60 protein-coding genes and 1 tRNA gene (1 of these 61 only partly in view) are annotated in these 54675 nt (G+C 61.0%); 31 read left to right on the forward strand and 30 right to left on the reverse strand.

Annotated elements, in window-relative coordinates; translation table 11 throughout:
* Positions 1-79: 79 nt before the first annotated feature.
* A complete protein-coding gene (gene katG / locus HOC_RS02760) occupies positions 80-2254 on the reverse strand; it encodes a catalase/peroxidase HPI (protein ID WP_035535779.1) in 2175 nt (724 codons plus the stop codon).
* 252 nt (positions 2255-2506) lie between these two features.
* On the opposite strand from katG, the gene HOC_RS02765 reads away from it, so the two are divergent.
* Positions 2507-2959, forward strand: coding sequence for a hypothetical protein (locus HOC_RS02765; protein WP_156950356.1), 453 nt, complete (start codon positions 2507-2509; stop codon positions 2957-2959).
* A 112-nt stretch (positions 2960-3071) separates the two neighbouring features.
* Here the strand turns inward: HOC_RS02765 and HOC_RS02770 are convergent, their stop codons facing one another.
* On the reverse strand, positions 3072-3551 hold the full coding sequence (locus HOC_RS02770; RefSeq protein ID WP_035535781.1) for an outer membrane protein assembly factor BamE: 480 nt from the start codon (positions 3549-3551) through the stop codon (positions 3072-3074).
* 74 nt (positions 3552-3625) lie between these two features.
* On the opposite strand from HOC_RS02770, the gene HOC_RS20975 reads away from it, so the two are divergent.
* From HOC_RS20975 to HOC_RS02805, 6 genes are all read left to right on the forward strand, one after another.
* Positions 3626-4162 carry a ubiquinol-cytochrome C chaperone family protein gene (locus HOC_RS20975; RefSeq protein ID WP_051624465.1) on the forward strand — a complete coding sequence of 179 codons (537 nt, stop codon included), beginning with the start codon at positions 3626-3628 and terminating at the stop codon, positions 4160-4162.
* A 113-nt stretch (positions 4163-4275) separates the two neighbouring features.
* Positions 4276-5310: a phosphate acyltransferase PlsX gene (gene plsX / locus HOC_RS02785; RefSeq protein WP_084146107.1), complete on the forward strand. Its 1035-nt coding sequence runs from the start codon at positions 4276-4278 to the stop codon at positions 5308-5310.
* A gap of 27 nt (positions 5311-5337) precedes the next feature.
* Positions 5338-6309: a beta-ketoacyl-ACP synthase III gene (locus tag HOC_RS02790; RefSeq protein ID WP_035535784.1), complete on the forward strand. Its 972-nt coding sequence runs from the start codon at positions 5338-5340 to the stop codon at positions 6307-6309.
* A gap of 138 nt (positions 6310-6447) precedes the next feature.
* Positions 6448-6741, forward strand: coding sequence for an integration host factor subunit alpha (locus HOC_RS02795; RefSeq protein ID WP_034737518.1), 294 nt, complete (start codon positions 6448-6450; stop codon positions 6739-6741).
* A 20-nt stretch (positions 6742-6761) separates the two neighbouring features.
* Entirely contained in the window at positions 6762-7232 is a 471-nt protein-coding gene (locus tag HOC_RS02800) for a MerR family transcriptional regulator (protein WP_035535785.1), read from the forward strand.
* Between the two features lie 53 nt (positions 7233-7285).
* Positions 7286-7362: transfer RNA gene (locus HOC_RS02805), tRNA-Pro, on the forward strand.
* A gap of 45 nt (positions 7363-7407) precedes the next feature.
* Here HOC_RS02805 and HOC_RS02810 read toward each other — a convergent pair.
* Positions 7408-7869: an XRE family transcriptional regulator gene (locus HOC_RS02810; protein WP_035535786.1), complete on the reverse strand. Its 462-nt coding sequence runs from the start codon at positions 7867-7869 to the stop codon at positions 7408-7410.
* 217 nt (positions 7870-8086) lie between these two features.
* Between HOC_RS02810 and HOC_RS02815 the strand changes: the two genes are divergently transcribed.
* Positions 8087-9001, forward strand: coding sequence for a carbon-nitrogen hydrolase family protein (locus tag HOC_RS02815; protein WP_035535787.1), 915 nt, complete (start codon positions 8087-8089; stop codon positions 8999-9001).
* Positions 9002-9051: 50 nt separating this feature from the next.
* On the opposite strand, the gene HOC_RS02820 is transcribed toward HOC_RS02815, so the two are convergent.
* The 3 genes from HOC_RS02820 to HOC_RS02830 all read right to left on the reverse strand — a co-directional run bounded on the left by HOC_RS02820 (position 9052) and on the right by HOC_RS02830 (position 12363).
* Complete coding sequence (locus HOC_RS02820) at positions 9052-11277, reverse strand: S9 family peptidase (RefSeq protein ID WP_035535788.1); 2226 nt, start codon at positions 11275-11277, stop codon at positions 9052-9054.
* 74 nt (positions 11278-11351) lie between these two features.
* Positions 11352-11762 carry a peptide-methionine (R)-S-oxide reductase MsrB gene (gene msrB, locus HOC_RS02825; RefSeq protein WP_035535789.1) on the reverse strand — a complete coding sequence of 137 codons (411 nt, stop codon included), beginning with the start codon at positions 11760-11762 and terminating at the stop codon, positions 11352-11354.
* 145 nt (positions 11763-11907) lie between these two features.
* The gene (locus HOC_RS02830; RefSeq protein WP_035535790.1) at positions 11908-12363 is read right to left on the reverse strand and encodes a MaoC family dehydratase; all 456 of its coding nucleotides are present in this window, start codon (positions 12361-12363) and stop codon (positions 11908-11910) included.
* Between the two features lie 143 nt (positions 12364-12506).
* Here HOC_RS02830 and HOC_RS02835 point away from each other — a divergent pair, with 143 nt between their 5' ends.
* Entirely contained in the window at positions 12507-12863 is a 357-nt protein-coding gene (locus tag HOC_RS02835) for a DUF4870 family protein (protein WP_035535791.1), read from the forward strand.
* A 58-nt stretch (positions 12864-12921) separates the two neighbouring features.
* On the opposite strand, the gene HOC_RS02840 is transcribed toward HOC_RS02835, so the two are convergent.
* From HOC_RS02840 to HOC_RS02865, 6 genes are all read right to left on the reverse strand, one after another.
* A complete protein-coding gene (locus HOC_RS02840) occupies positions 12922-14250 on the reverse strand; it encodes a GH1 family beta-glucosidase (protein WP_035535792.1) in 1329 nt (442 codons plus the stop codon).
* Position 14251: 1 nt separating this feature from the next.
* Positions 14252-15799: an acyl-CoA synthetase gene (locus HOC_RS02845; protein ID WP_035535793.1), complete on the reverse strand. Its 1548-nt coding sequence runs from the start codon at positions 15797-15799 to the stop codon at positions 14252-14254.
* A gap of 109 nt (positions 15800-15908) precedes the next feature.
* Positions 15909-16463 carry a GNAT family N-acetyltransferase gene (locus tag HOC_RS02850; RefSeq protein ID WP_241766869.1) on the reverse strand — a complete coding sequence of 185 codons (555 nt, stop codon included), beginning with the start codon at positions 16461-16463 and terminating at the stop codon, positions 15909-15911.
* Between the two features lie 26 nt (positions 16464-16489).
* Positions 16490-16888 (reverse strand): ketosteroid isomerase-related protein, encoded by a 399-nt coding sequence (locus HOC_RS02855; RefSeq protein WP_035535794.1) that lies wholly within the window; start codon positions 16886-16888, stop codon positions 16490-16492.
* Entirely contained in the window at positions 16885-17865 is a 981-nt protein-coding gene (locus HOC_RS02860; RefSeq protein WP_035535795.1) for a sterol desaturase family protein, read from the reverse strand. The genes HOC_RS02855 and HOC_RS02860 overlap by 4 nt, the downstream gene beginning before the upstream one ends.
* Positions 17866-19167: a Xaa-Pro dipeptidase gene (locus HOC_RS02865; protein WP_035535937.1), complete on the reverse strand. Its 1302-nt coding sequence runs from the start codon at positions 19165-19167 to the stop codon at positions 17866-17868.
* Positions 19168-19320: 153 nt separating this feature from the next.
* Here HOC_RS02865 and HOC_RS02870 point away from each other — a divergent pair, with 153 nt between their 5' ends.
* Genes HOC_RS02870 through HOC_RS02880 form a run of 3 tightly spaced genes read left to right on the forward strand, consistent with a single transcriptional unit; the run spans position 19321 to position 21691 of the window.
* Positions 19321-20232, forward strand: coding sequence for a crotonase/enoyl-CoA hydratase family protein (locus HOC_RS02870; protein WP_035535796.1), 912 nt, complete (start codon positions 19321-19323; stop codon positions 20230-20232).
* Positions 20233-20237: 5 nt separating this feature from the next.
* On the forward strand, positions 20238-21206 hold the full coding sequence (locus HOC_RS02875) for an alpha/beta fold hydrolase (RefSeq protein ID WP_035535797.1): 969 nt from the start codon (positions 20238-20240) through the stop codon (positions 21204-21206).
* A 41-nt stretch (positions 21207-21247) separates the two neighbouring features.
* Positions 21248-21691, forward strand: coding sequence for a hotdog fold thioesterase (locus tag HOC_RS02880; RefSeq protein ID WP_035535798.1), 444 nt, complete (start codon positions 21248-21250; stop codon positions 21689-21691).
* A gap of 11 nt (positions 21692-21702) precedes the next feature.
* Here the strand turns inward: HOC_RS02880 and HOC_RS02885 are convergent, their stop codons facing one another.
* A complete protein-coding gene (locus HOC_RS02885; RefSeq protein ID WP_051624467.1) occupies positions 21703-22692 on the reverse strand; it encodes a DNA topoisomerase IB in 990 nt (329 codons plus the stop codon).
* Between the two features lie 67 nt (positions 22693-22759).
* Positions 22760-23530 carry an SDR family NAD(P)-dependent oxidoreductase gene (locus HOC_RS02890; protein ID WP_035535799.1) on the reverse strand — a complete coding sequence of 257 codons (771 nt, stop codon included), beginning with the start codon at positions 23528-23530 and terminating at the stop codon, positions 22760-22762.
* A 131-nt stretch (positions 23531-23661) separates the two neighbouring features.
* Here HOC_RS02890 and HOC_RS02895 point away from each other — a divergent pair, with 131 nt between their 5' ends.
* Both HOC_RS02895 and HOC_RS02900 read left to right on the forward strand, forming a co-directional pair.
* On the forward strand, positions 23662-24150 hold the full coding sequence (locus HOC_RS02895) for a CinA family protein (RefSeq protein ID WP_035535800.1): 489 nt from the start codon (positions 23662-23664) through the stop codon (positions 24148-24150).
* A gap of 97 nt (positions 24151-24247) precedes the next feature.
* On the forward strand, positions 24248-25396 hold the full coding sequence (locus tag HOC_RS02900; protein WP_084146109.1) for an acyl-CoA dehydrogenase family protein: 1149 nt from the start codon (positions 24248-24250) through the stop codon (positions 25394-25396).
* Between the two features lie 16 nt (positions 25397-25412).
* Here HOC_RS02900 and HOC_RS02905 read toward each other — a convergent pair whose 3' ends face one another.
* From HOC_RS02905 to rpsF, 8 genes are all read right to left on the reverse strand, one after another.
* The gene (locus tag HOC_RS02905) at positions 25413-26510 is read right to left on the reverse strand and encodes a GGDEF domain-containing protein (protein ID WP_035535801.1); all 1098 of its coding nucleotides are present in this window, start codon (positions 26508-26510) and stop codon (positions 25413-25415) included.
* 119 nt (positions 26511-26629) lie between these two features.
* On the reverse strand, positions 26630-27031 hold the full coding sequence (gene arsC, locus HOC_RS02910) for an arsenate reductase (glutaredoxin) (protein WP_035535802.1): 402 nt from the start codon (positions 27029-27031) through the stop codon (positions 26630-26632).
* A complete protein-coding gene (gene arsB / locus HOC_RS02915; protein ID WP_035535803.1) occupies positions 27032-28063 on the reverse strand; it encodes an ACR3 family arsenite efflux transporter in 1032 nt (343 codons plus the stop codon). It abuts the gene before it with no gap.
* Between the two features lie 15 nt (positions 28064-28078).
* Positions 28079-28420, reverse strand: a complete 342-nt coding sequence (locus HOC_RS02920) for an ArsR/SmtB family transcription factor (RefSeq protein ID WP_035535804.1) — start codon at positions 28418-28420, stop codon at positions 28079-28081.
* A 68-nt stretch (positions 28421-28488) separates the two neighbouring features.
* A complete protein-coding gene (locus HOC_RS02925) occupies positions 28489-29979 on the reverse strand; it encodes a replicative DNA helicase (RefSeq protein WP_035535805.1) in 1491 nt (496 codons plus the stop codon).
* Between the two features lie 150 nt (positions 29980-30129).
* Complete coding sequence (rplI, locus tag HOC_RS02930) at positions 30130-30723, reverse strand: 50S ribosomal protein L9 (protein WP_035535806.1); 594 nt, start codon at positions 30721-30723, stop codon at positions 30130-30132.
* A gap of 11 nt (positions 30724-30734) precedes the next feature.
* Positions 30735-30992, reverse strand: a complete 258-nt coding sequence (gene rpsR, locus HOC_RS02935) for a 30S ribosomal protein S18 (protein ID WP_034737477.1) — start codon at positions 30990-30992, stop codon at positions 30735-30737.
* Positions 30993-31010: 18 nt separating this feature from the next.
* Entirely contained in the window at positions 31011-31349 is a 339-nt protein-coding gene (rpsF, locus tag HOC_RS02940) for a 30S ribosomal protein S6 (RefSeq protein ID WP_034737475.1), read from the reverse strand.
* Between the two features lie 209 nt (positions 31350-31558).
* Here rpsF and fabD point away from each other — a divergent pair, with 209 nt between their 5' ends.
* The 8 genes from fabD (at position 31559) to HOC_RS02980 (ending at position 37781) form a co-directional block, all read left to right on the forward strand.
* Positions 31559-32521 (forward strand): ACP S-malonyltransferase, encoded by a 963-nt coding sequence (gene fabD, locus HOC_RS02945; RefSeq protein WP_035535807.1) that lies wholly within the window; start codon positions 31559-31561, stop codon positions 32519-32521.
* On the forward strand, positions 32514-33251 hold the full coding sequence (gene fabG / locus HOC_RS02950; RefSeq protein ID WP_035535808.1) for a 3-oxoacyl-[acyl-carrier-protein] reductase: 738 nt from the start codon (positions 32514-32516) through the stop codon (positions 33249-33251). The genes fabD and fabG overlap by 8 nt, the downstream gene beginning before the upstream one ends.
* Before the next feature lie 114 nt (positions 33252-33365).
* Positions 33366-33599, forward strand: coding sequence for an acyl carrier protein (locus HOC_RS02955; RefSeq protein ID WP_034737469.1), 234 nt, complete (start codon positions 33366-33368; stop codon positions 33597-33599).
* 16 nt (positions 33600-33615) lie between these two features.
* Positions 33616-34902 carry a beta-ketoacyl-ACP synthase II gene (gene fabF, locus HOC_RS02960; RefSeq protein WP_035535809.1) on the forward strand — a complete coding sequence of 429 codons (1287 nt, stop codon included), beginning with the start codon at positions 33616-33618 and terminating at the stop codon, positions 34900-34902.
* A 64-nt stretch (positions 34903-34966) separates the two neighbouring features.
* The gene (gene mltG / locus HOC_RS02965; RefSeq protein WP_035535810.1) at positions 34967-35998 is read left to right on the forward strand and encodes an endolytic transglycosylase MltG; all 1032 of its coding nucleotides are present in this window, start codon (positions 34967-34969) and stop codon (positions 35996-35998) included.
* A complete protein-coding gene (locus HOC_RS02970) occupies positions 35991-36878 on the forward strand; it encodes a YicC/YloC family endoribonuclease (protein ID WP_035535811.1) in 888 nt (295 codons plus the stop codon). Before mltG ends, HOC_RS02970 begins: the two co-directional genes overlap by 8 nt.
* Positions 36868-37509 (forward strand): guanylate kinase, encoded by a 642-nt coding sequence (gene gmk, locus HOC_RS02975; protein ID WP_035535812.1) that lies wholly within the window; start codon positions 36868-36870, stop codon positions 37507-37509. The genes HOC_RS02970 and gmk overlap by 11 nt, the downstream gene beginning before the upstream one ends.
* 53 nt (positions 37510-37562) lie before the next feature.
* Positions 37563-37781, forward strand: coding sequence for a hypothetical protein (locus tag HOC_RS02980; protein WP_035535813.1), 219 nt, complete (start codon positions 37563-37565; stop codon positions 37779-37781).
* A 317-nt stretch (positions 37782-38098) separates the two neighbouring features.
* On the opposite strand, the gene HOC_RS02985 is transcribed toward HOC_RS02980, so the two are convergent.
* A complete protein-coding gene (locus HOC_RS02985; RefSeq protein WP_035535814.1) occupies positions 38099-38695 on the reverse strand; it encodes a hypothetical protein in 597 nt (198 codons plus the stop codon).
* A 522-nt stretch (positions 38696-39217) separates the two neighbouring features.
* A complete protein-coding gene (locus HOC_RS02990; protein WP_206741528.1) occupies positions 39218-40759 on the reverse strand; it encodes a S10 family peptidase in 1542 nt (513 codons plus the stop codon).
* A gap of 241 nt (positions 40760-41000) precedes the next feature.
* Here HOC_RS02990 and HOC_RS02995 point away from each other — a divergent pair, with 241 nt between their 5' ends.
* From HOC_RS02995 to HOC_RS03005, 3 genes are all read left to right on the forward strand, one after another.
* Positions 41001-42287, forward strand: coding sequence for a NupC/NupG family nucleoside CNT transporter (locus HOC_RS02995; protein ID WP_035535815.1), 1287 nt, complete (start codon positions 41001-41003; stop codon positions 42285-42287).
* Between the two features lie 281 nt (positions 42288-42568).
* On the forward strand, positions 42569-44506 hold the full coding sequence (locus HOC_RS03000) for a TonB-dependent receptor (protein ID WP_241766872.1): 1938 nt from the start codon (positions 42569-42571) through the stop codon (positions 44504-44506).
* Positions 44507-44626: 120 nt separating this feature from the next.
* Entirely contained in the window at positions 44627-45244 is a 618-nt protein-coding gene (locus HOC_RS03005; protein WP_035535816.1) for a glutathione S-transferase family protein, read from the forward strand.
* Between the two features lie 26 nt (positions 45245-45270).
* On the opposite strand, the gene HOC_RS03010 is transcribed toward HOC_RS03005, so the two are convergent.
* Positions 45271-46059, reverse strand: a complete 789-nt coding sequence (locus HOC_RS03010) for an SDR family NAD(P)-dependent oxidoreductase (protein ID WP_035535817.1) — start codon at positions 46057-46059, stop codon at positions 45271-45273.
* Entirely contained in the window at positions 46056-46484 is a 429-nt protein-coding gene (locus HOC_RS03015) for a PaaI family thioesterase (RefSeq protein WP_051624468.1), read from the reverse strand. The genes HOC_RS03010 and HOC_RS03015 overlap by 4 nt, the downstream gene beginning before the upstream one ends.
* Before the next feature lie 107 nt (positions 46485-46591).
* On the opposite strand from HOC_RS03015, the gene HOC_RS03020 reads away from it, so the two are divergent.
* The 4 genes from HOC_RS03020 to HOC_RS03035 all read left to right on the forward strand — a co-directional run bounded on the left by HOC_RS03020 (position 46592) and on the right by HOC_RS03035 (position 49904).
* Positions 46592-47752, forward strand: a complete 1161-nt coding sequence (locus HOC_RS03020) for an acyl-CoA dehydrogenase family protein (RefSeq protein WP_035535819.1) — start codon at positions 46592-46594, stop codon at positions 47750-47752.
* Entirely contained in the window at positions 47753-48988 is a 1236-nt protein-coding gene (locus HOC_RS03025) for a serine hydrolase domain-containing protein (protein WP_035535820.1), read from the forward strand.
* Positions 48989-49098: 110 nt separating this feature from the next.
* On the forward strand, positions 49099-49650 hold the full coding sequence (locus HOC_RS03030) for a hypothetical protein (RefSeq protein WP_156950357.1): 552 nt from the start codon (positions 49099-49101) through the stop codon (positions 49648-49650).
* Complete coding sequence (locus HOC_RS03035) at positions 49647-49904, forward strand: DUF3253 domain-containing protein (protein ID WP_035535822.1); 258 nt, start codon at positions 49647-49649, stop codon at positions 49902-49904. The genes HOC_RS03030 and HOC_RS03035 overlap by 4 nt, the downstream gene beginning before the upstream one ends.
* A gap of 25 nt (positions 49905-49929) precedes the next feature.
* On the opposite strand, the gene HOC_RS20980 is transcribed toward HOC_RS03035, so the two are convergent.
* From HOC_RS20980 to HOC_RS03050, 3 genes are all read right to left on the reverse strand, one after another.
* Positions 49930-50448 carry a SixA phosphatase family protein gene (locus HOC_RS20980; protein WP_051624469.1) on the reverse strand — a complete coding sequence of 173 codons (519 nt, stop codon included), beginning with the start codon at positions 50446-50448 and terminating at the stop codon, positions 49930-49932.
* Complete coding sequence (locus HOC_RS03045; protein WP_035535823.1) at positions 50445-50933, reverse strand: DUF3291 domain-containing protein; 489 nt, start codon at positions 50931-50933, stop codon at positions 50445-50447. The genes HOC_RS20980 and HOC_RS03045 overlap by 4 nt, the downstream gene beginning before the upstream one ends.
* A gap of 104 nt (positions 50934-51037) precedes the next feature.
* Positions 51038-51838, reverse strand: a complete 801-nt coding sequence (locus tag HOC_RS03050; RefSeq protein WP_034737436.1) for an enoyl-CoA hydratase/isomerase — start codon at positions 51836-51838, stop codon at positions 51038-51040.
* Positions 51839-51989: 151 nt separating this feature from the next.
* Here HOC_RS03050 and HOC_RS03055 point away from each other — a divergent pair, with 151 nt between their 5' ends.
* The gene (locus HOC_RS03055) at positions 51990-53426 is read left to right on the forward strand and encodes a coniferyl aldehyde dehydrogenase (protein WP_035535824.1); all 1437 of its coding nucleotides are present in this window, start codon (positions 51990-51992) and stop codon (positions 53424-53426) included.
* A 61-nt stretch (positions 53427-53487) separates the two neighbouring features.
* Entirely contained in the window at positions 53488-54567 is a 1080-nt protein-coding gene (locus HOC_RS20985; RefSeq protein WP_051624471.1) for a sensor histidine kinase, read from the forward strand.
* A gap of 24 nt (positions 54568-54591) precedes the next feature.
* Here the strand turns inward: HOC_RS20985 and HOC_RS03065 are convergent, their stop codons facing one another.
* A protein-coding gene (locus HOC_RS03065; RefSeq protein ID WP_035535825.1) for a DEAD/DEAH box helicase crosses the window boundary here: on the reverse strand, positions 54592-54675 show its final stretch. Its footprint extends 1530 nt past the window's final position; only the last 84 of its 1614 coding nucleotides appear in the window; the start codon falls outside the window, past its right edge; the stop codon is at positions 54592-54594.

The raw sequence follows: 54675 nt of genomic DNA on the forward strand, positions 1-54675 counted from the left end.
GTGAGGAGACGGGGCGGACCATCCCATTAAGCCCCGGTGCAGATGCGCCGGGGCTTTTCCTTTTGGGGTGTCGTTTCGGTCAGGCGATGTCGAACCGGTCGGCGTTCATCACCTTGGTCCAGGCGGCGACGAAGTCCTTGATGAACTTCTCCTTGCTGTCGTCCTGGGCGTAGACTTCCGCATAGGCGCGGAGGACCGAGTTGGAACCAAAGACCAGGTCCATGCGGGTGGCGGTCCACTTCACTGCGTCGGTTGCCCGATCGCGGATTTCGTAGAGGCCGTTGCCGGATGGGCGCCAGTAGTTGTTGGTGTCGGTCAGGTTGACGAAGAAGTCGGTGGACAGGGCGCCGACATTATCCGTGAACACACCGTGCTTTGTGCCGCCATGATTGGTGCCGATGGTGCGCATGCCGCCGACAAGGACAGTCATTTCCGGCGCGGTGAGGCCCATCAGCTGGGTCCGGTCGAGCATCAGCTCTTCCGGCGCGACGTCGTATTCGGCCTTCTGGTAGTTGCGATAACCATCCACCAGTGGCTCGAGTGGATTGAAGGAATCCGCATCGGTCATCTCGGCGGTTGCGTCGCCGCGGCCCGGTGAGAAAGGCACCTTCACGTCATGACCAGCCGCCTTGGCTGCTTTTTCAACGCCGACATTGCCGGCGAGGACAATAACGTCAGCGAGGCTGGCGCCAGAGCCGGAGGCGATGCCTTCGAGCACTTTCAGGACTTTGGCCAGACGGGCGGGCTCGTTGCCTTCCCAGTCCTTTTGCGGCGCGAGGCGTATGCGTGCCCCATTGGCGCCGCCGCGCATGTCGGACTGGCGATAGGTGCGGGCGCTGTCCCAGGCGGTGGAGACCATCTCGCTGACGGAGAGGCCGCTGGCGGCGATCTTCGCCTTGACGGCTTCGACATCATAGCCGGTGCTGCCAGCCGGGATCGGGTCCTGCCAGATCAGGTCTTCCTGCGGCACTTCCGGGCCGAAGTAGCGGGCCTTTGGTCCCATGTCGCGGTGGGTCAGCTTGAACCATGTGCGGGCGAACTGGTCGGAGAAATAATCGAAGTCGTTATAGAAACGCTCGGAGATTTTCCGGTAGTCCGGGTCCATCTTCATCGCCATGTCGGCATCGGTCATGATCGGCATCTTGCGGATCGAGGGATCCTCGACGTCGACCGGCATGTCTTCTTCCTTGATGCTGACGGGCTGCCACTGCCATGCGCCGGCGGGGCTCTTCTTCAGCTCCCACTCATGGTTCAGCAGGAGGTCGAAATAGCCATTGTCCCATTGGGTCGGGTGGGTGGTCCACGCGCCTTCAAGGCCGCTGGTCACGGCGTCGCGGCCAATGCCACGGGTCTTGTGGTTGATCCAGCCGAGGCCTTGTTCCGTGATGTCGGCGGCTTCCGGCGCCGGGCTGAGATTCGACTCCAGGCCATTGCCGTGTGCCTTGCCGACCGTGTGGCCGCCAGCCGTGAGGGCAACGGTTTCCTCGTCATTCATCGCCATGCGGGCGAAGGTGACGCGGACATCATGGGCGGATTTCAGCGGATCGGGCTTGCCGTCGCGGCCCTGAGGGTTGACGTAGATGAGGCCCATGTGGACGGCGCCGAGGGGCGCTTCCAGTGAGGCCGGGTCTTCGGAGTTGGCATAGCGCTGAACGCTGTCAGACAGCCATTCCTTTTCCGAGCCCCAGTAGACGTCTTCTTCCGGCGCCCAGATGTCTTCGCGACCAAAGGCGAAACCGAAGGTCTTGAAGCCCATGGATTCGTAGGCGACGTTGCCGGCGAGGATGTAGAGGTCGGCCCAGGAAACCTTGTTGCCGTATTTCTTCTTGATCGGCCACAGGAGGCGGCGGGCCTTGTCGAGATTGCCATTGTCCGGCCACGAATTGAGGGGCGCGAAGCGCTGGTTGCCGGTGCCCGCGCCGCCGCGTCCGTCGAACAGGCGGTAGGAGCCTGCGGCGTGCCAGGCGAGGCGGATCATCAGGCCGCCGTAATGGCCCCAGTCAGCGGGCCACCAGGGCTGGCTGTCGGTCATCAGATCGGTGAGGTCTTGCTTGAGGGCTTTGACGTCGAGCTTTTTCAGCTCTTCGTGATAGTCGAAGTCCTTGCCCATGGGGTTGGTCTTGGTGTCGTGCTGGCTGAGGATGTCGAGGTTGAGTGCGTTCGGCCACCATTCCGTGACCGTGCGACCCATAGAGGTCATCCCGCCATGCATGACCGGGCATTTGCCAACGCTGGGTGTGTCGTTTCCGTCCATTATTTTCTCCGATGCTGATTGACCGCATTCTCTGCAAGTTGACGGAGGGTAACATGGCGCGGGCCAGCGCCCCAATTGAAACTGGGATGCGGATCTATAGGCAAAATCTATAGGTCAGGCGCGCGTGGATTATTCAATGACCGGGCGGCACGTGCTCCACGCGAAAAAGGGCCCATGCCCGCCATAATTTCTGGCGGGGTCGTCGCCTTGCATGCGTTGAAGGTAGTGGAGATGCAGTCAGAGGAGTTTCAGATGCGGTTCAGTTCAGGGGTGGGGCGCGGCACACGCGCGCTTTTGTTCGGGATATGTCTCGTGACAGCGGTGGGCTGCGGCCAGACGAGTGCCGAGCCATCGGCGCCGTCGACGGGCGGCGAGACACCCTCTCAGAGTGCAGACTGCGCGATACCGTTTCCGGAGGGTATTCCGGTTCCGGACGGGTTGAAAATCGAGACGTGCAATCAGGCCAAGGACCTGACCGGCTTTCATGGCAAGGCGCCGCTGCCGAAGGATGTCGATGCCAGCTTTGCGGCGCTGAAGGCCGATTATGAGGCGGGGGGGTACACGCTTTACGACCAGACGAGCGGCAAGATCCGCAGTCTCATCTTCGGCGGCGAGGGGCACAGGAAAGGGCAGATCCAGCTCAATCCGAAAGAGGGATACCTTTCGGTGTCGATCAACCTCTATCCGTCAGACATGGAGGAATAGGTGATGAGCCGAACGCGTGCTGCGATCTTGCTGGCGAGCGCCCTTGTGCTGGCATCCTGCGGGGCGGCCATCTCGTTCTGTCGCTAAGCCTGTCCCTGCCGGAATAGGCAGCCTACTGGCGGCGGCCTGTCGGGTTGCCCGGTGTGGCTTCGTCGCTGTTTGGCAGGCGCACGGCGCCGACTGTGCCGAAGATCTGTTCCCAGAGGCCAAGCTCCCGGCCACGGGTGGGCGTCTCGCGTGAGGCGTAGTTGATCACTTCGCCATCGGCAGCGGTGTATTCGAGCACTTCATCGACCTTGTCATCCTCGCCAAAGCGGATGGCTGTGATCGAACGTTTGGTGATTTTCGGCTTCAGGAAGGCGATGCGTTCCTGAACGTCGGACATGTAGATCCACGTCTTGTCGTCGAAAATGCCCTCGGTGGAGGGGCTGCCGAGTTGTGCCAGCACAGAGGAGCGGGTGTCTTCATCGGGTTTCATGTCACGGGGCTGGGCGTCATCCGCCACATAGCCGTGAAAGTCGCGCGCGGGCGTGAGGCATGCCGTAAGCGGCAGGGTGAGAAGGCCAATGGCCAAAATCGCACGTCGCGACATGGAGAAACTCCTGTTAAGGCTTCGCGAAAGACCTAGCGGTTGCAGCCCCCCCTTGGCAACACAGGAGTACATAGGTGACAGGAATTTCAATCGGCTGGCTGGCGCGGCGGCGGGCCCGCAAGGCGGCTGCAGGCAACGCCTATGCCGGCTTGATGAAGGCGGCGCTGGCCCCGGATTTCTACCTGACAGGCGACGTTGCGGACACATTCGAGGGGCGCGCAGGCATGGTGATGGTCCATGCGGCGCTGGCCCTGCGGCGGATACGGGGCATCCCCGGCAAGGAGGCCGCGCGGCTGGCCGCCGCCCTGAATACGCGCGTTCTGGACGGATTTGACGCCGCCTATCGCGAGCAGGGCGTGGGTGATTCGTCGATTGCGCGAAAGGTGCGCAAACTGGCCGAAGCCTATTACGGTATGGGCCTCGCCCTGACGGCAGCGCTGGATGAAGCGAGCGCTGAAGCGCGCAAATCCGCTGTTGAGGGCGTACTGGCCCGTAATGCGGTGACCGAAAGCAGCCGCGCGGCAGGGCTTGCGGCATGGCTGTGCACGCTCGCCGATGGGCTGGAAGCGCAACAGGACTCGGAGATTTTAGCTGGAAATCTTGACTGGTAGACGGGCGCCAAAGTGCGTTAGCACGTACAGGCGCAGCGTTGCCAAGGTTGGTGACGCGCCGTAAACAGCGCCAGAGTGGAAACGCCAAGTTTCCCCGCAGCAGGAAGGCCCGAATGGCTAAAGGCACAATTCTCTCGATTGATGCCATGGGCGGCGATGCCGCGCCCGGTGTCGTGGTTGATGGCCTGGCTGTCCTGCTGGCAGATCGCGCGGATATTTCGGTGCTGCTGCATGGCAATGAACCTGTGCTGGCGCCCCTCGTGGCGGCGCAAAAGGCCCTGGCGGGCCGCTGTCAGATCATCCATTCCGACACAGTCATTACCAGCGACATGAAACCCAGCCAGGCCCTGCGCCGAGGCAAGGGTTCGTCGATGTGGAATGCGATCGAGGCCGTCAAGAATGGCGAGGCCGGCGCAGCAGTTTCAGCTGGCAATACCGGCGCCCTGATGGCGATTTCCATGCTGATCCTGCGCAAGATGGAGGGCGTGCACCGCCCGGCCATGACGGCGTTGTGGCCAACCCTGCGCGGACGCACCGTTGTGCTTGACGTGGGCGCAAACCTTGAGGCCGATGCGGCGCAGCTGGTGAGCTTTGCGATCATGGGCGAGGCCTATGCCCGCGCGGCGCTTGGCATTGCCAAGCCAAGCATTGGCATTCTCAATATCGGCTCTGAAGAGATGAAGGGCCATGATGAAGTGCGCGAGGCCCATGAATGGCTGCGCGCCGCGAAGCTCGACATCGACTATCGCGGCTTTGTCGAAGGCGATGACATCTCAAAGGGGGCCGTCGATGTCGTGGTGACCGACGGCTTTACCGGCAATGTGGCGCTGAAGGCCGGCGAGGGCGTTGCCCGCATGCTCGGCAGCCGGATGCGTGAAGCCTTTACCGCCAGCCTGATGACGAAAATTGGCGCGGCCCTGGCCATGGCCGGGCTGAAGACCTTGCGGTCGCAAATGGACCCGAGCAATGTGAATGGCGGCGTCCTGCTGGGGCTGGGTGGTGTATCGGTCAAAAGCCATGGCGGCACCGATGCCCGTGGCTTTGCAAAGGCGTGTGAATTGGCTGCAGACCTTGCCAGCAGCCATTACCGCGACGAAATACTCGCCAATCTCTCGCGTATAAGAGAAGGTGGCCTGGCCGCCGAATAGGCGCGGTCGGGCAAGGAAAGGACGTTCATGACACGACGCAGCTTCATTCGCGGCACTGGCGGATACCTTCCCGAGAAGGTGCTGACCAATGAAGATCTGTCGACAATGCTCGACACGTCAGACGAGTGGATTCGCGAGCGCACCGGCATCCAGAAGCGCCACGTTGCGGCGGACGGCGAGCTGACATCCGATATTGCGACGGCGGCAGCTCGCCAGGCGCTGGATGCTGCGGGCATGACGGCCCAGGACATTGACCTGATCGTGCTGGCGACGACGACGCCTGACCAGACCTTCCCGGCAACAGCGACGGCTGTGCAGGCCAAGCTTGGCTGCGGCCCCAGCGCGGCGTTTGACGTGCAGGCGGTGTGTTCCGGCTTCCTGTTCGGGCTGGCGACGGCGGACAGCATGCTGAAGCAGGGCCTGTTCAACCGGGCGCTGGTGATCGGCGCAGAAACATTCACGCGCATTCTCGACTGGTCTGACCGTGGCACGGCTGTGCTGTTCGGCGATGGCGGCGGCGCGGTGGTGATTGAGGCGGTGGAATGGGATGGCGCGGCGGATGCCGGCATTATCACGCACCACATCCGCACGGACGGCACCAAGTCCGACCTCCTCTATGTCGATGGCGGCGTCAGTTCGACCGGGACGATCGGCCATGTGCGCATGGAGGGAAACCGCGTGTTCAAACATGCGGTGACGAATATTTCCTCGGCCATCCAGGCCGTGCTCGATGAGACCGGCCTGACGGCGGAGGACATTGACTGGTTCGTGCCGCATCAGGCCAACAAGCGCATTCTCGACGGCGTCGCGCGCAAGATCGGCATTCCGGAAGAGAAGGTCGTCATTACGGTCGACCAGCACGCCAACACGTCTGCGGCGTCCATTCCGCTGGCGCTGAACCATGCTGTGCGCTCCGGCCGGGCAAAGAAGGGTGACCTGATCCTTTCCGAGGCCATGGGCGGCGGATTCTCGTGGGGCGCCAGCCTGTTCCGCCTTTGATCCGGCGCGGCCGATTTCATCCACAATTTTCGGGTCTAATCGGGCAATCTGAAACTTCTCAATGATTTAAGCTGACGGGTTTGCTAGGAATCCGTTAAGATTCATTGGCTACCCATTAACGAAAGGCGAAAGACCGTCATGAGCAACCAGACCCTGACCCGTGCTGAAGTAACCGACGCCATTGTCCGTGAAGTGGGCGTGACGCGTCAGGAATCCTCTGACCTGCTGGATCGTACGCTCGACATGATAGGCAGCGCGCTCGAGCATGAAGACGAAGTGAAGCTTTCGCGCTTTGGCAATTTCGTGGTGCGCTCGAAGGCTGCGCGCGAAGGCCGTAACCCCAAAACCGGCGAAGAAGCCGTGATTGCGCCGCGCCGCGTCGTCACCTTCCGGCCATCTCCCATGCTGAAGGCCCGCGTCGACAAGGGCTGAAACAAAACAAGGATAGCGATATGACTGCCTCACGGAACCGAGTTGAAAAATCCGCTAACGCTTTCCGCTCGATTGGAGAGGCAGCTGCTGAACTTGGCCTTGAGACGCACGTCCTTCGCTATTGGGAAAGCAAGTTTCCGCGCGATGTGAAACCGGTGAAGCGCGCCGATGGCCGCCGCCTGTTCCGCCCGCAGGATATTGAAGCCCTGCGCGGCATCCAGATTCTCGTGCATGAGCGCGGCATGACGCTGAAAGGCGCCAAGTCCATCCTCGCAGAGCAAGGGCTTGCGGCCGTACTCTCTGGCGCGGCCAAGCTGGGCACAGCGGCCAGCCCGGCGCGCGAGCTGCAGAAGAAGGTCGCGAAGGCATTCGATGCCGAGCTGCCTGATACGTCCGCGCCCAAGCGGCAGGAGCGCCTTGAGGGCGCATTGGTCGAGCTGACAGACCTGAAAGCCCGCCTTGATGCGATGCGTGGCCGCCGCGCTGCCTAAACCCATATAAGCGATTGCGGAACCGGGGCGGCTTGGCTACAAGCCGCCAGAGTCGGAGCGTGGCGCAGCCCGGTAGCGCACTCGCCTGGGGGGCGAGGGGTCGTAGGTTCGAATCCTATCGCTCCGACCATTTTCACTTGTGACAGGTACAGTTTGCACCGCGGAATGGGGTGGCTCAAACGCCTGTCTCGACCTGTTCCTGATAGCGTGTGGCGACGTGAACGATGAGGACCGTCGCAATGTGGGAAACAAAGCCCACCGTCCACCAGATCAATGGCCATTTCATCACGAACGTGTTGCCACCAATGCCTATGCTGATGCCGACAAATACGACGACACCGATGGCATAGCCTGCCAGATGGATCCACAGGGAGAGCCGTATCGCCGCCCGTGTCTTTGCATTCCGGCGGGCAACCGTATTGGCCGCTTCGGCCGCCTGATCGACCGACAGTGCGATGACATCGACATTGTACGCGGCCGCCAGCGCCTTGAGCGATTCCTGCGAGGCCGGTTCGCCATTTTCGATGCGCTGGATGGTGCGAAGGCCAATCCCGGCGAGGTCTGCCACATGTTCCTGCGACCAGTAACGCTCTTCACGCCACCGCTTGATCTTGGCTGCATCTGCTTTGAAGGACATTTTTTTCTCCTGCGTTTCCCATTATCAGATGGACCCAGGAGACCGCAAATGACGTCCCTCCTCCACGCCAGCGGTACGCCATCGCCCCGCCACAAGGCCGCCAGTGCGCCGCCAGCACAGGCATTTCTCGACATTCCGCTCGACTGTACATATTCAGGCCCTCGCAGCAGCCTGAGGGCCATGTTGGTCGGTGCAGAGTGCGAAAAGGGAAAGTGCCATGTCCAAGTTTGTTGTGGCTGCAGTGCAGGCCGGGTCAAAACTCTTCGATACGGACGCAACCCTTTCCCTCTTTGCCGGCAAGTTGACCGAAGCTGCGAAGACGGGCGCGGACCTGGTGGTGTTTCCGGAGGCGTTTATCGGCGGCTATCCGAAGGGCATTGATTTCGGCGTGCGTGTGGGCATGCGCTCGCCTGCGGGACGCGAACAGTTCCGCCAGTATTTTGATGGGGCGATTGAACGGCACTCGTCGCAGATGGACGAGATCAGGTCGCTCGTCAAAGAGGCGCAGGTCAACGTTGTTCTGGGGATTATCGAGCGCGAGGGCGGGACACTTTACTGCTCCAGCGCGACGATTGACCGGGATGGCAATGTCCTCGCCTGGCATCGCAAACTGATGCCGACGGCTATGGAAAAGGTGATCTGGGGGCAGGGCGACGGCTCCACCATTGAGGTCGCCAAATCGGACATGGGCGTGATCTCGATGGCGATCTGCTGGGAGAATTACATGCCGCTCCTGCGCTCGCATCTCTACAGCCAAGGAACGCAGGTGCATTGCGTGCCGACGGTGGACGACCGGGATGTCTGGCTGCCCACACTGCAGATGATTGCCCTGGAGGGGCGGTGTTTCGTGGTGAGTGCCTGCCAGTACATGACGGTGGGCGATGTCTCTGCGGACTGGTTTGATCCCCTGCAAGGCACCAAGCCCGACACCGTGCTGATACGCGGCGGCAGCTGTATCATTTCACCGATGGGTGAAGTGCTGGCGGCGCCCGTGTTCAACAAGGCAGCCATCGTGTCTGCCGAGATCGACATGGACGAGATCAAGCGGGCGAAGTTTGATCTGGACGTGAGCGGCCATTACAGCCGCCCGGATGTGTTCAAACTGTCCGTGGATACAAAGCCGCAAAGATAGCGCTGCGGCCTGCTACCGCCCTGAGGCTGAAGCAGGCCGAGCCATTTTGCCTATTTCGTTTCCAGATCCAGCTCGTCCGTCTTGCCGACTGCGGCGAGGGCGAAGGCGTATTCCGTGGCGGTTTCCTTCAGTCCTTCGAAGCGGCCAGAGGCGCCGCCGTGACCGGCGTCCATGTTGATGCGCAGGAAGTAAGGCCCGGCGTCAGGGGCCTCATGGCGCAGCTTGGCGGCCCATTTGCTGGGCTCCCAATAGGTGACGCGCGGATCGCTCAGGCCACCCGTGATCAGCATGGGCGGGTAGGGCTTGTCGGAGACATTGTCATACGGGCTGTAGGTCGCGATCGTGTCGTAATCCGTATCGCTGGTCAGCGGGTTGCCCCATTCCGGCCATTCGGGCGGGGTGAGCGGCAGGCTCTCGTCCGACATCGTGTTGACGACATCGACGAAGGGCACAGCCGCGATGATGCCACCGAAGAGTTCAGGGTCCATGTTGGCGGCCGCGCCCATCAGGAGGCCACCGGCAGAGCCGCCCATGCCGACGAGCTTGCCTTTGGACGTGTAGTTCTGGTCGACCAGGTAATGGCCGGCGGCAACATAGTCCTTGAACGTATTTGTTTTCTTGTCGAGCTTGCCGTCGAGATACCATTGGTAGCCCTTGGCCATGGAGCCGCGCGGATGGACGATGGCGTAAATGAAGCCGCGATCAACGAGGCTTAGGCGGCCGGTGCGGAAGTCTGCCGGGATGGTAATGCCGTAGGAGCCATAGCCGTAGAGCAGAACAGGCGCGGTGCCATCAAGCGGCGTATCCTTGCGACGCAGCAGTGTGACGGGCACTTCGGCGCCATCCCATGACGGCGCCATGACGCGCTCGGTGACATAATCATCGGGGTTATGACCCGAGGGGACTTCGCGGGTCTTGCGCAGCGTGCGCGCGTGGCTGACGAGGTCATAATCGACGACCTGGTCTGGCGTGGCCGGGGAGGCATAATCGAAGCGCAGGATGGGTGTGTTATAGTCATAGCCGCTGTCGAGGCCGAGGTCGTAGGCCGCCTCATCGAAGCTGATCGCGTGTTCGGCGCCATCCGCGCGTGCGCGCACCACGATACGGGGCAGGCCGTTCTCGCGCTCCATGCGGACGAGATAGTCCTTCTGCGGCTGCATGCCGAGGAGGAGCGTGCCGGGGCGATGAGGGATGACTTCCTCCCACGCGTCGCGCGAACTCGCCTCCATCGGGGCCTTCATCATCTTGAAGTCGACGGCGCCATCGAGATTTGTGATGATGTAGAACTGGCCATCCCAGTGGACCACGGAGTATTCGTTGTCTGTCTGGCGCGGGGCGATGAGGTGAATCTCGGGATCAAGTTCCGAAGCGGAGAACCAGTAGACTTCCGATGTCGTGTGGCCGGAGGCGTTGATGAAGACCACATCCTCGCTGGCGCTCTTGCCGACGCCGACGAAGAAGCCGGGATCCTTTTCCTCATACAGGAGCGTGTCTTCGCCGGTGGCGAGGTTGCGCTGATAGACGGCGTTGGGGCGCGCATTCTCGTCGCGGTGGACCCAGACGATGGCCCGGCCGTTCGCCGTCCACTCAAAGTCGCCATAGGCATTGTCGATCTCGGCGGCGGTGTCGGCACCGGTGGCAATGTCCTGGATGTGGATCTTGTAGAACTCGCTGCCCTGCGTATCGACCGCGTACGCGACCAGTTTGTGGTCGGGGCTGGTATCGATGCCGCCGAAGGAGAAATAGTCCTTTCCTTCGCCCATGGCGTCGCCGTCGAGCAGGATAGTTTCGGGAGCGTCGGGGTTGAAGGCATCTTCAGCCGGCCGCCGCGCGATGATCGGGTATTCGCCGCCCTGACGATAACGCGTGTAATAGGCCCACGGGCCGTCGATCTCGGGAACGGTGCTGTCGTCTTCCTTGATGCGGCCGCGCATTTCGGCGAACAGTTCATCGCGCAGTTCGGTCGTCGGGTCTTCAAGTACAGCCTTGGTGTAGGCATTTTCGGCTTCAAGATAAGTGCGGATATTTGCATCGAGCACGGACGGATCGCGCATGACTTCCTGCCACTTGTCATCCTTCAGCCAGTTGTATGGATCATTGCGGGTGCGGCCGACCTGCGTGATCTCGTGGTCGATGCGCTCGGCGACGGGGGGCTGGGGGGCTGGCGTGGCCGCCGGCGATTCGACGGCAGTGTCGGTGAGCTTGGTATCAGTCATTGTGCATCCGGTCAGAAGGGCAGCGGTCGCTGCGCTGGCAAGAAGGAAAGAAAGGCGCATACGGCCGGCTCCTGTGTCAGTTGAGGCTTAGGGTCGGGGCGGAATGGATCAGGCGGGATGGGGCCTGTCCAGACCTATTCGTCGGGTTGGAAGTCCAGCACGACGCCGTTGATGCACCAGCGCTCGCCGGTTGGTGGCGGGCCGTCCTTGAAGACGTGGCCCTGATGCAGGCCGCAGATGGCGCAGTGGCATTCGGTGCGCGGGATGATCATCTTGAAGTCGGTCTTGGTTGCGACAACGCCTTCGGAGGCAGGCTGCCAGTAGCTAGGCCAGCCGGTGCCGCTTTCGAACTTGTGTTCGGACGACCAGAGCACGGTGTCGCAGCCCTTGCAGTGATACTTGCCTGCGCGCTTCTCGCTCTCGTAATTGCCGGGTGTGAAGGCGCGCTCCGTGCCTTCCTTCACGCCGACGCGGAACTCTTCCTCGGTGAGGACTTCGCGCCATTCGCGGTCGGATCGCTGAATTTTGGTGCCTGTGGCGGACATGGGGGACTCCTGTGTCGGGTTCCCGGTCAATATAGTCCGATTATGCCTCAGCGCCATTGGTTGTGTGTCGTCAGGCCTTAAACGAACGGCGCCGGGACATCTGGTGTCCCGGCGCCGCAAATGAGTCTGATTGTGGCTGTTGAGCCTAGCCGTAGAGAACGGTGATCGATTCAGCGACGAGGGCCGGGCGTTCCTGGCCGTCGATCTCGATCGTGTTTTCCATGATCATCTGCTTGCCGCCGGACTTTTCAGTCACGGACGTGCATTTCTGGCGCAGGCGAACCTTGGAGCCGACGGGCACCATATTGGTGAAGCGGACCTTGTCGGAGCCGTAGTTGATGCCGCGGGTCACGCCGGAGACGTTCAGCGTTTCGCCGCCGAGCATTGGCAGCAGGGACAGCGTCAGGAAGCCGTGCGCGATGGGGCCGCCCATGGCCTTGGTGGCGCGCTCGACATCAACGTGGATCCACTGGTGGTCGCCGGTTGCTTCGGCAAACTTGTTGACGCGGTCCTGGTCGATTGTGTGCCAGTCGGACACGCCGGTTTCAGTGCCTGCGATGGATTCGAGATCGGCGTAGGCGACTTTTTTCGGGTTAGCCATAAGGATATTCCTCCTGAGTTTATGCTTGGGCCTTTTCTGGCGCGGGCAGCGCCATCCGGCAAGGTTTACTGAGCGTCAATCTGCTGGACGTAGAGCTGATTCTCGCAAATACTTCGCCAATGGGCTGAATTGGGAGACGCCATATGACAGATTCGAACCAGATTTCCGTTGATCCGAACACCAAGGGCAACGCGAACCTTATCTATATTCTCTACCTTGTGGGCATCGTAATCGGCGTCACGCCGATTATCGGGGTCATCATGGCCTATATTGGCAAGGGTCAGGGCGACCCCGTGCTGGAAAGCCATTACAACAATCAGATCAACATCTTCTGGAAGGCCCTGCTTTACAGTGTGATCGGGGCTGTTCTGACAATGGTGCTGATCGGCATTCTGATCCTGCTCGCGACGCTGGTCTGGTACATCGTGCGCTGCATCAAGGGTATGCAGGCCCTGTCGGCCGGCCAACCGATTGAAAATCCGGGTAGCTGGATGTTCTAGGCTGCGATGACGCCGAATATGGAAACAGCCGCTCCAATCCAGGGCGGCTGTTTTCGTTTCAGCCGTGCTTGCCCGTCAGCTTGGCGAGCCATTTGAACGAATCCTTCGGCGTGCGCTTGAGCGTTTCAAAGTCGACATGGGTGACACCGAACCGGGTGGTGTACCCCTTTGCCCATTCGAAATTGTCGAGCATCGACCAGACGAAGTAGCCCCGCACATCCGCGCCTGCTGCGCGCGCTTCCAGCAGAGCGGCCAGATAGCGGTCGATGAAGTCGATACGCACATCGTCCTTCACACGGCCCTGCGCGTCTGGCTCGGCCAGATCGGCAACGCCATTCTCGGTGACGAAGATCGGCAGGCCGTATCGCTCCGCCGTCTCGATCAGGATATCGCGGAAGCCCTCAGGGGAGGCATTCCAGCCCATCAGGGTGATCTCGCTATCCTCGGGTGGATTGGCCCAGCGATAGCCTGCGGGCCCGTCATCGGCCGTCGCGTAGAGCGGGGAATAGTGGTTGAGGCCAAACCAGTCGAGCTTCTGGTTGATCAGTTTTTCATCGCCCGGGCGGATGCGATCCCCAAGCGCGGCCGAGACGATCGGGTCGTATTTGCCAAGGATCATGGGATCGGCGAAGGCACGGTTCCACCAGGCATCGAGCCTCGCCGCTGCGAGATGGTCAGGGTCTGTGTCGTGTCTCGGCAGGCAGGGCTGCATGTTGGGGACGACGCCGAGCTGAGCACTGGCTGGCAGGGCGTCCCGCAGCGCCTGTATGGCCGATCCATGGGCGAGATTCACGCCATGCACCATGTCGCGATAGAGATCGTAGTCACGGATGCCCGGCGCGTGGATGCCCATCTTGTAGCCGAACATTGCGAAGACATTGGGTTCGTTGAAGGTGGCCCAGTGCGTGATGCGGTCGCCAAGGCGGTCCGCCATCAGGGTCGCGTAATCCGCAAACAGGGGAGCGATCTCGCGACTGGTCCAACCCTTGCCCGCTTCGTGCAGGGCGAGGGGCAGGTCCCAGTGATAGAGGCAGGCCCATGGCGCGATTCCGCTTTCGAGCAGGCTGTCTGTCAGCCGGTCATAGAAATCCAGCCCGGCCTCGTTGGGCTGGCCCTTGCCCTCGGGCAGGACGCGGCTCCACGAGAAGGAGAAGCGATAGGCGTCGAGCCCGAGCTGCCGCATGAGGCCGACATCGTCGCGGTAGCGATGGTAGTGGTCGCATGCCACGTCGCCCGTGTCGCCATTGTCGATGCGGCCGGGCTCTCGGCAGAAGGCATCCCAAATGCTCGGCGCGCGGCCGTCCTCATCATGGGCGCCTTCTATCTGGTAAGAAGCGGTCGATGCACCCCAGATGAAATCCTTCGGAAAGTCACCTGGCTTGACCATGTCAGACGATCCGGCTCTTGGAGTTGCCCCAATACTTGTCGCGGATGAGGCGCTTGTAGAGCTTGCCTGTCGGGTGGCGTGGGAGTTCGGGATCGAAGTCGATCGATTTCGGGCATTTGATCTTCGAGAGGTTTGCCTGACAGAACGCCATCAGTTCGGCGGCGAGTTCCTCTGAGGGCGCCTGGCCCGGAGCAGGCTGCACAACCGCCTTCACCGCTTCGCCGAACTCCTCGTCCGGAACGCCGATCACGGCGCAGTCAGCGACCTTGGGATGGGTGATGAGGATGTTCTCGCATTCCTGCGGATAGATGTTCACGCCGCCCGAAATGATCATGAAGGCCTTGCGGTCTGTCAGGTAGAGGAAGCCGTCTTCATCCACTTTGCCAACATCCCCAAGGGACGACCAGTCAGCATGGCTGGCGTGGAGGGCGCCTTTCGATTTTTCGGGATCGTTATGATAGGTCGGCGGAACAGTGCCGCCGAAATAGACCTGGCCCTCTTCGCCGACCGGCACTTCATTGCCCTGCTCGTCGCAGATGTGGACTTCGCCATGGACCGGCTTGCCGACTGTGCCCTTGTGGGTCAGCCAGTCAGCGCTGCGCGCCCATGTCATGCCGTTGCCTTCGGAGCCGGCATAGTACTCGTCAATGATGGGGCCCCACCAGGCGATCATCTGTTCCTTGACCGGGATCGGGCAAGGCGCCGCCGCATGGATGGCAAACTGAAGGCTCGAGACATCATACTTCTCGCGCACCTCAGGGGGCAGTTTCAGCATTTTCACGAACATTGTCGGGACAAGCTGGGAATGTGTGACTTTGTACTTCTCGACCAGCTGCAAGTATTTTTCCGCGTCGAACTTTTCCATGATGATGAGTGAGGCGCCGAGCTTGGTCATCGACATGCTCCAGCGCAGCGGCGCCGCGTGGTAGAGCGGCGCGGGCGACAGGTAGATGGACTGATCGGTCACACCGGCGAGGCCCCGGCAAATCTGCACGAGCACATTGTCGGCGTCGATGGGCAGGTTGCGCTCCAGCGGCGGACGGATGCCTTTCGGCCGTCCGGTCGTGCCGGAGGAATAGAGCATGTCGGTGCCAGCCATCTCGTCCGGAATGGCCGTGATAGGGAACTTTGCCTGATGGGTTTCCAGCGACGTGAAGCCCGGAATATCGCCATCAATTGACCAGTAGTGGCCGAGGTCAGTGACCGATTTTACATCCTGCGCTACGGCAGATTTGTGCGCGTCCGCGATCAGCAGTTTCGCCCCTGAATCCTCGATAATGTATTGCACTTCGGGTGTCGTGAGGCGCGACGAGATGCAGACGAAATAAAGGCCGGAGCGCTGCGCGGCCCAACAGACTTCGAAATAGCGGGCCGAGTTTTCGGCAAACAGGGCAATCGTGTCGCCAGGCTGGCAGCCGGCCTTGCGCAGAGCGTGGGCGATCTGGTTGGAGCGCTCGTCCAGCTGGCGGAAGGTGACCACCTCACCGCTGCCCGCCATCGTGTAAGCGGGGTGATCAGGCCGGGATTTGGCGTGATGAAAGGGGTGCATTTGCGTCTCTCTCCATTGATGCGGTGGCCGCTCTGCGGGGCCTGCCTCAGGTTTTGGTCGAACTTAACCAACCCGCGGCTGTCGTCCACTGGCGACGCAAGGGAAAGCGCTAAAAGCTGCGGGTCCAGTAATCCATCCGGTGAACGATCTTTGGCCCGTCCGGAGTTTCGGGCCACTCAAAATGGCTCACCGCGCCTGTAAGGCGGCTGTAGCCGCGTGCCGTCCAGAAGGGATCGAGCGCGCTGTAGCCTTCGGGGCGCAGCGGGTGGTCTGCCGGCCGGTCCACGGCACAGAAACAGGCCCGCTTGTAGCCATGGGCAAGGGCATGGGCCTCGCGCACATCAAAGAAGGCATGACCGATGCCATGGCCACGATGGGTAGGGCGCAGGACAGACTCGCCAAAATAGAAGGTCGTCGACAGATCGATCCCTGCATCGACGAGGGGCTCGGCGAATTCGACATGGTGCCCTGTCAGGGCCGACCCTGTCGCACATCCGACGATCTCTCCAACCTCATTCTCAGCCGTGACGATCAGCGCATCAGGCGCTTGCGAGAATGTGTGCAGGTAGTCGAGTTCATAGCCCTCGCTGCCGGCATAGAGATAGGGGTAGGCATGGAAGACTTCGATGCGCAGGCGGGCAAGCGCAGGCAGCGCCTGTTCCATTTCCCCGCCTGTCAAAGAGCGGACTTTCATGAGACCTGCCGGATCCATTCCTGGAGATTGTAATAGGTCGTGACGCGTGTGATCTCGTCTTCACTGATCTCGAAGAAGGCGCCGGCGGGCAGGCGGTATTCCTGGCCGTGGGCCTTGGGCAGGCCGTCATCGGTTTTCTTGTAGGTGCCGTTGACAATGAACTCAGCCGCCGCGCGTGTGCCGTCTGCGGACGTCATGATGGCGATGCCTGTCAGGTTTTCATCATAGCACTCATCCATATGCGCGATGAAGGCGGCGAACTTTTCCTTGCCGCCGCGGCGGACACCCTCGTTGACGTCATGGCTGATCGTGTCGCTGACACAGGCGAGCATGCCGTCCCAGTCCTTGGCATTGAACGCGGCGTAATAGCGGGCAACGAGGTCGGCGGGGCTCATGGTGTTTTGCTTCCTGTGCGTGGCAGGCCGGGTGTTCCGGCAAGCTCCGGGTGTTGTGAAACGTAAGCGGCCTTGAGTTCGACAGAGCGGTTATGATGGCCGTCCGGGCTCCAGCCCGGCGCATTGAAGGCTCGGCGCACCCAGCGGTCAGGTCTCAGGCCGTCACGCGCGCAATCGCGAAGCAGAGCGCCGAGCTCATGAAAGGCGATGATGAAGGGATTGTAGCTCTGCAGCGGTTTGACGATGCCATAGACAGGCTTTTCGTCATCGAGTTCGGGCACATAGGTACCGAACATCTTGTCCCAAGTGATGAACACGCCGGCATAGTTGGCATCGAGGTAGCGCGGGTTGGTGGCGTGGTGCACGCGGTGATGGGACGGCGTGTTGAAGACCGCCTCGAACCAGCCGGGCATACGGTCGACCGCCTCGGTATGGATCCAGAACTGGTAGATCAGGTTCAATCCGCCCACGAAGAAGATGACAAAAGGGTGGAAGCCGATCAGAACCATCGGCACGCCGACCAGGATCAGGCCCGTAAACGGTCCGAACCAGGGCTGGCGGAGGGCTGTTGTCAGATTGTAATGCGTGCTCGAATGGTGCGTGACATGCTCCATCCAGAACCAGCGCATGCGATGGGCCAATCGATGCTTCCAGTAATAGGTGAAGTCATAGATCACGAATGCCAGCACAGCACTCCACCATGTGAACGGGATGCTTTCAAAGCCCCAGCCGGAGATCGTCGAAATGGAGAAGCGGTAAGGCCAAGCGAGCATCATTAGCCAGATCGTGACCATGCCTGTCAGCGTGTTGACCACGACATTGCCGATGCCCATGGCCATTGAGGCGAGCGCGTCCTTGGTTTCATAATTGCCCTTGGCGCGTCCGCTGCGCACGGCCCACCATTCCCATATCACCGATATGAGGAAGATCGGCGCGGCGAGGGTCGTCGGCTGTATTGTTGCAAGCCACTCCGGCATTTATGTCGGGTCCGCAATCGCGGCGCCGTCCCGCTTGTAGACATGGCCGTCCTTCATGATGAAATCGACCTGCTCAAGGATCGAGATATCCTTGATCGGGTCGCCGCTGACCGCCACCAGATCTGCCGCGCAGCCGACATCGAGGCAGCCGAGCATGCCGGCCTTGTCGAGCGCTTCGGCGGCGGTTGCTGTGGCTGCGGTGATGGCCTGCATCGGCGTCATGCCGAACTGAACCATGCGCGAGAATTGTTTCGGGTTGTCGCCATGCGGATAGACGCCCGAGTCAGACCCGAACACCATTTTCACGCCGGCCTTGTTGGCTTCTGTGAAGCTGGCGCGCTGGATTTTCGAGATCGCGCGTTCCTTGTCCATGGATTCTGCCAGCACGCCATTCTTCTCGCCTTCGGCCAGCGTGTATTCGGTGTTGTAAATGTCCATCGAGAGATAGGCGCCCTTTTCCTTGGCGAGCGCGATTGTCTCGTCGTCCAGAATGCTGGCGTGTTCGATTGTGTCGACTCCGGCGATAAGGGCGTTGCGTATGCCGACCGTGCCATGGGCGTGGCTGGCGACTTTCAGGCCGCGTGCGTGCGCTTCTTCGACAGCGGCCGTGAGCTCTTCCAGGGTGCCCTGCGCGGCGCCGAGGGACGTGCCCTTGGAGAACACGCCGCCGGTGGAACAGGTCTTGATAAGGTCAACGCCATACTTGATGTTCTCACGCACCTGCGCGCGCATTTCCCAAGGACTGTTGGCCACGCGCTCACCCTTCAGGGCGTATTCCGACGGCAGCAGGTTGTTATCCGAGCAGTGACCACCCGTGATGCCGACCGGCGGGCCGGAGACGTACATGCGCGGGCCGGGCACTTCACCCTCATTGATGGCGTCGCGCAGAGCGACATCGCCATAGCTGCCGGCGCCGACATTGCGGACCGTGGTGAAGCCGGACAGCAGCGTACGGCGGGCATTCTTTACACCCTTGATGGCCTGGCGCTCGTCCGACAGGGCGAGCGAGGCATAGCCGCCGTCTGTGGGGTCGCTGGTCAAATGGGCATGCATGTCGATAAAGCCGGGCAGCACCGTCTCGGATGACAGGTCGATCACTGTGGCCCCACGCGGCACCTTGATGGCTTTCTGGGTGCCAGAGGCCGTCACTTTGCCCTCTTCAATGACCAGCGCGACGTCTTTCAGCACTTTGCCGCTGACCGGATCGACGAGGCTGCCTGCCTTTACATAGACAGGCTGGGCCTGAGCGATGGCGCCGGTTGCGAGCATGGCGGCTGACAGGAGCAGCGAGCGGGAAAACATCATGGGAAGGCCTTGTTCATCTGCGATTTGCGCGACTATCAGGGCCAAATCGCCGGACGGTCAACCCGGGTGCAGCTTTCCCCTGCGACGCGCTTGACGTTGGGCGTCTGGCAGGCAGTGTGTCGCCAGCAATTGCCCAAAGGGAGATACAAGATGGCGCAGCCGAAAAAGTTCGAGCAGATTATCCTGGATATTGAGGATGGCGTTGCCATTCTGACGCTCAACCGCCCCGAAAAGATGAACGCCTTCACGGGCAAGATGATGTACGAGATGATCGAAGCCTTCGATATCACGGACGCCGATGACAGCGTACGCGCCGTGATCGTGACCGGCTCGGGCGATCGCGCATTCTGCGCCGGCGCTGACCTCTCCGAAGGCGCCAAAACGTTCGACTATGATGCCCGTGCCGATTCCGGGGAGGCAGGACGCACGCAGGACGTGGATATCCAGCGCGATGGCGGTGGCCGCGTGACCCTGCGCATCTTTGACAGCCTCAAGCCCGTGATCGGCGCCATCAACGGCGCGGCCGTCGGTATCGGTGTGACGATGCAGCTGCCCATGGATATCCGCATTGCATCTGACAATGCGCGCTTCGGCTTTGTATTCAACCGCCGCGGCATCAACCCGGAAGCGGCGTCGAGCTACTTCCTGCCGCGCCTCGTCGGCATCCAGCAGGCGCTGGCCTGGTGCTATTCCGGCCGCGTGTTCCCGGCTTCTGAAGCGCTTTCCGGTGGCCTCGTGCTGTCCGTCCATCCGCAGGCCGAGCTGCTTGACGTCGCAAAGGCCATGGCACGCGAGATTGCGGACAATACGGCCGCCGTCTCCACGTCGCTGACGCGCCAGATGATGTGGCGCATGCTGGGTGCCAGCCACCCGATGGAAGCGCATATCGTGGATTCCGCTGCGATCTACTCGCGCGGCAAGACGCCGGACGCGAAAGAGGGCGTGATGAGCTTCCTCGAGAAGCGCAAGCCGGAATACCCGGTCAAAGTGTCCGACGGCATGCCGAACTTCTTCCCCTGGTGGGAAGAGCCTGAGTTCGAGTGGATCGGCGGCAAGGACTAAACGCCATGACGCCGGAATTCCAGTTCGTTGAAACCAATGGCGTAAAAATCCGTGTGGCCGTGGCGGGAGAGGGGCCTCTGGTCGTTCTCGTGCACGGCTTCCCGGAGAGCTGGTATTCCTGGCGTCACCAGATCGAAGGGTTGTCGAAGGCAGGTTACCGTGTCGCGGCGCTGGACGTGCGCGGGTATGGCGGCTCTGACCGGCCGCATGCAGTCGAAGCCTATGACATGGAAAGCCTCACCGGCGATGTGGCCGGTGTGGCGAAGGCCCTGTCGCCCGGCGAGAAGGCTGTGGTCGTCGGCCATGACTGGGGCTCGCCAATTGCGTGGAATACGGCCCGCCTGCATGCGGACACGTTCCGCGCTGTGGCCGGCCTCTCCGTGCCCTATATTCCGCCGGGCGAGATCGTGTTCATTGATGCGGTGAGGGCATTCTTCACTGCGCGGGGGTTGTTCTTTTACCAGGTCTATTTTCAGGATCAGGGCCCGCCGGAGGCTGAGCTGGAAAACGATCCGGCCGAGACGATCCGCAAGTTCTACTATGCTATTTCGGGTGATGCCCCCGAGGGTACCTGGCCCACCGACAAGAAGCATGGTGACACGCTGCTCCACCGCTTGCCGGAGCCGCCGATGCCGCTGCCCTGGCTGTCGGAAGAAGATGTTGCCTATTATGACTCGCAGTTCCGTGAGTCCGGCTTTCGTGGCCCGCTCAACCGGTATCGCAACTGGCACCGCGACCACGCCTACCTGACTGGGCATGCGGCGCCGATGACCATTGCTCAGCCTTCGCTCTATATCGGGGGCACCAAGGATCTCGTGCTGAAGATGTCGCCGGGCGACATGCTGGCCGCAATGAAGGCGAGCCTAGGTGACCTGCGCGGTGCGACCTTGCTGGAAGGCTGCGGCCACTGGACCCAGCAGGAGCGGCCTGAAGAGGTCAACAAGCTCCTCCTTGATTGGCTCGGCGGGCTTTGAGCCCCGTAGATTTTCGACCGAAAAACCTGAAAGGCTCCCGCATGACGATCTGGCGGCAAACGAATATTGATCTCGACAAGATCACCGCGGCCCAGGAGGGCACGATGGGTGGCATCCTGGGGATCACACTCGTAAGTATTGGTGACGATACGCTGACGGCGCGCATGCCGGTGGATCACCGCACGCTTCAGCCGCATGGACGCCTGCATGGCGGCGCCTCGGTGGCGCTGGCAGAAACGGTCGGATCAATTGCCGCCAATCTCGTGCTGGACTCAAATGAGAGTGTTGGCGTCGGCCTCGAAATCAATGCCAATCATGTGCGCCCGGTGAAAGAAGGTTTCGTCTTCGGCACGGCGAAGGCAGAAGCGCTGGGCCGAACCACACAGATCTGGACCATCCGCATCACGGATGAAGAGGATCGGCTTGTGTGCCTGTCGCGTTTCACGGTGGCCGTGATCCCGGCCAAAAGGGCCTTACCAGTCTAATCGGAAACGGATTATTTGCTGCTGGCGGCCATGATGCCCATCAGCTGGCGTTCGGCTGACAGGAGCCGCGTAGGGCCATCAGGCGCAGGCAGGGCATCGCCATTTGCCGCGAGCGTCATGATGGCGGGGTGTATATAGGACTTCTTCGCAATGGCGGGCGTGTTGCCGAGGCGTGCAGCGGCGGCTTCACTCAGCGCCTTGAGCGTAGGCTTCTCCTCGCGCATCAGCACTTCGGTCGCTGCCGTGCTGCCGCACCAAGTGCGGAAATCCTTCGCGCTGAACGCACGGCCTGTCAGATTGTGGATGAATTCATTGACGTCTTGCGATGTGATGCAATGCCCTTCCACTTCGAACAGAGCTTGCCCCGGCAATTGTTGCAGGTGCTTGACTGCGTCGATGAGCAACTTGTCCTCGATCAGGATATCGCGCGCCTTACCGCCCTTGCCGACATAGTGCAGCTTCAGCAATTCGTCGTGGATGTCGACATGGGCGTTGGACAGTGAGACGGCGCCGATGGCGCTTGTGCGGCCTTCCTTGCCGATGCGTAGCGCGCCCTTGTCGAGCAGGCGAACGATACAGGCGCAGGCGAAGTTTGCCGGATCGTCCAGTTCAAGGAGGCGTGACTGAACCTGACGGCGAAGGGCGGGCAGGCCTCGGCCAAATTCCAGCATGTCGGCAAACTTGGCCTCATCGCGCACGCGGCGCCATTCAGGGTGGTAGATGTACTGGGTGCGGCCAGCCTCATCCTCGCCGGTGGCAAGGATGTGCGCGCGGCCCGCAGGGCTGAGCCAGACATTCTTCCAGGCAGGCGGAACGGCGAGCGTCTCCAGCCGTGAGCGTTCCTCGCCGGAAATCGTGTCGCCGCTCTCGTCGACATAGCGCCAGCCTTTGCCGCGTCGCTGGCGCCGCCAGCCGGGCTTGTCCGTGTCTGCCCAGACAAGCTTCGCATGGCGGGCGCCAACCGTTTCGCGTGCAAGGGGTACAGTCGAGCTGAAAGGCATGTTCGCAGAACTCCCGCCCTGCGAACCCGGTTCCTGCCCCTTGTCAAAAATTAGCGCCGGCTCGGATTTAGAAGTTCACCCGGTTGGAAACGGCGCCATCGACGATGAGATTTGCGCCTGTCGTGTAGGAGGAGAGTGGGCTTGCCAGGAACACGGCAGCGTTCGCGATCTCCTGCGGTGTGGCGCACCGGCCCATCGGGTTGCGCGAATTGGCCTGCTTGAAGAATTCCGGCTGGTTGGTTTCGACCATGTGCCAGATGCCGCCCTCGAAATAGACCATGCCGGGCGACACCGTATTCACGCGCAGGCCGATGCCGGCATGCTGACGGGCGAGGCCCTTTGCCATGTGGATCAGTGAGGCCTTGACCGGACCGTAGGCCCCCGGGTTGTCGGCCACGGCGGCCGAGATCGAGGTGATGATGACGAAGGCCGCGTCGCCATTGGTATTTGCGGCCTTGGTGAGGAAGGGTGATGCGGCGTCGAACGCATTGACGGCACCGAGCACGTCCAACTCGAAATTCTTCTTCCAGGCATCGGGATCATTGCCCTGCGCCATGGCGCCTGCATTCGAGATGAGGATGTCGATGCCGCCGAGTTCGTCACCAGCCGCCTTGATCCATGCCTTCAGCGCGGCGCCATCGGTTATGTCGACCGAGCCGCCTGTGGCCTTGATGCCGAGCGCTTCAAGCTCGCTCACCGCTTCAGTCACCTGATCGGCATTTCGGGCGCAGATGGCGACATTGGCGCCTTCGGCTGCCAGCGTATCGGCGATGGAGCGGCCAATCCCGCGTGTGCCACCGAGAATGACGGCGTTCTTGCCCTTGAGTTTGAGGTCCATGCGTTCTCTCCTTGTCTGACCGCCATGATAGGCTGGTTCTTTGGTGTGCACTGTGGCGCGTCTGCGCGGATATTCCAACTGCCCTTGCGTCGCGCCTTGCCATTGGTTCGGCTGGCTGCTTGATGGGAGGCATGCAGACACTCCTTCCCCTCGCCACCGAAATCGGCGCCCGCCTCAAGGCGCGCGGCGAAACGGTCGGCATTTCCGAATCCTCCTCAGGTGGGCTGATCTCTGCCGCGCTTCTCTCGGTGCCCGGTGCCTCGGCCTATTATCGCGGCGGCGGCGTCATTTACACGCCGCAGGCCTTTCGCGGACTGATGGGGCTGGACCGATCCGTCATGACCGATGGCATGCGTTCGTCTACCGAACCTTACGCCCGCCTTATGGCCCGTACGATACGAGGCCGTCTTCAGTCCGATTGGGGCCTCTGTGAAACAGGCGCATCAGGTCCGGGCGGGAATGGCTATGGCGATGCGTCAGGTCACACGTGTGTCGCTCTGGTTGGCGAACATGGAATCGAAGTCTCCCGCACACTGGAGACGGGGCTCGACGATCGTGTTGAAAACATGCGCCTCTTCGCCATGGATGCGCTGGAGCTGTTGCACGCTGCGCTCGCCTGACCGAGACGACGCCGCGTCATCCACGTAGTTTCCCGGATAGGCCGCAGCGGCCGGAAAGTCCGTAATGATGCTCTGTCCTCAGTAGAGGGAGAGCGACATGGATGGCAGTTTTCAGATCGAGACATCAAGGTCTCATAGCACGACAAATGGCGCTGCCGACGCAGCGTTTCGGGCCGAGGTCGATGCTTTTCTAGATACGGCGCTGACGGATGAACTGCGCGCAGCTGGCCGGGCCACAACAGGCCTCAAATCATCGCCCGAAGCCTGTGCGGCATGGCGCGATATCTTGCTCGAACGCGGATGGGTCGCGCCGTCTTGGCCAGTCGCTTATGGTGGTGCGGGCTGGAGCACGGAGCAAAGGCTCTATTTTGAAAACGCCAGCGCCGAACGCGATGGTCCAATCCTGCAGTCCTCCGGTGTCCGGACCATTGGCCCCCTGATTATCGCCGAGGGTACACAGGCGCAAAAGGATCGCTACCTGGCTGCCATACTCAGCGGTGCGCATGAATGGTGCCAGGGATTTTCCGAGCCGCAGGCGGGCTCTGACCTTTCTGCCCTGTCGCTCCGGGCCGAGCGCGACGGCGACGACTTCATCCTGACGGGATCAAAGCTCTGGACCAGCTTTGCCAATTACGCGACGCACATGTTCCTGCTGGCCCGCTGTGATGCCGGTTCGCATGGAGGCCATGGCCTTGTCTTCCTGCTGGTCGAGATGGACCGACCCGGTATCGAGGTGCGCCCGATCCGTTTCATTGATGGCGCGTGCGAGACCAATGAGGTTTTCTTCAATGGCGTGCGCACGCCGGCGGCGGATCGTATTGGTGATGTGGGAGAGGGCTGGAAGGCCGCCAAGCGCCTGATGGAGATTGCACGGTCCAACAACACAACAACCGGTCTGCTGCGCCGCGCCATGCGGGCGGCGAAGCAGGGCGCTGCCGAGGCAGGCTGTATGGATGGTGAGATGCAGATGCGTCTTGCGGACATGGTAAGGCGCATTGATGCGTTTGAAGCGCTTGAGGCGCATGTCTCGGCAGGCGGAATCGATATTGGTCCGGCGCCAGCCACTTCGGCGCTCAAGCTGCTTGCGACCGAACTGCATCAGGCCATCACGGAAGTCGCAATAGACGTGGCGCCGCATTCGGCCTTCGCTCAGGAAAAGTATTTCGCGACGCGTGCGGCGACGATCTATTCAGGCACGAGTGAAGTCCATCGTAATATCCTCGCCCGCGCTATCGGCTGTCCCTAGCCACGGCGCAGGTCGATTACAGGCCCTGAGCCTTGACCTTATCCCGTCCGGCCTTCTTTGCCTCGTAGAGATACTTGTCGGCCTGCTCAATCAGTCCACGCATGGTCATGCCTGCCTCTAGGCGCGCAACGCCGAACGAGGCTGTCACGCTTGCGATACGGGTCGGGTCGCCTTCGACAGGAACTTCGGACGCCTTGAGTTCGCTCTTGATCGCCACGAGAAGATTGTAGGCGGAGACAACATCTGTCTGGGGAAGGATGATGCCGAATTCCTCGCCGCCGATCCGCGCGACCATGTCATGGCCCTTGATATTACCCTTGATGCATTGGGCGAACATTTTCAGGACGGAATCGCCTGTCTGGTGACCGAAATTGTCGTTGACCTGCTTGAACAAGTCGATGTCGGCCATAGCGAGGCAGAGCTTGCCGCCCGAAGCGAAAGCGTGGCTGATTTCTTCTTCGAGGCGGTCATCGAAAGCGCGCCGGTTGGCGATCGCAGTCAGGGGATCGCGCATGCACTGATTACGGACTTCCTCGAGTTCCTGATGCAGGGTTGCGAGCTGTTTCTGGGAATCGCTGAGGCCCTGGCTCAACTCCTTGGTCGTATCAATCATGCGCCGATTGTCGCTGACGAGACGTGACACCAGTGATGCGAGCCCGCCGCCGGAGGATGCATCCGGAAGGCGCGTTTCGACATCATTGAGCGACGCTTGATAGGTAACATTGGTCGATACGCTCTGCTGGATAATTTCGAGAACGCTTTCGATTTCCTTTTCGATTGCGCCGCCAATGCTTTGCGTTGCGGCCTGGCCCGTGTCCGGCAGCAGCAATTCCTGGTAGATGGAATCGATATCATAAGGGCTGAGCGTGGTCTTGTTGGCCAGCAATTGATCCACGCGCTCGACAACCTGGGCATCTTCGCCAGCAGCATAGGCATACCAGAGGGCATAGGCCTGTGGATCCGGTGGTGTGCGGTGTTGTTCAATCAGTGCAAAGGCTTTGCCCGCATTCTGATAGACTGCGGTCGCCTCCTTTGAAGCGCCGGAAGACGGCTGAACGTCATCCTCGCTCGCTCGCGCGCTATGTATCACTTTGCGTCCCCACGACTGTGCCATTAACCATAGTCTGTCTAGTGGCGCATATTTTATGCGAGGTTAATACCCGTCAGACGCGATTTCACGGAAATATACGCTAATTGTCATATTTTAAGGCAAGGATTGCGCAAAATACTACCCTAAGTAGTGGCCAGCAGGGTGCCGTCTTCCTTGTAAAATGGCTCCTGAGGCCATGTGTCGAGGAGTTCCAGAACTGTTTCGCTCGGTCGGCAGAGCCTGATTCCGCGAGGTGAGCAAACGATCGGTCGATTGACCAGGACAGGATGCTGCAACATGGCGTCCAATATGGCCTCATCAGGGACATCAGGCGCAAGCAGTCCGAGATCTGACGCGGGGGACTTTGTCTCCCGTAACGCCTGACGAGGTGTCAGGTCAGCTGCGGCCAGCAAGGCGAGCAATTGGGGCCGTGTCCAGCCCTCACTCAGATAGTCAACAATGACCGGCGTATATCCAGCGGCCTTGATGATGGCGAGCACATTGCGAGACGTTCCGCAGGCTGGATTATGATGGATGACGATCATCTATGACGACGCATTTGGAAGAAAACGCCTACGTGTGGCGTTGGCAAAAGCGACAAGTGAAAGCATTACAGGCACCTCTACTAGCACACCCACGACAGTTGCCAGTGCAGCGCCTGAGTTTAACCCGAACAGGCTGATGGCCACGGCTACGGCGAGTTCGAAAAAGTTTGATGTTCCAATCATGGCGCCTGGCGCGGCAATGTTGTGAGGCACCTTCCAAAGCCATGCTGCGCCATACGCGAGCGCAAAGATTCCATAAGATTGGATAAGGATGGGTACCGCGATCAGTGCAATGATCAATGGGCGTTCAAGAATGACCTGTCCTTGAAATCCGAAGAGAAGAACGACTGTTGCAAGCAGTCCAGCAATCGAAGCAGGCTTCATTCGTTCCGTAAAAGCCGAAACGGCCTTATGCCCCCCCTTCGAGATGAGCAGATGGCGCGTCAACACGCCTGCAAGCAGTGGCAGCAAGACATAGAGGCCAACAGAAAGCAGCAGTGTCTCCCACGGCACCACAATATCGGTAACGCCCAGCAGGAAGGCCACGATGGGGGCGAATGCAAATACCATTATCGCATCATTAATGCTGACTTGCGCGAGCGTGTAGTTTGGGTCGCCTTTGGTTAGCTGTGACCACACGAAGACCATGGCAGTGCAGGGGGCGGCGCCCAGAAGGATCAACCCGGCCAGGTAGCCTTCGGCATCGGCTGCTGGAATCAGATCGGCAAACAAGTGCTTAAAGAAGAGAACGCCTAATGCGGCCATTGTGAACGGCTTGATGAGCCAGTTTACAACAAGCGTAATGATCAGGCCTTTCGGCTTTTCGCCAACGCGTTTCAGGCTGCCAAAATCGACACCGATCATCATTGGCCAAACCATGGCCCAGATCAGCACCGCAACCGGAAAATTGACATTGGCGTAAGACAGGTTCGCGAGTGCCGAAAATACTTGCGGGACAATGAGCCCGAGCCCAACGCCGACGGCGATTGCGATTGCCACCCAAGCGGACAAGTATCGTTCAAACGTGCCCACAATGGCCCCTCTTCGCTAGCCGCAGCAGGCGATCCTGTCAGTGATTTCTGAGATGGGCACGCAGATATCCGCGTGGCCTTGGCAGCAGTCTTCCACGAGATATACCATCAAGTCTGCCATAGCATGGAAAGCTGCACGATAGATGATGGATCGCCCGTCCCTTGTGCTGGTCACAAGTCCGGCGTGAGAGAGGATGTTAAGCTGAGACGATAGCGTGTTGGCTGCAACGTTCAGTGAACGCGCAATATCGCCAGCGCTAATGCCCTCATTGCCGGCGCGCACAAGCAATCGGAACACAGCCAGTCTGTTTGGCTGGGCAAGCGCAGAAAGGCGGGCAACGGCAACATTTGATTCCATATTTCAACGATAGTGGAAATAAACAGACCGAGCAATGGCTATGTTGGGCATATGAATTTTCGGTAGTGCTAGTCTTCCTCGCGCTCGATGCCGGCGCGATCAAGGTTTCCGAAGCGAGTGATATTGGCGTCAAAGGCGAGGTCGACCTTGCCAATCGGGCCGTGGCGTTGCTTGCCGATGATAACTTCGGCAATGCCGTAGATTTGGTCCATTCGGGCCCGCCATTGGGTCCATTTCTCGTTCGAGGAGGGATCATTCGGGTCCGCGCCGGGCTCAGACCGGGCGAGATAGTATTCTTCGCGATAGACGAACATCACGACGTCGGCATCCTGCTCGATCGAACCGGATTCGCGAAGGTCAGACAGTTGCGGGCGTTTGTCGTCGCGTTGTTCGACGGCACGCGACAGCTGTGACAGCGCCAGGATGGGCACGTTGAGGTCCTTGGCGAGCGCTTTCAACGCGGTCGTGATCTGGGTCACTTCCTGCACGCGGTTGGCGTTGGAATTGCCATTGGTGACGGTGATCAGCTGCAGGTAATCGATCACGATCAGGTCGAGGCCGGCCGACCGTTGGAGCCGCCGCGCGCGGGCCGCGAGCTGGCTGATCGAGATACCGCCGGTATCATCGATATAGAGCGGCAGGTTCTGCAGCTCTTCGGTGGCCTCGCGAAGGCGTTCGAAGTCCGATTTGTCGAGGTCGCCCTGCCGGATGCGGTGGGTCGTGATGCCGGTCCGCTCGGCCAGAATACGTGTGGCGAGCTGCTCGTTGGACATCTCCAGCGAGAAGAAGCCGACGACCGCGCCTTCGACCGTCTTCCTTGAACCGTCATCCTGCACTTCGGCGCGGTATGCGGCCGCCGCATTGTAGGCAATGTTCGTCGCCAGCGATGTCTTCCCCATGGACGGACGTCCGGCGAGGATGAGCAAGTCGGACCGGTGGAAGCCGCCCAGCTTGTCATCAAGGTCACGCAGCATGGTCGGGATGCCGGCGATCTTGCCTTCGCGCTTGAAGGCCGCTTCAGCCGACTTGAGTGATTCGACGAGGGCTTCGGCAAAGCTGGTAAAGCCGCGCCCGGTCGAGCCACGCTCCGCGAGATCGAACAGTTGGCGCTCGGCCAGCTCGATCTGGCGGGCGCCGTCTTCATCAGGACCCGGCGTCAGCGCGCGGCCTTTAAGTTCGCTGCCGATATCGACCAGTGCGCGGCGCATCGCCAGGTCGCGGATCATGTAGGCGTAGTCCGAGACTTCCGGTCCGAAAGCCGCACTGTCCAGCAACTGTTCCAGATAGCGCGCGCCGCCGATCTCGGTCAGCTTCTCGGCCTTCTCAAAATGCTCGCGCAGGGTCACGCCATCCGCGACCCGGCCTTGCTGGATCATGGTGGCGGCGACGTCGTAAAGCTCCTGGTGGGCAGGGGCATAGAAGTCCGACGGGCGCAGGATATCAGCGACTCGCTGATAGGCATTATTGTCGAACAGGATCGCGCCCAGGACAGCGGCCTCGGCCGACAGGTTGTTCGGCGCGGTCAGCATGTTTTCGGAGGGGTGATCGTCGAGAGGCATAAGTTAATCATAGCCTAAAAGACGCGGGAAAGCGCGTGCCTCCGACAGCCCAAACAGCGGCGTTCCCGGTTTGGCCTATTCGACTCACAAAAAAGCCGCAGCTGTGGATAGCTGCGGCTTTTCCGATTTTGTTTCGCTGTCGCGAGAGGACTAGTCCTCGTCGTCCGAACCGCCGATCATGTCGGAAAGCTCGGCTGCAGCTTCTTTCAGCTCGCTGGCCTGTTCGCTGGCAAATGCAGCGTTGGCTTCCTGCAGGGAGGCAACGATGTCTTCGCCTTTTTCCTGGCGCTCGGCTTCTTCCGTCGAACGGGCCACGTTGGCCTGAACGGTGACGGTGACTTCCGCGTGAAGGCGGATCGACACCTCATAGAGGCCAATTGCCTTGATCGGCTTGTCGAGGCGCACGCCGCTAAGCGGAACCTTGAAGCCGGCTTCAGCAGCTGCTTCAGCGATGTCACGGGCGGTGACCGAACCGAAGAGCTGGCCGGTGTCGCCAGCCTGGCGGATCATCGTGAAGACTTTGCCTTCAAGTTTCTCTGCTTCGGTCTGGGCAGCCGCACGGGCCGTTGCGTTCCGCTGCTCGATCACATCACGCTCAGCTTCGAACCGCGCGCGGTTCTTGTCATTTGCGAGAAGGGCCTTGCCCTGCGGGATGAGGAAGTTGCGTGCGAAGCCGTTCTTCACGGAGACTTCGTCTCCGATCTTTCCAAGGCGCTCGACGCGTTCAAGAAGGATCACTTGCATGGTTGTGTCTCCTACTTCACTTCAAACGGAAGCAGGGCCAGCATGCGGGCGCGTTTGATCGCCTGTGCAAGCTTGCGCTGGTTCTTGAGGTTGACGGCCGTGATGCGGCTAGGAACGATTTTCCCTTTTTCAGAGATGTAACGCTGCAGCAGTTTCACGTCTTTGTAGTCGATTTCCTGGGCGTGTTCGCCGGTAAACGGGTCCACCTTGCGGCGACGGCCGAATGGGCGACGGGCAGGAATGTTCGTGATGTTCAGTTTCTGAGCCATTTGATGTCCTTTCCTGTCCTAGTCGCGACGACGTTCTTTGCGCGACAGGACAGCCGAAGGCTCGTCACTGTGCGACTCGACGCGGATCGTCATGTAACGCATCACATCGTCGGAAATGCGCAGGCGGCGTTCCAGTTCGTGGATCGCTTCGGCTGGGCCGTCGATGTTCAGGAGCGAATAGTGCGCCTTGCGTTGTTTCTTGATCGGATAGGCAAGGTTGCGCAGGCCCCAATATTCGGTGCGGCCGACAGTTGCGCCTTTTTCCTTGAGGAAGCCGGACAGTTCTTCGACAAAAGTGTCGACCTGTGCCGGCGAAATGTCAGGTCGTGTGATCACGACATGCTCATATAGTGCCATGTTTTTATTCCCAAAAATGAGGAATGCGGCGCTCGGCAGCGGGAAACTGCCCAGCGATGGCCCCTCTTCGTCCGGCTCATTCCGGGCTATTGAGGACCGCATCCCTGCGTGTGAACGCGCGTCTTAAGCCCAAAATGGCGCAGATTTCAAGCGCTTGCTTACATTCGCGAGCGCCATTAGGCACGACGGAAAATCCGGAGGACCAGACAATGACAGGATTGGCATTCATATTCCCGGGCCAGGGCAGCCAGGAAATCGGCATGGGCAAAGCGCTCGCAGATGCTTTCCCGGCGGCAAAGGCAGTCTTCGCAGAAGTTGATGAAGCGCTTGGCCAGAACCTGTCTGACCTGATGTGGAACGGCGATATCGCCGACTTGACCCTCACAGCGAACACACAGCCCGCCCTTATGGCCCACAGCGTGGCCGCGATGCGGGCACTTGAGGCCGAATTTGGCCTCTCTGCGGCCGCTGCAATGTTCGTGGCGGGCCATTCGCTGGGCGAATATTCGGCGCTGGCCTCAGCTGGCGCGATCAGCCTCGCTGACACAGCGCGTCTCCTGCGTATTCGCGGCAATGCCATGCAGGGCGCTGTCGCACCGGGTGAGGGCGCGATGGCGGCCCTTCTGGGGGCTGACGTCGCCCAGGCTGAAGCCGCCTGCGTGGCAGGCCGTGAGGCTGGCGGCGTGTGCGAACTCGCCAATGACAATGCGCCGGGGCAGCTGGTTCTGTCTGGCTCCACGGCCGCCGTTGAAGCCGCGTGCGCCCATGCCAAAGAGAATGGTGTGAAGAAGGCGATGCTCCTCAACGTGTCCGCACCGTTCCATTGCTCGCTGATGCAGCCTGCCGCCGATGCCATGGCTGAGGCGCTGGCTGGCATCGAGATCAAGGCGCCTGTCGTGCCGGTCGTCGCCAATATTTCGGCCTCGCCGACGTCTGACCCGGACACGATCCGCAAGAACCTGATCGATCAGGTCACCGGCCGCGTGCGCTGGACCGAGAGCGTCCAGTTCATGGTCGGCAAGGGCGTGACCACAACCGGCGAAGCTGGCGCAGGCAAAGTACTGACCGTCATGCAGCGCCGCATCGAAAAATCACTGAATGGTTTCACGCTCGGCACGCCCGAGGATCTTGAAGCCTTCGCAGCAGCCATCAAGGGAGAAGCCCATGTTTGATCTCACCGGCCGTACGGCCCTGGTTACCGGCGCATCGGGCGGCATTGGCCGCGCCATCGCCACAGCGCTGTCAGAGGCAGGCGCCAAGGTCGCCCTCTCCGGCACACGTGAGAACGTGCTGGAGGAGGTCGCAGGCACGCTGAAGGGCGAGAGCGCCATCGTCACCTGCAACCTGTCTGACGCCGAGGCTGTCGACGGACTCGTGGGCCGTGCCGAAGCCGCCGTGGGGCCGCTGGACATCCTCATCGCGAATGCAGGCATTACGCGTGACAAATTGCTCATCCAGATGAAGGATGAGGACTGGAATGACGTGCTTCAGGTGAACCTTGGCAGCTATTTCCGCCTCACGAAGACAGCCGTTCGCGGCATGATGAAGCGCCGCTATGGCCGCATCATCGGAATCACTTCGGTAGTCGGCGTCACCGGAAACCCCGGCCAGACAAATTATTGTGCCTCGAAAGCCGGCATGATCGGCTTCACCAAATCGATCGCGCAGGAAGTGGCCAGCCGCGGCATTACCGCCAATACAATTGCGCCCGGATTCATCGAATCACCGATGACGGATGGGCTTCCGGAAACGCAAAAAACCGCGCTGCTTGGGCAGATCCCTTCGGGCCGTCTGGGACAGGGGGCAGACATCGCTGCAGCCGCAGTGTATCTTGCCTCCAGCGAGGCCGCTTACGTTACGGGGCAAACGCTACATGTAAATGGCGGTATGGTAATGATCTGATTTCGCTACAGTAACCGTTGCGACTAGGGCTTGGCGCTTTCGCCAAGGGTGTGCTAGGCGCAACACAATGGTTCAGAAATGAGCCGGCTATCGGGCATATCTAGAGAGGTATTCATGTCTGACGTTCTTGAGCGTGTTAAAAAAATCGTAGTCGATAATCTCGACGTGGACGCCGACAAAGTTGTTGAGAGCGCAAGCTTCATCGACGACCTCGGCGCTGACTCGCTGGACCTGGTTGAACTGGTCATGGCCTTTGAAGAAGAATTCAACATCGAGATCCCAGACGATGTGCAGGAATCCATCCGCTCCGTTGGCGATGCGGTGACTCACATCAAAGCCCACATCTAAATAGGGCTGATACTGCATGTCTGACCGCCGCGTTGTTATAACGGGTATCGGGATTGTCTCTCCGCTCGCCTTCGGGCGCGAGGCAACCTGGGAACGCCTGATTGCTGGAAAATCCGGAGCGAGGCGCATCGACGTCTTCGATCCCGAAGATATGCCTTGCAAGATTGCGTTTCAGGTACCGTGGACCAACGGACGTGGCGGTGGGGCAGGCGACCCCCATGCGTTTGATCCGGACAAGTTTGTCTCCCCCAAGGAGCTGCGCCGGATCGACGAGTTCATTCTCTACGCCATCGCGGCGGCTGAAGAAGCTGTCGAGGACGCAGATTGGCGTCCCGAGGACGAAGAGAGCAAGGAACGCACGGGTGTCATGATTGGCTCCGGCATCGGCGGCCTTGAATCCATCTACAATACGGCTGTCACCCTGCACGAGCATGGCCCGCGCAAGGTCAGCCCGTTCTTCATACCGTCTGCGCTGATCAACCTTGCCTCCGGCCAGGTCTCGATCAAGCACGGCTTCAAGGGACCGAACCACGCGGTCGTCACGGCTTGTGCCACTGGCGCGCATGCCATCGGCGACTCTGCGCGTCTCATCAAGTTCGGCGATGCCGACGTGATGCTGGCCGGTGGGTCTGAAGCCGTTATCGGACGCATCGCCATTGCCGGCTTCTGCGCCGCAAAAGCGATGTCCACAGCCTTCAACGATACGCCTGAAAAGGCCTCGCGTCCTTACGACAAGGATCGCGACGGCTTTGTCATGGGTGATGGCGCAGCTGTTCTTGTTCTCGAAGAGTACGAGCATGCCAAGGCGCGCGGCGCGAAGATCTATGCCGAAGTGTCCGGCTATGGCCTGACCGGCGATGCCTATCACATTACCGCACCGGCTGAAGGCGCCGAAGGCGGCTATCGCGCCATGAAAATGGCGCTCAAGAATTCCGGTATTGATCCTACTGAAGTCGATTACATCAACGCACACGGCACCTCGACACCGAAGGGTGATGAGGGCGAAGCCGGCGCGGTCGAGCGGGCCTATGGCGATCACGCCAAGAACCTCTCCATGTCGTCGACCAAGTCGGCCATCGGCCACCTTCTGGGCGCGGCTGGTGCGATCGAGACTGCGTTCTGCGCGCTCGCCATTCGCGACCAGATCATGCCGCCGACGCTGAACCTCGACAATCCGAGCTTCGAGACACCGATCGACCTCATTCCCCACAAGGCCAAAAAGGGCCGCGTGCGGGCTGCCATGTCGAACAGCTTCGGGTTTGGCGGCACCAATGCGTCGCTTGTCATACGGGAAGTGAAATAGGCCACTATCGCCGGGCAGGGGCGGGCATGTAGGCTGGCATTGCCAGATTCGTGTGAGGCGTTTCATGAAGTTCATCCGAGCCCTGTTGTCACTCATCGTGGCTGTCGTAATCCTCACGGCGGCTGTCGCTGGTGCAGGCTGGATCTGGCTTGGCAACGAAGTCGCCAAGGATGGGCCGTCTTCCGCCGAAACCCTGTTTGTCGTTGAACCCGGCGAAGGCTTCTCCACAGTCTCCACCCGGCTTGAAAAGGACGGGGTCATCCGTTCGGCCTGGCTGTTGCGCCTCAAGGTCCGCATTGACGGGACCGAAGGCGCCCTGAAGTCCGGTGAGTTCGTGATCGAGCCGCAGGCGAGCATGGGCGAAATCCTGGAGATACTCATCGAAGGCAAGGCCGTGATGCACAAGATCACGCTGCCTGAGGGGCGCACCACGGCGCAAATTCTTCGTCTTGTTGAATCCGATCCGGTGCTGATCGGTCCAATGCCGGAACTCCCCGTTGAAGAAGGCAGCCTCCTTCCGGATACGTATCTCTTCCATCGCGGCATGACGCGCGCCAAGCTGATCGCACAGATGGCCAAGGCACAGGATGATTTGTTGGCAGAGCTGTGGCCGACACGTCAGGAAGGCCTGCCGATCACCACGCCGCAGGAAGCCGTGATTCTCGCCTCTGTCGTGGAGAAGGAGACGGGCAATGCGTCAGAGCGGCCCGAAGTCGCCGCTCTGTTCATCACCCGTATGAAGCGCGGCATGCGGCTGGAGAGCGACCCGACGATCATCTATGGCGTCTCGCAAGGCGAACCTCTGTACAACAAGGCCGGCAAGCGCCGCACGCTCCTGCGCTCTGAAATCGACCGCAAGACCGACTGGAATACTTACCAGATTGATGGCCTGCCGAAGACGCCAATTTGCAATCCTGGCCGTGACGCGATTGCCGCAGTGCTAGATCCGCCCGAAACCGAGTACATCTTCTTCGTGGCAGACGGCAAAGGGGGGCATCTCTTCGCCAAGACGCTGGCCGAGCATAATCGGAATGTGGCGGCCTATCGGAAATACGAGCGCGGCGAGATCGCGCGGGAAAGGGCAACAAATGAGTGAACTGTCCGGCATGACCGGCTTTGCCCGCGTCACGGGGGAAGCGTCCTGGGGCAGTTGGGCCTGGGAAGCGAAAAGCGTGAACGGGCGCAGCCTCGACGTGCGCGTGAACACGCCGCCGGGCTTCGACGCGCTGGAGCGCGGCGTTAAGGCGGCCGCGTCGAAACTGTTCAATCGCGGCTCGCTTCAGGTGTCGCTGCGAATCGACATGAGCGCGGGCGACGAGAAAGTCACCGTCAACGAGCCGCTTCTTGCGGCGCTCACGGATGCGGCGCAGGCGATACACGGCGTCGGTCTTTCCGGCGAGGCGATTGCGACGCTGATGACGCTGAAGGGCGTTGTGGAGACGGGCGGCAGCTCACTGCGCGAACTGGCGCAGGATGAAGCGGCGATTGCGACACTGACGCAAGCGGCGGAGACCGCGCTTGCTGAGCTGGCTGCGGCGCGCCTCGCGGAGGGCGCTTCGCTCAAGGACCTGCTGACGGGCCTTGTGGGCGAGATGGAAGGCTTTGCCGCCAGCGCCGCGAAACTGGCCGAGGGCCAGCCTGCACTGCTGAAGGCGCGCCTGACGAAACAACTCGATGAACTCGATGCCGAGGGCCGCGTCGATGCGGACCGGGCGGCGGTGGAAATCGCGCTCAGCGCGGCGAAGGCCGATGTGCGCGAGGAGCTGGACCGCCTGTCGGCGCACTTTATCGGCGCGCGGGAATTGCTTGCTGCCGGTTCGCCGGCAGGTCGCAAGATCGACTTCCTGGCGCAGGAACTGAACCGCGAAGCCAACACACTTTGCTCGAAATCTGTCAGCCTGGATTTGACGAATGCCGGTCTCGGCCTCAAAGGGGTGATTGACCAGTTCAAGGAGCAGGCCGCGAATGTCGAATGAGCAAATGGGAAAGCGCAGGGGGCTGATGCTCGTCCTGTCGAGCCCGTCGGGCGCAGGCAAGACGACGCTGTCGCACATGCTGCTGAACGAGTTCGAGGACGTGAACCTTTCGGTCTCCGCCACGACGCGAAAGCCACGCCCGAACGAGCAGGAAGGCGCGCACTATCACTTCAAGTCCGTTGAGGACTTCAAGGGCATGATTGCGGGCCGTGAGTTCCTCGAATGGGCCCATGTCTTCGACAAGTATTACGGCACGCCGCGCGCCGACACGGTGGCGAAGCTGGAGAGCGGCGAGGACATCCTGTTCGACGTCGACTGGCAGGGCGCCGATGCGCTGCATGACCAGATGCCGAACGATGTCGTCTCGGTCTTCATCCTGCCGCCCAGCATCGAGGAGCTGGAAGCGCGCCTCGCCGCCCGCGAGGGCTCGACGCCGGAAGACGTGGCCCGCCGCATGGTGGATGCGCGCCGCGAGATCATGCACTGGCGCCGCTATGACTATGCCATCGTCAACGACAATCTCGAGGAGGCGTACCAGCGCCTGCGCCGCATCCTGCTGGTGGAGCGCCTGAAACGGCTGCGCCAGCTGGACCTTGAAGACCATGTCCGCCGCCTCCTTGGCGAGGCCTGAGACAACCGAACCGTTTAGCCGTTTTTGCAAGTCCTCCCGGAAAGGGCCAGCGCATGACGAACGATAATGAACCGCAGACCGGTGGCCAGATGCCTGAGCCGCCGGCCCCTCCGCCGCGCCCCAAGGCGAAGCGGGTGTGGCTCCTATGGCTGCTCCCGTTCGCAGGCATCGTCCTGATCGCCTGGTATGTCCTGCGCGGCGGCATGGACCGCTCGCACACATTCGAGGAAGTAACGGATATTGTGGTCGAGCCGTTTGACGGGAAGCCGTAAGCAGTATGGCCGTATCCCCGGCGAACGCCGGGGTCTCTTGCCTTTCTCCAATTGCCTGAGATCCCGGCTTTCGCCGGGAGCACGGATGTGGGGGGATCAGCCCTTTTAAGAATTCCACTCACCTCCCGGGGATACCTGCGGAGGCAGGTATCCATGGACCGGGTTTTCCCAAAGCGCTGTGAGGCCCGGCCAGTCCATGGGCCCCTGCCTGCGCAGGGGCCACCGGGGGGAGCGTGGAGTGTGCGAATTAGAGGGATGTGGGTGTGACCGGAAACGCCTGTCGGCGTCCGGCAAAGGGGTCTGATTGACTGTCGGATTTAGCCGGATGTTTCCCAGCTTTTGAACGCGGTGCGGAGGAGTTCCGGCAGGGCTGTCGCGATGGCGCCAAGCTCTGGCGGCATGCGGTGTGTGCGTGTCATGGGAAGTGCCATGGGTGCCGCTTCACCGGCCTTGCGCTGGCGTTCGAGGGTTCGGGCGAGGCGTTTGGCGTGAGCTTCGGGGGCGGCGAGCAGTTCCTGCAAAGCCGCGAGCCGGGCGAGGATTGGGGCGGCCTGAACGGGGCCGCAGGACCGCGCCGCAGTCGCAAGCCCGTCCCTGTCCATGTCCGGGCCCAAGACGCGGGGCGCCAGGCCGGTGAGGCGGCCCGAGGCCTTGGTTTCGACGCGCTCGGTATCCGGATGATGCCCGGACGATGCCCGAATAGTAACCGGCGGCAGCACGAGCCCGAGGGCCATGAGCACGAGCAGGCGCCGGATGATGATTTCGAGCCGGGCGAGTTCGGCGCGGGCCCGCTGGGCGAGGGTGCGTTTCAGGGTGGAAGGGTTGAGGTGGGCGCTCGTCATCACGGCGACGTTCGCCAGCGCGCGTTGCGCGTGGGCGATGCCGTGGGTGACGAAGGCGGTAGGATTGGTCATGGCGGCCAGTATAGGCCGGGCGGGATTAGGGTTGGATAAGGTGGAGGAAATCTCGTCCGCATCCCCGGCGAAAGCCGGGGTCTCTCGCGGGTGAAAACTTTCTTCAATTGCCTGAGGTCCCGGCGTTCGCCGGGACTGCGGTGTGTGTGGGGAATGGGAGTGAAGCGCTCACCCTGAGCGAAGTCGGAGGGCGGGCGCGGGCTTCCTCTTTTCATCGCACGGGGTGCGTGTTTCGATCCCCGCCTTCGCGAGGACAGGCTTCGCTCAGGATGAGGCCCTTAGGGAGGTTTGCGCTCGGCGCCGTGATACCTGCAGTGCGCTCCCTTCTCCCTTGGGAGAAGGGAGGGGATGAGGGGAAATGTCGGCGCTGCGAGCGGCGGGGCTTGTGGGACGTTCCGTGACCCCTCACCCCCGGCCCCTCTCCCAGAAGGGAGAGGGGGGCGCGCGGGGCTAGGCTCGGTTCTTCTATTGCCTGAGGTCCCGGCTTTTGCCGGGACTGTGGTTTGGGGGGAGTGGCGCTGCCTAATCCGGACGGGCGTCCTTCAGGTTGCCGGCGTAGAAGGTGCGGATGTCGGCGACCAGCGCGTCCATTGCGCCGTCGTTGAGGTACATCATGTGGCCGCCCTGATAGTAGGTGAGGGCGACGCGGTCCTGCGGGATGCCATAGCGGCCGAATGTGATCTCTGCATCGAAGAAGGGGCAGATCAGGTCGTAATAGCCGCTGGCCACCATGACTTTCAGGGCCGTGTTGTGGCGCATCGCGGTCGTCAGCTGGCGGCCGACATTGACGTAATGCGGCTCCCAGGATTCGCCTTCCGCCTTGTCGTCAAAATCCCATTGCGAGCCTGCCTCGTTGCTGGACACCATGTACGGGCGGTCCATCTCGACGCCGAGATCGGTCGACAGGTACTGGTTCATCAGCGCGGAATAGGCGGAGCTGACGAAATAGCTCGCTGCGTCGTCTTCCGGGGTCTCGGCGATATCGTCGGCCTCGTCGCCGGCATAGCGGCCATCGAGGCGGCCGAGGGCGAGGCCCCTGTCGCGCAGCAATTCCTTCTGGAAACGCGGCATCAGAATGCGCAGGCTGGAGCGCTCGATATAGACGGGATCAAGGCCGGTGAAATAGGCGAGCCGGTCGCGGATATGCGCGCGTTCATCCGGGCTGAGACGGTCGCCCTTGAGCAGGGCCGGGCCATATTCATCGCGGGCAAAGGCGCGGGCCTCGCCGAGGAAATCGGCCTGGGCCACGCCCTGGCCAGCCTTGCCGTGATATTGCGCGGCGGCGGCCATGCTCGGCAGGTAGGTGATGTAGGAATAGACATTGTCGTCGACCGAGGTGGAGCCCTCATAGTCGAGCGCCTGCGAGATCAGCACGATGCCGTTGAGGGCGATATCGACGTCGCCTGTGGTCAGTTCATTGGCGAGATAGGCGGCGCGGGTGGTGCCGAAACTTTCGCCGGCGAGGTATTTCGGGGCGTTCCAGCGCTTGTGCTTGGTGATCCAGATGCGGATGAACTCGGCAATCGAGCTGGCGTCGCCGTCTTCGTTCCAATAGTCCGCGTTTTCGCCATCGCCGACGACGCGGCTGTAGCCGGTGCCGACGGGATCGATGAAGACAAGGTCGGTGACGTTGAGCATGGATTGTTCATTGTCGAGGAGCCTGTAGGGCGCGGCGCCATCATCCGCGTCGGCATCGCTGGCGACTTCAACGCGCTTCGGGCCGAGCAGGCCGAGGTTCAGCCAGACGGAGGCCGAGCCGGGGCCGCCATTGAAGACGAAGGTGACGGGCCGGTCGGCGCCTGCATTGTCGCGGATATAGGAAATGGTGAAGAGGCTGGCGGCGGGGTCGCCTTCCTCGTTGGCGATATAGGTTTCGCCCGCTTCGACATGATAGGCGATTTTCTGGCCGCCGAAGACGCCGCTATGCTTGCTCTCGAACATGACCGGATCGGGGACGGGTTTGGATTCGGTCTTTTCGTCGTCCGGTTTGGCGGTCTCCGGGTCGGCAAAGGCAGGCGTGGCAAAGGCCATTACCAGGGCCATGAACAGGGCGCGCATCATCATATCTCTCCGTCCGGGGGCCCACGGCATGACCGGGGCAGGCTTGCGGTTTGGAAGGGAGATACTTGATTGTAAAGGTAAAAACCAGTCGCCGGAGCGCGGGGGCGTCAAAGCGCCCCGGGTTTTGGTGCCACGGTTTCCGGCAACATGGCGCGAGACGCGCTGTGGCGCACCTGCGTGCTTTCCATTCACGACTGTGGCGGCTAAGTCTTAGAGGGTTGAGATCGGGCAAGGGAGCGTGTGGATGCCAGCAGGGTTTGAATGGGGTTGGGACAATGCGCGGGCACTGCTCGGCATTGCGGTCATCTTCGCCATCGCATGGAGCCTCAGCGAGAACCGCAAGGCGTTCCCCTGGAAGATCGTTCTGGGATCTGTCGCCATACAGTTTGCCTTTGCGCTCGTCCTGTTCGGCATTCCAGTCGTGCGCGATGCGCTGTTTGCCGCAAACATGGTGGTCGATGGCCTCATCGCCGCAACGGCGTATGGCACAGAGTTCGTATTTGGCCCCATCTTCGGGACGCAGGCCGGATGGGAAGGCTTTACAGGCCAGCCGGGGCCCATTTTCGCCGTGCACCTCCTGCCGCTGATCATCGTCGTCGCGTCGCTGTCCGCCGTGCTTTGGCACTGGCATATCCTGCGCTGGGTAACCAAGGGCTTTGCCAGCGTGTTCCGGCGCTTCATGGGGCTGGGCGGGGCAACCTCGCTGGCCGTGGCGGCGAATGTGTTCATGGGCATGACCGAGGCGCCGATCCTGATCAAACCGTACATCAAGGGCATGACGCGGTCTGAAATCTTCATCATGATGACGGCTGGCTTCGCCACCGTGGCGGGTAGCGTTCTGGTGCTCTACGGGGTGTTCCTGAAGGACGTATTGCCGAATGCGCTGGGCCAGCTGCTGGCCGCATCGCTGATCGCGGCGCCGGCCGCCGTGGCGCTCGCTTTGGTCATGGTGCCCGAGACGGTGGACGAGACGCAGCGCGCCCACGAGCCTGATTTCGAATATGATTCCACGATGGATGCTTTCTCGACCGGCGCCAGCGACGGCCTGAAAATCATCGCCAATATCGTGACCATGCTGATCGCGGCCTTTGCGGCGCTTTACCTTGTGAACCTCGGCCTCGGCGCCTTGCCGGATTTCGGCGGCGCGCCGCTTTCCATCGAGCGCATCCTCGGATGGATCTTCGCGCCTGTCATGTACATGATTGGCGTGCCGATGGGCGAGGCGGCGCAGTCTGGCTCGCTGATGGGCATCAAGACGGTGCTGACCGAGTTCGTCGCCTTCCTGCAGCTGTCGGGTGATGCGGCCGAGGGCCTCAGCCCGCGCGCGCGGATGATCACGGCGCATGCGATCTGCGGCTTCGCGAACTTTGGCTCCATCGGCATCCTGCTCGGCGGGCTCAGCATTATCGAACCGACACGGCGCTCGACCTTCCTTGAGCTGGCGTGGAAGACGCTGCTGGCGGGAACGCTGGCAACATGTATTTCCGGCGCGATTGTCGGCGCGCTGCCGTTCGCACTGTTTGCGCACTGAGCTGACGCTCGGGGAGGGCTCGCCAAGGGGCGGGGATCGCCCTAAGTCTCGGACATTGCAACCAAGCCGAAGGGTTTTCCATGCCGCACCGACTGATTGCGACCTCCGCCAGCCTTGCCGTTCTGGCGACATGTCTTGCGGGGCAGGCGGCAGCGCAGGAGGGTCCTGACGAGCCAGAACCTGAACTGGTCTGCGTTTTGATGATGCAGCACATTGAAGTGGAGGATGATCTAGATTTATCCCGACCGGATAGTTCACGCTGCAAAAATGTGCATCGCCGAATGAAGCCAATCAAGGTGTACGGGGATCGTCAGTTCAGCGATCCCGGCAGCTTCTCCGCTGCTACCAGCAAGGATATCGCCGACACGCTCGCCGATCACCCCGCTGAGATTCTGAACACGCTGCCGGGCGTCAACATCCAAATGAATTCCGGGCAGGAGCATTTGATTGCCATCCGCTCGCCGGTGCTGACCGGCGGGGCAGGACAGGGCAGTTTCCTGATCCTCGAGAATGGCGTGCCGACGCGCTCGCCCGCCTTTGGCAACGTCAACAGCCTGATGGAGCCGCATCATGAAGTGGCCGAGGCCATCGAAGTGGTGCGCGGGCCGGGGAGCGCCAAATATGGCTCGAACGCGGTGCACGGCCTCGTCAACGTCATCCTCGGCAAGCCGGGCGATGGCGGCTTTGCCAGCGCGAGCTATGGCACGCTGGGGCGCTATCGCAGTGACGCAGCGCTGGACGATGGCGAGCATGTGCGCCTTGGCCTGTCTCTGCAGCACGATAATGGCTGGCGCGACAATACCGGCATGGACCAGCAGAAATTCTCTGCCGTTGGCGCCTATACGCTGGGTGGATGGGATGTGACGCCATGGTTGTCGGCTTCGAACCTGAATCAGGAATCGGCGGGCTTTGTGAATGGCACCGACAGCTACAAGGACCGTGATCTCGTCAAGCAGAATCCGAACCCGGAAGCCTATCGCGACGCATGGTCGGCGCGGCTTGGCATGCGGGCGGAGCGGGACCTGGGGCCGGGCACGCTGGTGCTGACGCCCTATGCGCATGCCCAAGCGATGATCTTCTCGCAGCACTTCCTGCCAAATGGCGGCGTCGAGAAGAATGGCCACACGGGCGGCGGCCTGATGGCGCGCTATGGCTGGCAGGCGAGCGATAATGTCGAGCTGCGTCTTGGCGCAGATGTGGATGTTGCGAGCGGTTACCTGAAGGAGATCCAGCCGGACCCGTTCGGCTTTTTTCCGGGCGACGGGCGCTTCCCGCAGGGCGTCCACTATGACTACACGGTCGACACGACCGAGCTGGCGCTATGGGGCGAGGCGGAGTTTGCGCTGGGCAACAATGTCAGCGTGCTGGCGGGCCTTCGCGGCGAGACGCATGAATATGATTATTCGACCGATGCGCCGGTGGGCATCAATGGCCGGTTCAATGTGCCGGCCGACAGGACGGATGATTTTGACCTGCTGACGCCGAAGCTCGGCCTGATCTGGTCGCCGGGCGATGTGAGCTATTACGTGAACTATGCGCGCGGCGAGCGGGCGCCACAGGCCTCCGATCTCTACCGGCTGCAGGATAAGCAGGTGGCCGGCCAGGTGCAGACCGAGACGCTGGATAGCGTGGAAGTCGGTGCGCGCGGCAGCGCCGTGGACGGACGGCTTGTGTTCGATGTGGCTGCCTACTGGATGGACAAGGAGAATTTCTTCTTCCGCGATAGTGACGGCCTCAACGTGCCGGACGGATCGACGCGCCATGTCGGCGTGGAGGCCGCAGCGGCGTTCGATATTACCGATACGCTGGCGCTGAAGGGCAATGTAAGCTGGTCTGACCAGACTTATACGTTCGACCGGATCGTCAACAGTTCGGCCACTGGAATCATCCGCGATGGCAACCAGATCGACACGGCGCCGGAATGGCTGGCCGATGCCTCGCTCGACTGGCAGGCGACAGAGGCGCTGAGCCTCTCCTTGTCGGTGGAACATGTCGGCGAATATTTCATGGATCCCGCCAATACGGCGACCTATCCGGGGCACACGATCCTGGCGGCGCGTGGTTCCTATGCCTTTAGTGAGGGGACGGAAGTGTTCCTGATCGTGCGTAATCTGACGGACGAGGCCTATGCCGACCGCGCGGACCTCGCCTTCGGCAATGGTCGCTACTTCCCAGGCGAGCCGCTCAATGCGACGCTGGGCGTGAGGAAGACATTCTAGGATATGGCAGGCTCATCCTGAGCGAAGTCGAAGGACGAGCCGGGAGATCGTAAGCACGCGCTCGTCCTTCGACTTCGCTCAGGATGAGCGCTACGATAATGAAAAGGGAGAGAGAAACAGATGAAACTTTACCAGAGCCCAAAGGCGCCAAACCCGGATCGCGTGGTCTTTTTCCTGCGCGCGAAAGGCAAGCTCGACGCTGTGGAGATGATCGATGTGTCGATCATGGACCAGCAGCACAAGACACCGGAATACCGTGAGGTCTCACCCTATTCGCAGGTGCCGGCGCTGGTGCTGGACGATGGCACGGCGATCACCGAGAGCCGCGCGATCTGCACCTATCTGGAAGGCATCTTTCCCGAGCCAAACCTGATGGGCACGGACCCGAAGGAGAAGGCCCTGATCGAGATGTGGGACCGGCGCATCGAGCTGATGTTCTTCATCCAGTTTGCCGGCTGGTTCCGCAATTCGCACCCGATGATGGCGCCGCTGGAAGTGCCGCAAAGCCCCGAGGCTGCCGCCAAGGGCGAGAAAGCGGCGCGGTCGATGGCCAAGCGCCTCGACGCGCATCTTGCGACCCATGAGTTCGTCGCGGCAGACCGTTTCTCGATTGCGGATATCACGCTCTACATCGCCGTGGGCTTTGCCCGCGTGATGAAATGGGAGCCGCACAAGGAATTCGAACACCTTGGCCGCTGGCACGCCGCGATGACCGAGCGCGGGTTCGCGAAGGGCTGAGCCCCCCGCAAACCGGTTATTGGGCGTCAGGCGTTCTTGATCGACATGCCGCCATCGACCGGGATGTGAACGCCATTGAGGAATGAGGCAGCCGGCAGGACCAGCGACAGGGTCATGTTGGCGACCTCTTCCGGAATGCCGTAACGGCGCAGCGGCACGCGGCGCTTGGCATAGATTTCCTTGTGCTCGTCAGGAATGCCGCTCGTGATGCCCGTGATGATCGGGCCGGGGCAGATGCAGTTCACGGTGATGCCTTCGCGGCCGAGATCGACCGCAAGGCCGCGCGTCAGGCCGATCACGCCATGCTTGGCAGCGACGTAAGGCGAGTTGCCGGGCGTTGCGCCGAGGCCTTCGGTGGAGGCGATATTGACGATACGTCCCCAGCCATTCTTGCGCATGTAGGGCAGCGCGGCGCGGATGGCGCGCTGGTGCGAGGTGAGCATGACATTGATGCTCGGGCCCCAGCTGTCTTCATAGCTTTCCTCGCCGACATCGCCCGCTTTGGCGAAGCCGGCATTGTTCACGAGAATGTCCATGCCGCCGAAATGGGCGGCGGCCTCGTCGACCACGCGCTTGATGGCGTCAGCGTCGCTCACGTCCAGCGCCCAGCCCTTCACATGGCCGATGCCGGCTGCGTTGATCTCGTCGACAACGCGGTCGACGTTTTCCTGCTTGAGGTCGGTGACAGCGACATTTGCGCCTTCACGGGCGAAGAGGTGGGCGGTTGCCCTTCCCATGCCGCTGGCCGCGCCGGTGATGAGGGCGGTCTTGCCTTTGATGGAGCGGGAAAGTTCCTGATAGGGGGGCTGGGTCATGCTTTGGGCCTTTTCACTTTGATTGTGCCGGAAAAATTGAGAACGGGGCGGCCGTCAGCCGTGATGATGCCGCGTACGAAGGTGATGGAGCGGCCCTGGCGCAGCAGGTCGCCGCGCGCCTCGAGCAGTTCGCCTTCGCGGGCGCCGTCGAGGAATTCTGCGGTAAAGGCGACGGTAAGGCCATAAACGCCCTCCATGCCCTGATGGCCGATGGCGAAGAGGGCATAGTCCGCGAAGGTCATCAGGCAGCCGCCGTGCACGACGCCGCCGGCGTTCATGTGCTTGCGCTGGGCGCGAAAGGCCGCAACCGGGCCTTTTTCGTCGGTCCGCATGTAGAACGGGCCGGCCGTGTCATATTCGAATGGCTCTTCGGGCCAGGTGTGCCAGCCCTTGAACTCGCCTTCTGTTACTTCCGTCGTCACCATTTGCGGCTTGTTCCTCCCTTTTGGCTTTGATACCGCACGGTCACCCTTCGACAAGCGTGCCCCAACGGCATATCATCTTGCCGACAAACATAAATGGGAGCCTCCATATGGCCTTCGATGCCGAAATCCGCGCTGCACTGATCGAACAGGTGCGCCGCTTCGTGACCGAGAAATGCATACCGATCGAGGCCGAAGTCGGCGACAATGATGCCGTGCCGCAATCCATCGTCGACGAGATGAAGAATCTCGGCCTGTTCGGCATTGCCGTGCCGGAAGAATACGGTGGCCTCGCGCTCGACATGGAAACCGAATGCCTCGTGGCGTTCGAACTCGGCCACACGTCGCCAGCCTTCCGCTCGGTTGCAGGCACCAATATTGGTATCGGCAGCCAGGCGCTGGTTCTGTTCGGTACGGATGCGCAGAAATCCAAATGGCTGCCCGGCATTGCCAGCGGCGACCTGATCGCGAGCTTCGCGCTGACCGAGCCGGAAGCAGGCTCTGACGCCGGCAGCCTGACCACGAAAGCGATCCGCGACGGCGACCATTACGTGCTGAACGGCACCAAGCGCTATATCACCAATGCCAACAAGGCGGACCTGTTCACCGTCATGGCGCGCACCGATCCGTCGACGCCGGGCGCCAAGGGCGTCAGCGCCTTCATCGTCGAGCGTAATACGCCGGGCGTGTCGGTCGGCCAGCCCGAGAAGAAGATGGGCCAGCAGGGCGCGCATATCTGCGACGTGATCTTCGAAAACGCACGCGTGCCGGTCGAGAACCGCCTTGCGGGCGAGGGCGAAGGCTTCAAGGTGGCCATGAGCGTGCTCGACAAGGGTCGCCTGCACATCTCGGCTGTCGCCACGGGTGTGTCAGAGCGCCTGATCAAGGAAATGGTCAACTATTCGCTGGAGCGCAAACAGTTCGGCAAGCCGATCATGGAACACCAGATGATTCAGGCCATGATCGCCGACAGCCAGGCCGAGACCTATGCGGCCCGCTGCATGATCCTCGACGCTGCCCGCCGCCGCGATGCGGGCGAGGATGTCACCATGCTGGCCTCGTGCACGAAACTGTTTGCCACCGAGGCCTGTGGCCGCGTGGCAGACCGCGCCGTGCAGGTGTTCGGCGGGGCCGGTTACGTCACCGATTATGGCATTGAGCGTTTCTACCGCGACGTCCGCATCTTCCGCCTCTATGAAGGCACGACTCAGATTCAACAGATCATCATTGCGCGGGAACTCGCCCGCGCCGCCAAAGCGGGAAAGCTATAAATGTTCGACCACGACCCTACAGACCCGCACGAAGTTGGCCTCAATCCTGACCGTCTCGCGGCCATTCCTGAGTATTTCCAGACCAACTATATCGACACCGGCAAGGTGCCCTGCATGGCGACGCTGGTCTCGCGCGGCGGCGAGATCGCGCTGGAAGACTATTCCGGCACGACACATCTCGGCAGCGGCGAGCCCATCGGCCCGCACACGATCTTCCGCATGTACTCCATGACCAAGCCGATCACCTCGCTGGCCGCCATGATGCTGTTCGAGGAGGGCAAGCTGCGCCTCGACCATGATGTCAGCCGGTACATTCCCGAATTCGCGGACGTGATGGTCTATGAGAGCGGCGAGGGTGATGCGATCAAGACCCGCAAGCCGGACCGGCCGATGAAAGTGCTGGACCTCTTCACCCATACGTCAGGCCTCACCTATGGCTTCATGATGCAGCATCCCGTGGATGCGCTGTACCGCAAGGAAAAGATCGGTCGGCCTGACGAGACGCTCCTGCAAATGTCGAAGCGCCTCGCAAAGCTGCCGCTGCAATGCTCGCCCGGTGATGAATGGTGGTACAGCCACTCGATCGATGTGCTCGGTGCAATTGTCGAGATTGCATCCGGCATGGAGCTCGACGCCTTCTTCCGCGAGCGCATCACGGGCCCACTTGGCATGCACGATACAGACTTCTGGGTGCCGGAAGACAAGATCGACCGCCTGATGGCTTGCTACCAGAAAGATGCGCTAACGGGCGAAACAACGCTGGCCGATGCGGCAGGCGCAGAGTCCCGCCTCTATGCGAAACGCCCGACCCTGCTGAATGGCGGCGGCGGTCTCGTGTCCACCATGCGCGACTATCATCGCTTCTGCCTGATGATCCTGCGCGGCGGCACGCTCGATGGCCAGCGTATTATCAGTCCCAAGACGCTGGAATTCATGCGCCAGAACCATCTACCTTTCGGCCAGACCATGCGCGACATGGGCAAGTCCATGTTCACCGAAGTCATGGCCGATGGCGTCGGCTTTGGCCTTGGCGGCTCGGTGGTTACCGATGTTGTCGCCGGCATGCAGCCGGGCAGCGAGGGCACGTTCAGCTGGGGCGGCCTTGCCTCCACCTATTTCTGGATCGACCCGGAAGAAGAGATCATCGGCATTCAGGCAACGCAGCTCATGCCGTCCTCCTCCTATCCGATGCGCCAGCAATTCCAGCAGCTTGCCTATGCGGCGATCGACTGGTGAGACTTCTCCGATCTCTCTTGGCGGTCGGAACAGCCACACTGGTATTGGCGCAGGCCGCCAATGCACAGGATTGGTTGTATTATAAGAACAGCAAAGCTGAAGCAGGGCGTATGCTGAACGAATTCGTTGAAGCTTCGAAAGAGCGCTCTGGGGCGGATGTCTCGGAATTTAATGCTTTTCGGGTTCAATATTTGAAGCTAGCGGGACCAGACGGGGATAAGTGCTTCTATGGCTGTTCTGGCGGTCTGGCAGGTGATGCTCCCAATATTGGTAGCCAAGAGTTCCGAGATTATCTTGCTAATACCGCAATTGCAGAAGCGGCTATATCTGCGGATATTCCGAGTGAAGCGGTCGGCTCCATTTTAACTGCTGGAGCACTCGTCGCAGAGTGGAAGAAATCGCATGCTGGCCCTCCAAAAGCGGGCAACAGATCATTGGCAGACTACATCGACTCTGTGCAAACAGTCGGTGCCAAGATTCAATCTCCAAACTGGTTCTATCTGCAAGGTTGTATCGCATCGGAGCCGAGCTTGCAGGAGCTGGGCCGACATGTTGATGCTATTAGCGACAGCATTTTGCACATGCCTTCAATTTCCAAGTCGGATACAGAGACGCTTATGAAGCTGCGGGTATCACTGCGCGATATTGGATATCGACCATGACAGAGCCAAAAAATCCTGTGCGCGAGGCGATCCTGTCGCTGACCGCCGAATGCGGCGTCGGCAAGACGATCAGCGCCGAACAGGCAGCCCGTGCCGTGAGCGAGGAAAACTTCCAGCGCGTACTCAAGGATGTGCGCGCTGAAGCCGTCCGACTCGCCAAAGCGGGCACGATTGCGATCTATCGCAAAGGCAAGCCGGTGGAAAATCTTGATACGTTCAAGGGCGTCTACCGGCTCGGCCTGCCGCCAGCCTAGTCTGCGGCAGGCTCCGGTTCGGCCCTTACGGCTGGTAGCGGTTGCCGTACCGGCGCAGGTCGGTTCGCACCGTGTCGCCCCTGATATGCAGCACGTAGAGCCGGTCGAACTCGCCTGCCTCGTTAATTTCCGTGCCGGGATCGCCGCCCAACTGTTCTACCAGTGGGGGCGTTGTGTTGGAGTGGCCGACGACCAGAATTGTACCTGTCTGCGTTGTCAGCTCACTGGCAAAGGCGAGCAGGTCTGAGGCATCATATATCTCGACAGGCACATTCAGAGCGGCCGCTAGGGGCGCCGCTGTCTGGCGTGTGCGTGCTGTGTCGGTGGAATAGATCCGTGTGATACCGGCCTTTTTCAGCGTCAGCGCAAGTTCTTCAGCCCGTGCCTGGCCTTCATCTGTCAGCGAGGGGTCATCGCCGACCTGCTTTTCCGCGTGGCGGACAAGGTAGATCACCGTTTCCGGTGGTGGCGGTGAAGACATGCAGGCGGCAGACAGAACCGCAGCGGCCATCAGGCCCGCAAAGGCGCGCCGGGAAACCCTCATGCGACTTGGGGTCTGGCGATGGGGTCATCCAGCGAGAAAGCGTAGGAACTCGGGCCGTGCATGCGCAGATGCTGCAGGCGGTCCCATCCGTCACTCATCGTGAAACGCTCGTCACGTGGGGCCCACCACATGACGAATCCGGGGCCCTGGCTGCGGTCGAGCTGCGATTGCAGGCGGCGCATGCCGGCCGGGTGCGTCTTGCCGGAATAGACGAAGCGCCGCATTTCCTCGAGCGATGTCCAGCCGGCCATGGTGCAGACATCCGGTATGCCCAGCTCTTCCGCATAGGGGAATGCCTGATACAGGTCGCGCCAGATGCCACTGGGCTCGCGAACGCCATGGCGATGCCAGTGAAGCCCTTCGAAGGAGTCGGCGTCGCTGAAAATTCGCGGCAGGATCGACAGGAAAACCCGCACGAACTCATTCTCGAACGTAAACGCGCCTGTCGGGCGCGCACAGTTGAAATGAATCAGCCTGTAATCCATGCAGGTAACCGCCCCCCCGGCCCAAATATATAGTCGCCGGGAAAATGTCACGGATGCCTTACTCCAGTGTTAACTGGAGCGGAATTTCTGCAATCTGAAGATGATTATTTGCCTTTGAAGACGGCTTTCCGCTTGCCGAGAAAGGCCTTAACGCCCTCAGCAAAATCTTCAGAGCGGCCAGCGGTGCGCTGGGACAGGCGCTCGGCCCGCAGGGCTCCTTCGAAATCGCCGTCACAGGCCGACCAGATCAGCTTGCGCGTCATGGCGAGCGCCATTGTCGGACCTTCGCTGAGCTGCTTGGCCAGCTGTTTTGCCGTGTCCATTAGCGCGTCGTCTTCGACCACGCGGTTGACGAGGCCCCAGGACATGGCCTGTTCGGCAGGAATCTTTTCGCCCAGCAGGGCCATTTCCATGGCGCGAACACGGCCGATCGTGCGGGCCAGCAGGTAGGTCGAACCGCCATCGGGAACGAGGCCGATGCGGCGGAATGCCTGCAGGAAGTAGCCGCTCTTGGCGCAGATCACGAGATCGCCGATCAGGCCGAGGGCGCAGCCGACACCGGCTGCCGCGCCGTTCACGGCCGTGATGACCGGATGCGGGTGGTCCTGAATGGCCAGGATGAGCGGATTATAGTGGGTTTCCAGGGCGCGGCCGGCATCGGGCATCGAGCCCGGATGGCTGAGCGCCGTGCCGCTGCCGGGGTTTGCGCCGAGGTTCGCACCAGAGCAGAAGCCGCGGCCTTTGCCTGTGAGGATCGTGCAGCGGGCTTCGCGCGCAGCCGTCTCGAACGCATGCAACAGTTCTTGTGCGGTATCGATTCCGCAGGCGTTCATGGTGGACGCATCGTCGAAGCTGATGATGGCCGTATCGCCGTCCAGTTCGTAGGAAATTTTTGAATAGGCCATCTTTGTTTCTCTCCCGGAAGTTTGTGTCGGCAATCTAGTAAGTTTGCCCGCCTTGTGAACGCCTCACGCAAGGGCAATGCATTTCGCTTTGTTAAGTGCTGAACGCGAGCTACACTGTTCACTTACAAATATGGCTATGGGAGATTCTGGAATGGCACTCGACAGCGCAACAGGCAGCGGCATGAGCTCCATCCTCACGCGACAAAAGGCGGCAAACCTGCGCGACGGCATACCGTCCGCTGCGAAAAGGATCGAATGGCTCGACAAGTCCATCGACCTTCTGATCACCCACGGCGACGCCTTCAACGAGGCCATGTGCGAGGATTTCGGCCATCGTTCCAAGGACCAGTCGGCCTTTACCGACATTGCGTCCTCGATCGCCGCGCTCAAGTTTGCCAAGAAGCACCTTCACAAGTGGATGCAGCCAGACAAGCGCGGCGTCGAGTTCCCGCTCAATCTTCTGGGCTCCAAAGCGCAGATCCAGTTCCAGCCAAAAGGCGTGATCGGCGTCATCAGCCCGTGGAACTTCCCGGTCAACCTGACCTTCACGCCGCTTGCGGGTGTCTTCGCCGCCGGCAACCGTTGCATGATCAAGCCGTCGGAATTCACCGAGGCGACGTCGGAACTGATGAAGTCCGTGATTGCGCAATATTATGACGAGGAAGAAATGGCCGTAATCACCGGCGGCCCCGAAGTCGGCGCCGAGTTCACGAAGCTGCCTTTCGACCATATCCTCTTCACTGGCGCGACTTCTGTTGCAAAGCACGTCATGCGTGCGGCAGCCGACAACCTTGTCCCGCTCACGCTTGAGCTGGGCGGCAAGAGCCCGGTCATTCTTGGCCGCTCCGCTGACATGCAGAAAGCCGCCAACCGCATCATGGCCGGCAAGACACTTAACGCCGGGCAGATCTGCCTCGCGCCAGACTATGCCTTCGTGCCCAAGGAAAAGACCGCCGAGTTCACAGCGGCTGCCACGAGTGCGGTCCAGAAAATGTTCCCGTCCGGACTGAAGGACAATGACGACTACACGTCCATCGTAAATCAGCGCCACTATGATCGGATCATGTCCTATATAGAGGACGCGCGGGCCAAAGGCGCTGAAGTGATCGAAATCAATCCGACCGGAGACAATTTCTCGCAACAGCCTCACCACAAGATCGCACCGCACATCATCGTCGACCCGACCGACGACATGACCGTGATGCAGGACGAGATCTTCGGCCCCATCCTGCCGATCAAGTCCTATGGTGAAACCAGTGATGCGATTGCCTACATCAACGCCCATGACCGCCCGCTGGGGCTCTACTATTTCGGCGAGGATTCGGCCGAGCGCGACAAGGTGCTCAACAATACGACTTCGGGCGGCGTTACCGTCAATGATGTGCTCTTCCATGTCGCACAGGAAGACCTGCCATTCGGCGGCGTTGGCCCCTCCGGCATGGGCAGCTACCATGGCCGCGAAGGCTTCTACGAATTCAGTCACCGCAAGTCCGTCTATACCCAAACCGGCAGTGAGATGCTGGCCATGATCCGTCCTCCCTATGGCGACGCTTTCCGCAAGCAGGTGAAAGGTCGCCTGAAGCGTTGACGGTTTAGACTTTCGTATTACCTCCCGCACTATATTGAGCCGTTGGCACGGAGGCCATGACATGTTGAGTTCGCTTGAAGGCTTCAAGTCCGTGGTGCTCGATCAGCTCGGTGAGGGCGTTATTATCGCTGACGCCGATGGCCGAATTATCAGCGTCAATCGCGCTGCGGAGGAAATTCACGGACGCTCACTTGTCGGTGGTGCCCCTGATTCGTATTCGGATGATTATCAGTTGCTGACGATGGATGATGCGCCCCATCCGCCTGACGAGCTGCCGCTCGCACGTGCCGTGATGCGTGGCGAGGATGTTGTTGACGCTCCCTGGAAGATCCGCCGACCCGACGGCACGGTCGTCATCGCCGTGGGAACGGCACGACCTGTACGCGACTCCGAAGGTGTCCAGATCGGTTCCGTCCTGACGCTCCGTGACGAGACATCACGCGTCATCGCGGAACAGGCCTTGCTTCAGGCGCTCGAAATGAAGGAGCTGCTCCTTTTCGAGGTCAATCACCGGGTCCGCAACAGCCTCCAGATCGTGGCCTCGCTCGTTGCCCTGCCAATGAAGCGCATTGACGACGAGATTGCGCGCGAGACGCTTTCACTTACGCGGCAGCGGATCGAAGTGATCACGGCCGCCCATCGCAGCTTGTACGAGCTTGGCACGCACGACCATGTCGACTGCGCCCAGCTCCTGCCCGACCTTTGTGCAACCGTCGTGCAGACTTACTCTGTGGACGATCATATTCGGCTGACATGCCAGACAGAGGGCGAGATCGTGCTTCCGGTCAGCAAGGCTGTCTCGGTCTGCCTTGCGGTGACGGAACTTGTGACCAATGCCTGCAAGTATGCCTTCACGCAGCGCGACAAGGGGGCGATTCACGTCGCGCTTGAAAGCGATGGCGAGACTGTGCGCATTGAAGTCGAAGACGACGGCATCGGCATGCCCGCGCACGGCCCACGCACCAAGCACTCCGGCATCGGCACCATCCTGGTCGAATCATTGACGCAATCTGTTGGTGCTGATGTCAAAATTGAAACAGGACCGGCAGGCACGAAATACGTAATCACGTTCAACCGGCCTCCGGCGGAACATGATTTCTCGTCTTCCCTGATCGCAAAACGGCGCAAGGCAGCCTCGTAAGGCTCCTGCGCCGATTGGCAAATTCTAACGTTTCAGGAAGGCCGGTACGTCGTCGCCGAAGCCTTTTACACGCTCCGGTGCGGGGGCGAGGATAAGATCGTCATCCTT

The sequence above is a fragment of the Hyphomonas oceanitis SCH89 genome (assembly GCF_000685295.1).
Taxonomy (GTDB): Bacteria; Pseudomonadota; Alphaproteobacteria; order Caulobacterales; family Hyphomonadaceae; genus Hyphomonas; species Hyphomonas oceanitis.

Excerpts from the sequence above, each read along its gene's own strand:
- katG (WP_035535779.1), bottom strand. The coding sequence starts at position 2,254 with ATGGACGGAAACGACACACCCAGCGTTGGCAAATGCCCGGTCATGCAT.
- HOC_RS02765 (WP_156950356.1), top strand. The coding sequence starts at position 2,507 with ATGCGGTTCAGTTCAGGGGTGGGGCGCGGCACACGCGCGCTTTTGTTC.
- HOC_RS02770 (WP_035535781.1), bottom strand. The coding sequence starts at position 3,551 with ATGTCGCGACGTGCGATTTTGGCCATTGGCCTTCTCACCCTGCCGCTT.
- plsX (WP_084146107.1), top strand. The coding sequence starts at position 4,276 with ATGGCTAAAGGCACAATTCTCTCGATTGATGCCATGGGCGGCGATGCC.
- HOC_RS02790 (WP_035535784.1), top strand. The coding sequence starts at position 5,338 with ATGACACGACGCAGCTTCATTCGCGGCACTGGCGGATACCTTCCCGAG.
- HOC_RS02795 (WP_034737518.1), top strand. The coding sequence starts at position 6,448 with ATGAGCAACCAGACCCTGACCCGTGCTGAAGTAACCGACGCCATTGTC.
- HOC_RS02800 (WP_035535785.1), top strand. The coding sequence starts at position 6,762 with ATGACTGCCTCACGGAACCGAGTTGAAAAATCCGCTAACGCTTTCCGC.
- HOC_RS02810 (WP_035535786.1), bottom strand. The coding sequence starts at position 7,869 with ATGTCCTTCAAAGCAGATGCAGCCAAGATCAAGCGGTGGCGTGAAGAG.
- HOC_RS02815 (WP_035535787.1), top strand. The coding sequence starts at position 8,087 with ATGTCCAAGTTTGTTGTGGCTGCAGTGCAGGCCGGGTCAAAACTCTTC.
- HOC_RS02820 (WP_035535788.1), bottom strand. The coding sequence starts at position 11,277 with ATGCGCCTTTCTTTCCTTCTTGCCAGCGCAGCGACCGCTGCCCTTCTG.
- msrB (WP_035535789.1), bottom strand. The coding sequence starts at position 11,762 with ATGTCCGCCACAGGCACCAAAATTCAGCGATCCGACCGCGAATGGCGC.
- HOC_RS02830 (WP_035535790.1), bottom strand. The coding sequence starts at position 12,363 with ATGGCTAACCCGAAAAAAGTCGCCTACGCCGATCTCGAATCCATCGCA.
- HOC_RS02835 (WP_035535791.1), top strand. The coding sequence starts at position 12,507 with ATGACAGATTCGAACCAGATTTCCGTTGATCCGAACACCAAGGGCAAC.
- HOC_RS02840 (WP_035535792.1), bottom strand. The coding sequence starts at position 14,250 with ATGGTCAAGCCAGGTGACTTTCCGAAGGATTTCATCTGGGGTGCATCG.
- HOC_RS02845 (WP_035535793.1), bottom strand. The coding sequence starts at position 15,799 with ATGCACCCCTTTCATCACGCCAAATCCCGGCCTGATCACCCCGCTTAC.
- HOC_RS02850 (WP_241766869.1), bottom strand. The coding sequence starts at position 16,463 with ATGGAACAGGCGCTGCCTGCGCTTGCCCGCCTGCGCATCGAAGTCTTC.
- HOC_RS02855 (WP_035535794.1), bottom strand. The coding sequence starts at position 16,888 with ATGAGCCCCGCCGACCTCGTTGCCCGCTATTACGCCGCGTTCAATGCC.
- HOC_RS02860 (WP_035535795.1), bottom strand. The coding sequence starts at position 17,865 with ATGCCGGAGTGGCTTGCAACAATACAGCCGACGACCCTCGCCGCGCCG.
- HOC_RS02865 (WP_035535937.1), bottom strand. The coding sequence starts at position 19,167 with ATGTTTTCCCGCTCGCTGCTCCTGTCAGCCGCCATGCTCGCAACCGGC.
- HOC_RS02870 (WP_035535796.1), top strand. The coding sequence starts at position 19,321 with ATGGCGCAGCCGAAAAAGTTCGAGCAGATTATCCTGGATATTGAGGAT.
- HOC_RS02875 (WP_035535797.1), top strand. The coding sequence starts at position 20,238 with ATGACGCCGGAATTCCAGTTCGTTGAAACCAATGGCGTAAAAATCCGT.
- HOC_RS02880 (WP_035535798.1), top strand. The coding sequence starts at position 21,248 with ATGACGATCTGGCGGCAAACGAATATTGATCTCGACAAGATCACCGCG.
- HOC_RS02885 (WP_051624467.1), bottom strand. The coding sequence starts at position 22,692 with ATGCCTTTCAGCTCGACTGTACCCCTTGCACGCGAAACGGTTGGCGCC.
- HOC_RS02890 (WP_035535799.1), bottom strand. The coding sequence starts at position 23,530 with ATGGACCTCAAACTCAAGGGCAAGAACGCCGTCATTCTCGGTGGCACA.
- HOC_RS02895 (WP_035535800.1), top strand. The coding sequence starts at position 23,662 with ATGCAGACACTCCTTCCCCTCGCCACCGAAATCGGCGCCCGCCTCAAG.
- HOC_RS02900 (WP_084146109.1), top strand. The coding sequence starts at position 24,248 with ATGGATGGCAGTTTTCAGATCGAGACATCAAGGTCTCATAGCACGACA.
- HOC_RS02905 (WP_035535801.1), bottom strand. The coding sequence starts at position 26,510 with ATGGCACAGTCGTGGGGACGCAAAGTGATACATAGCGCGCGAGCGAGC.
- arsC (WP_035535802.1), bottom strand. The coding sequence starts at position 27,031 with ATGATCGTCATCCATCATAATCCAGCCTGCGGAACGTCTCGCAATGTG.
- HOC_RS02920 (WP_035535804.1), bottom strand. The coding sequence starts at position 28,420 with ATGGAATCAAATGTTGCCGTTGCCCGCCTTTCTGCGCTTGCCCAGCCA.
- HOC_RS02925 (WP_035535805.1), bottom strand. The coding sequence starts at position 29,979 with ATGCCTCTCGACGATCACCCCTCCGAAAACATGCTGACCGCGCCGAAC.
- rplI (WP_035535806.1), bottom strand. The coding sequence starts at position 30,723 with ATGCAAGTGATCCTTCTTGAACGCGTCGAGCGCCTTGGAAAGATCGGA.
- rpsR (WP_034737477.1), bottom strand. The coding sequence starts at position 30,992 with ATGGCTCAGAAACTGAACATCACGAACATTCCTGCCCGTCGCCCATTC.
- rpsF (WP_034737475.1), bottom strand. The coding sequence starts at position 31,349 with ATGGCACTATATGAGCATGTCGTGATCACACGACCTGACATTTCGCCG.
- fabD (WP_035535807.1), top strand. The coding sequence starts at position 31,559 with ATGACAGGATTGGCATTCATATTCCCGGGCCAGGGCAGCCAGGAAATC.
- fabG (WP_035535808.1), top strand. The coding sequence starts at position 32,514 with ATGTTTGATCTCACCGGCCGTACGGCCCTGGTTACCGGCGCATCGGGC.
- HOC_RS02955 (WP_034737469.1), top strand. The coding sequence starts at position 33,366 with ATGTCTGACGTTCTTGAGCGTGTTAAAAAAATCGTAGTCGATAATCTC.
- fabF (WP_035535809.1), top strand. The coding sequence starts at position 33,616 with ATGTCTGACCGCCGCGTTGTTATAACGGGTATCGGGATTGTCTCTCCG.
- mltG (WP_035535810.1), top strand. The coding sequence starts at position 34,967 with ATGAAGTTCATCCGAGCCCTGTTGTCACTCATCGTGGCTGTCGTAATC.
- HOC_RS02970 (WP_035535811.1), top strand. The coding sequence starts at position 35,991 with ATGAGTGAACTGTCCGGCATGACCGGCTTTGCCCGCGTCACGGGGGAA.
- gmk (WP_035535812.1), top strand. The coding sequence starts at position 36,868 with ATGTCGAATGAGCAAATGGGAAAGCGCAGGGGGCTGATGCTCGTCCTG.
- HOC_RS02980 (WP_035535813.1), top strand. The coding sequence starts at position 37,563 with ATGACGAACGATAATGAACCGCAGACCGGTGGCCAGATGCCTGAGCCG.
- HOC_RS02985 (WP_035535814.1), bottom strand. The coding sequence starts at position 38,695 with ATGACCAATCCTACCGCCTTCGTCACCCACGGCATCGCCCACGCGCAA.
- HOC_RS02990 (WP_206741528.1), bottom strand. The coding sequence starts at position 40,759 with ATGATGATGCGCGCCCTGTTCATGGCCCTGGTAATGGCCTTTGCCACG.
- HOC_RS02995 (WP_035535815.1), top strand. The coding sequence starts at position 41,001 with ATGCCAGCAGGGTTTGAATGGGGTTGGGACAATGCGCGGGCACTGCTC.
- HOC_RS03000 (WP_241766872.1), top strand. The coding sequence starts at position 42,569 with ATGAAGCCAATCAAGGTGTACGGGGATCGTCAGTTCAGCGATCCCGGC.
- HOC_RS03005 (WP_035535816.1), top strand. The coding sequence starts at position 44,627 with ATGAAACTTTACCAGAGCCCAAAGGCGCCAAACCCGGATCGCGTGGTC.
- HOC_RS03010 (WP_035535817.1), bottom strand. The coding sequence starts at position 46,059 with ATGACCCAGCCCCCCTATCAGGAACTTTCCCGCTCCATCAAAGGCAAG.
- HOC_RS03015 (WP_051624468.1), bottom strand. The coding sequence starts at position 46,484 with ATGGTGACGACGGAAGTAACAGAAGGCGAGTTCAAGGGCTGGCACACC.
- HOC_RS03020 (WP_035535819.1), top strand. The coding sequence starts at position 46,592 with ATGGCCTTCGATGCCGAAATCCGCGCTGCACTGATCGAACAGGTGCGC.
- HOC_RS03025 (WP_035535820.1), top strand. The coding sequence starts at position 47,753 with ATGTTCGACCACGACCCTACAGACCCGCACGAAGTTGGCCTCAATCCT.
- HOC_RS03030 (WP_156950357.1), top strand. The coding sequence starts at position 49,099 with ATGCTGAACGAATTCGTTGAAGCTTCGAAAGAGCGCTCTGGGGCGGAT.
- HOC_RS03035 (WP_035535822.1), top strand. The coding sequence starts at position 49,647 with ATGACAGAGCCAAAAAATCCTGTGCGCGAGGCGATCCTGTCGCTGACC.
- HOC_RS20980 (WP_051624469.1), bottom strand. The coding sequence starts at position 50,448 with ATGAGGGTTTCCCGGCGCGCCTTTGCGGGCCTGATGGCCGCTGCGGTT.
- HOC_RS03045 (WP_035535823.1), bottom strand. The coding sequence starts at position 50,933 with ATGGATTACAGGCTGATTCATTTCAACTGTGCGCGCCCGACAGGCGCG.
- HOC_RS03050 (WP_034737436.1), bottom strand. The coding sequence starts at position 51,838 with ATGGCCTATTCAAAAATTTCCTACGAACTGGACGGCGATACGGCCATC.
- HOC_RS03055 (WP_035535824.1), top strand. The coding sequence starts at position 51,990 with ATGGCACTCGACAGCGCAACAGGCAGCGGCATGAGCTCCATCCTCACG.
- HOC_RS20985 (WP_051624471.1), top strand. The coding sequence starts at position 53,488 with ATGTTGAGTTCGCTTGAAGGCTTCAAGTCCGTGGTGCTCGATCAGCTC.